The organism is Rhodococcus sp. UFZ-B548 (genome assembly GCF_903819475.1).
Taxonomy (GTDB): Bacteria; Actinomycetota; Actinomycetes; order Mycobacteriales; family Mycobacteriaceae; genus Rhodococcus_F; species Rhodococcus_F erythropolis.
Window position 1 is genome coordinate 1 of sequence record NZ_CAIJDS010000047.1, and the last position, 57671, is coordinate 57671.

The window sequence follows — 57671 nt, forward strand, 5'->3', positions numbered from 1 at the left end:
ACACGCCCACAGTTTCAGGACGAGTGGTCGTACACCACTCTGCTGGACTCAACCCTCTTCGATGGCGGAATTAGCCAATTCGGAGTGGAACTGGCGCTAATCCAGGTCACGAACATCGGCCGCGTTGCGGTCTCAGTAGAGGACGTTTCGCTTGACCTCGGACGAATGACCTGGTGGAAACTTTGGAGACGAAGCATTGCTGGAATACCCGTTCAAGCACACGAGGGGCACGACAAGAATTCGGCACGACTGGAGCCGGGAGCCAGTGTCACCGTGATATATCCCCTTTGGGCATTGGTGAAGGGGACCAAGCACGCAGCTGACCGTAGGTCCTTGACCGTTCGCGGGACCGCAACCCCAACAGGTCGCCGCGCGCGTCTATCCCCTCGCCGACATTCATGGCGAATCCCGCGCAATATGAATTCGCTCTTCCCAGACTTTCAGCTCACACCCGACGTTCGCGCCTACCGAATGCTCTGGCACATGACGTCCGAGAAAGACGGCAGGACGCCTTTCGCGAGACACTGGCACAAAATTCGAAAATCGCTGTCAGAAGGTGCCAACGAACTAGAGCTCGACAAATTACTTGAGGACCTGGCTCCTGACTCCAACGCATTCATGACCGCAGCGAATGTCAAAGCCGCCTACGACGGCGAAGATTTAGCCGAGTGGGGAATTGCACAGGTGTACTGAACAATCGGGGGCGCTATGTGGACACGGTTTGGACACATTCCGCCCTCAGTGAGCATCAAGTCGTGTCACTAGATAATTGGTAAATTTGCAGGTGGCGGCCGGTACGGCTCCATCGCCGCTGGACCCTCGGTGGTCGATTTTTATTTCGAGTCTCACCGAGGGCACCACCTGCCGCAGTTGGCCGTACCGCAAGGTTTCGGCATTCGGCTGTACCCCAGATCGACCGCAGTTAGATTCGATCCATGAACGGTCGTCGCCTGATTGCTCTGCTCGGAGCCATATCTGTTTTCGCGCTGCTCCCCGGGTGTCAGACTGACGACCAATCCGACACTGCCGGCGAATCCAACACTGCCGGCGAATCTTCCACCCAGACCGTCCTCGATGCTGCAACACAGGCAGGCACCCTTCAGGTCGGCACTCCCCCGATCGATGCCCCACCAACCGAGATCTCCACGCTTGCTCCGTTCCCGAACGACACGGAGATCCCTTCACCGAATCCGCGCGTCGACGTGACCGAGATCGACGTGACCGATCACGATGGTTTCACCCGAATCACCTACCGATTCGACGGAAATGGATCAGTGTTCTGGAAAACCGAATATGTCAGCGAAGCAATCCGAGCGGGTGACAGCACAGTCGTGGACGTCGGAAGTCGATCGATACTTCAAGTCGACCTGATGGGAGTCCAATCGGATTCGTCGCTCAACTCCGTATCTCACGAGGGCGAAAACATCACGCGCATAGACAGTGCGGCCAGGAACAGTGCGATCCTGCAGTCGTTTGTCGGCACGGTCGACATCCGTCCGGCATACACCGTATCGACATCCGATTCACCGTCCCAGTTGATGATCGACATCCCCACGGCAGACAGCTGACTGTCGAATACCCAATTGCGCGCTCAGCTCAGCCATTCCAGCGCAGCGGTGCTCGACGCGGTAATTCGGTTATCGAGGGGCGGATGAATACTCCGTCTCGAAACCGAGGTCTCACAATCGATCCGAGGCGATTGCTGGGTCCGGTCCAACACGACTGTCATGATTCTCACTCCATGCCCGAACTTCCGCTGCTCGAACTGCTGCTGCCAGTGTTTGTTCCAGCAGGACGGCAACCGTCATGGGGCCGACGCCACCCGGCACTGGTGTGATCGCACCGGCATGTGGGAGCGCAGCGGCGTACTCCACGTCTCCGACGTTGCCCTCGTTGTACCCCGCATCGATCACCACTGCCCCAGGCTTGATCCACGCCCCTTTGATCAGTTCCGGAACACCGACGGCCGCGATGACGACGTCTGCCGAGGCGACGTGGGCGGCCAGGTCGACGGTTCGCGAATGGCAGTACGTCACCGTTGCGCCTCGACGCAGGAGGAGCATTCCCATCGGCAATCCGAGTATCGGGCTTCGGCCGACCACGACAGCATGCTTCCCGGAGAGTTCGACGCCTGTGGCGTCGAGCAGGCGCAGGATGCCACTCGGTGTACATGATTCGAATCCCCCACCGGTCAACGCCATTGCCGCGAACGCTGCCGAGGTAACGCCGTCAACGTCCTTGTCGGCCGAGATGGCATCGAACGCAGCCCGTTCGTCGATGTGGCCTGGCACCGGGTGCTGCAGCAGTATGCCGTCGATCGAAGGGTCCGCCGACAGCGCTCTCAGCACGTCGACTAGTTCTTCGGTGGTTGTACTCACCGGGAGTTCGACCGTCCGCGACGTCATTCCGACGGCGACAGATCGTTTGGCCTTCATCTGTACATACGCCTTCGAGGCCGGGTCCGCTCCCACGATGACGGCGGCCAGGCAAGGAACGTGCCCCGTCTCATCACGAAACTGCCTGGTGCGCACTGACAGGTCGGCGAGCGCAGCATCGGCAATTGCGCGTCCGTTGATTATTCGAGCGGCCACGTTCTGGCTGGGCAGATTTTCGGTAGGCAGATTTTCGGTAGACATGAATCCCCCTTCACACAAGATGTGTGAAGCACCCAGGCGGTCGATGCCTCGCGATGTGCACTCCCCGGTGGTAATTCCCACCCGCGCCAGTCGTGCGTGGTCAGCGTACCGCGCGTTTGTCTCACTGCCACGAAACGCATCCGGAACGCCGCTCTCAAAACGAGACAAATCGACATAACCTATCAATAGGTAACGATCTGACCTGCAGTTATTCCATCCTAAGCAATTAGATGGCACGATGGGGGCAACCGCACGGGCACCAAGCATTGGAGGCACCGATGGACAACGGCAAGATAAACCTTACCTATGACGGTCGGGTGTCACTGAGCTTCCAACTGGCAATTCCGCACGCACCGGACAAGGTCTGGAAAGTGATAACGGAACGCGAGTACCTCGACGCCTGGTTCCCGGCGGACGTCGATTTCAATCTCACTCCAGGCGCGGATCTGCTGTTCAAGGTGACCCCGGAACAAGTCGAGCGATTCGGACTGCCCGCAGATCACGTGACGCGCGGGACGGTCATCAGCGTCCACCCGCACCGAATTCTCGAATTCCTCTGGGACGCAGATACTCTGCATTGGGAACTGGCACCGGACGGCACCGGCGGCTGCTGGCTGACCCTCACCCACACGATGGAAGACGAAGAGTCCGCGTACGCCCACGCTGCCGGCTGGCACGCGGGCTTGGAAGTTGTTGCGGCCCAACTCGATGGACGCGAAGTCGACTGGTCTCCGTGGGACCGCGCCGACGAACTCTCACCGCAATATCGCAAGTCTGCTTGATTCTGGGCCCGAGTTCAGTCTCGGGCCCGCATCTCATTCCCCTTTACGCGGGAAATGCCTGATCATTCCTTCTTGGACCACCGTCGCCAACAGCAGTCCTTCCACCGAGAAGTACCGTCCGGTTGCCAGACCGCGCGAACCTGCGGCGACCGGCGATTCGGTGGCGTACAGAACCCAGTCGGTGAACCGGAACGGGCGATGGAACCAGATCGAATGATTGACCGTCGCCGCGACGATACGATCATGACCCCAGGACAAACCATGAGTGGTCAGAATCGAATCGAGCACGGTGGTGTCGGACGAATATGCCAGCGTCGCAGCGTGAATGAGCGAATCGTCCGGCAGATCACCGTCGGGGCGCATCCACACCCGATTGTGGTTGAGTTTCTCGCCGGTGCCCTTGAGGATCCACGCCGGATCGTTGGCGTACCGCATGTCGATCGGCTTGAGCGCCGCACTGAAATGCGGCAGTTTTTCCTCGTACCCCAACAGATGATCGCCGATGGGAGGCAACGACTCCGGAAGTGGAACATCCGGGATCTCGACAGCATGGTCGAGCCCCTTGCCGGAGTCCTGGAACGCCGCGAGCATCACGAACAATTCGTTCTCACCCTGATAGGCAGTCACCTGACGGTTGGCGAATGCCCTCCCGTCACGATGACGCTCCACCCGGTACTCGATAGGCGCCTTCACATCTCCGCCCCGAATGAAATGGGCGTTCACGGCATGGATGGGGCGATCACCATCGACAGTCCGTCCGGCGGCCATCAGTGCCTGAGACACCAATTGGCCGCCGAACGTCCGCGAACCTACCTGTTTCGGGTGGTATCCACGGAACGCGTCGTCACCGATCTGCTCCAGATCCAACAGACCGAGAAGAGTACCGAGGTCGGTGGACGCGTTCGCGTGGGTCACTCAGTGGTCCTCTTCGCCGATACGGTGGACGTGAATGAGGTTGGTGGAACCGACAGTTCCCGGAGGGGATCCGGCAACGATGACCACGAGGTCGCCCTTGACGTACCGCCCGAGGGAGAGCAACGCACTGTCCACCTGACGCACCATCTCGTCGGTGGTGGCCACCGCATCGACCAGGAACGTCTCGGTTCCCCACGTCAGCGTCAGCTGACTGCGCACCGCGGGCAGCGGTGTGAAGGCGAGCAACGGCAGCGGCGTGTGCAGACGAGCCAGTCGACGCACCGTGTCACCGGACTGAGTGAACGCAACCAAGGCCTTGGCGTCGAGACGTTCGCCGATGTCGCGTGCTGCGTACGAGATGACTCCGCGCTTGGTGCGCGGGACATGGGTCAACGGTGGGACACGGGTTGATTCGTTCTCGACGGCCTCGACGATGCGGGCCATGGTGCGAACGGTTTCCATGACGTACTTGCCCACCGAAGTCTCGCCCGAGAGCATGACTGCGTCGGCGCCGTCGAGAACGGCGTTGGCGACATCGGATGCCTCTGCGCGAGTGGGACGTGAGTTCTCGATCATCGACTCGAGCATCTGCGTCGCGACGATGACCGGCTTCGCGTTCTCACGAGCAATCTGGATTGCGCGCTTCTGAACGAGCGGGACCTGCTCGAGCGGCAACTCGACACCGAGGTCACCGCGGGCGACCATGACGGCGTCGAACGCGAGCACGATGGCTTCGAGATTGTCGATGGCCTCGGGCTTCTCGAGCTTCGCGATGACGGGAACGCGGCGCCCGACTCGATCCATGATGGCGTGAACCAATTCGACGTCCGCCGGTGAGCGAACGAAGGAGAGTGCAATGAAGTCGACACCCAGCTTGAGAGCGAACTCGAGGTCGGCGATGTCCTTGCCCGACAGGGCTGGAACGGAGACGTTCATACCGGGCAGTGAGAGGCCCTTGTTGTTGCTGACCGGACCGCCTTCGGTGACCCGACAGACGACGTCGTTGCCGTCGATGGACGTGACGACCAGGCCGACCTTTCCGTCGTCGACCAGCAGTCGATCGCCGGCCTTGGCGTCGCGCGCCAATTCCTTGTACGTGGTCCCGACGCGATCGTGCGTTCCCTCGACGTCGTCGACGGTGATACGAACCTCTTCACCGTTGGCCCAGGTGGTCCGCTCGTCCTTGAATCGGCCGAGGCGAATCTTGGGCCCCTGAAGGTCGGCGAGAACACCGACGGCCTTTCCGGTGGCGTCCGACGCGGCGCGGACGCGAATGTAGTTTTCTTCGTGATCGGCATGCTCGCCGTGGCTGAAGTTGAGGCGCGCCACGTCCATGCCGCTCTCCACGAGCTCACGGATGCGGTCGCCAGAAGCTGTCGCAGGTCCAAGTGTGCATACAATTTTTGTCCGTCGGTTCACGGCTCGAGCCTAGTCGCTACCCCACCGCACTTCTATCCGGCATTTGCGACCTGCACTTTCTGTACTTACTCGATTCAGTTGGTCAGCTCACGAACAGCGGAAATGCCTTTGGATGAACCGGAGCCGGAAGCGCCGACTCGCCTGTGAGAAACACGTCGACGGCACGTGCGGCCGACCGTCCCTCGGCAATCGCCCACACGACCAGCGACGCGCCGCGATGCGCGTCGCCGCAGACGAATACGCCGGGTGTCCGGGTCTGCCACCCGACATCACACTCGATTCTGCCGAGTGGATCGGTGCCGACATCAAGGTCGGTGAGCAGTGGGGCGGTTTCGACGCCGTCGAAACCCAGAGCGAGCAGGACCATCTCGCACACCAGATCCGTCGCGTCGCCGGTCTCCACCAGGGTCCGTTGTCCGTCCTTCGCTCGTGACACGGCTACCGGAACCATCCGGATTGCGCGGACCGCACCCCCACCGTCGTCGAGAAATTCCTGCGCCGCCCATCGGAATCGTTTGTCACTGCCCTCCTCGTCTGCCGGCGAGCTGCGTAGGACCCGCGGCCACAACGGCCATGGGTCGCGATCTCGATCGCGGCGTGCCGGAGGTGGGACGTGGTAATCCAATTCCGTCACCGAGAGGGCGCCTTGGCGATGCACCGTGCCGAGGCAGTCGGCGGCCGTGTCGCCGCCACCGATGATCACGACGTTCTTACCTCGCGCCGAGATGCTCGAGGCTCCGTCACCCTCGCATTCGTGGTTGGCCGCACGCAGGTACGTCATCGCACGATGGATTCCGCGAAGACTACGACCCGGTACGTCTGTGTCTCTGGCACGGTCAGCCCCGACCGCCAGGACTACCGCCTCGAATTCCGTCGAGAGGTCGTGCGCGCTCACGTTCACTCCGACGGCGCAGTCGGTGACGAATCTGGTCCCCTCGGCGGTCAGTTGTTCCAGCCGCCGGTTGATGAGGGCCTTGGGCAACTTGAATTCCGGAATTCCGTAGCGAAGCAGTCCCCCGATCCGATCGCTCCGCTCGAACACCGTGACACTGTGTCCGGCTCGTGTCAGTTGTTGAGCCGCGGCCAGTCCCGCCGGTCCCGAACCGACAACCGCAACACGGTTTCCGCTGTGAACTACCGGTGCCTGCGGCCCCAACCAACCCGACTCCCAGGCGTTGTCGACGATTGCCTGTTCGATGCGCTTGATGGTGACACCCCCCGACGTGTGCTCGCCGTCGAGTGCGAGAACGCACGCCGTTTCGCACGGTGCGGGGCACAGATGTCCGGTGAACTCGGGGAAATTGTTGGTGGAATGCAGATTCTCCGAGGCTTCGGACCACCGTCCACGCCGAACCAGGTCGTTCCATTCCGGAATGAGATTGCCGAGCGGACACCCCACGTCGGCCGAATGGCAGTACGGCACAGCGCAGTCCATGCAACGCGAGGCCTGTGCAGATACGTCTCGATTTCGCACGACGGGATCCAGCGACTCGTATACCGACGCCCAGTCCCCGACACGCACATCGGGCGATCTGGTCGGTGAGCCGGATCGTTTCACGTTGAGGAACCCGCGTGCGTCAGGCATGAGCCGGCACCACCAGTTCGTTCTCTTCCACGACCTTCCGGTAGTCGACAGGCAAAACTTTGGTGAATCTCGGACTCTGGCCAACCCAGTCGTCGAGAAGTTTTGCCGCCACCGGCGAGCCGGTCGCAGCCAAATGCTCGCCGAGAAGTTCGACCAGCTGACTGCAGTCTTCCGCCGAAGGTCGTTCCAGAACGACCATGTCGCCGTTGACCTTCTCTGCCTTCACGTCGAGTACGAAGGCAATTCCGCCGGACATTCCCGCAGCAAGGTTCCTACCAGTTGGACCGATGATGACGACGCGACCCCCGGTCATGTACTCACACGCATGGTCTCCGACGCCTTCCACCACAGCGACCGCGCCCGAGTTGCGCACCGCGAATCGTTCCCCGACACGCCCCCTGGCATAGAGCGCACCGCTCGTAGCGCCGTACAGCAACGTATTGCCGGCAATCACCTGATCCTCCGCCACGAAGGGCGCGTCCTCACTCGGCCGAAGCGCGATTCGTCCACCGGAGAGCCCCTTCCCCACGTAATCGTTTGCATCGCCGACGACGACCAGCGAGATGCCGGGCGGCAGGAACGCACCGAGTGACTGGCCTGCCGTTCCACTGAGCACGACGTCGATGGTGCCTTCAGGTAGCCCGACGGCGCCGTAGCGTCTGGTCACCTCTGCGCCCAGCCTCGTTCCCACCGCCCGATCCGTATTGTGTACTGGCAGTTCGATATGCACGGGTCGAGCGTCCTCGAGTGAGTTCGCGGCGCACTCGATCAGGGTGCGTTCGAGTTCGCTCGAAACAGGTACACACGGCGGGTAGGCCGCGCCGGTCGGCGCGGCCGGAACGTCGAAGAGTGGTGAGAGGTCCAACGTGCGACTCTTCCAATGCGCCACCGCCGGAGACATTTCCAATACGTCTGCGTGGCCCAGAGCGTCGTCGATACTTCGAAACCCCAGTTCTGCCAACAAACGTCGTACGTCGTCGGCGATGAAGCGGAAGAAGTTCTCGACGTACTCCGGCCGGCCGGTGAATCGCTCGCGCAGTTCGGGATTCTGCGTTGCTACTCCGACGGGGCAGGTGTCGAGGTGACATACCCGCATCATGACGCAGCCGGCCGCGATGAGTGGCGCCGTGGAAAACCCGTACTCCTGCGCCCCCAGCAACGCGGCGACGACGACGTCCCGCGCCGTGCGCAGACCCCCGTCACACTGGACGACGATCCGATCGCGTAACCCGTTGAGCACCAAGGTCTGCTGAGTTTCGGCCAGCCCGATCTCCCAGGGCGTACCAGCGTGGTGGATGGACGAGAGTGCCGCCGCGCCCGTCCCGCCGTCGTGACCGGAGATCAGCACCACGTCGGCGTGCGCTTTGGCCACACCTGCCGCAACTGTCCCGACTCCGACTGCGCTGACCAACTTCACGTGTATCCGCGCACGATCGTTTGCGCATGTGAGGTCGTAGATCAATTGGGCGAGATCCTCGATCGAATAGATGTCGTGGTGCGGGGGCGGAGAGATGAGGCCGACTCCAGGTGTCGAGTACCGGGTTTCCGCGATCCACGGGTACACCTTGGACCCCGGAAGCTGCCCTCCTTCACCGGGCTTGGCGCCCTGGGCCATCTTGATCTGAATGTCAGTGGCATTGACCAGGTAATCGCTGGTCACCCCGAAGCGACCACTCGCGACCTGCTTGACTGCGCTTCGACGCTTGTTGTCACGCAACCGCTCCGGTGACTCTCCGCCCTCACCGGTGTTCGAACGTCCGCCGAGAGCATTCATCGCAACCGCCATCGTCTCGTGCGCCTCGGCAGAGAGGGAACCGTAGCTCATCGCACCGGTGTTGAATCGAGCGAGAATCATCTCGACGGGTTCGACCTGATCGAGGGGAATCAGCTGACGAATCTCACGCCGAAATCGAAACAATCCCCGAAGTGTTCCGCCCTGCGCGCTCAGTCGATCGACTTCATCGCTGTAGCGACGAAACATCTCACTTCGCCCCGTCCGGGTCGCATGCTGAAGGAAGAACACGGACTCGGGTGTGAACACATGCAATTCACCACCGCGGCGATACCGGAACTCTCCACTGCTGCTCAACTGACGATGCTGCACCGTACGATACGTGGCCGCGTGACGCATCAGAACTTCTCGCGCGACTTCGGTGATACCGATCCCGCCGATCCGACTCCGTGTGTTGCAGAAGTATTCGTCGACCAATTCTCGGCCCAAGCCCACTGCCTCGAATACCTGTGCGCCCGTGTAGGAGTGAACCGTAGCGATTCCCATCTTCGACATCACTTTGAGCACGCCGGAATTTGCCGCTCTCAGATAGTTGTCCGATGCCATTTTCGAATCTATCCCGGGAAGTTCGTCTTGCTCGCTGAGTGCTTCTACCGATTCGAGAGCAAGATAGGGGTGGACAGCCGCCGCACCGTAGCCGATCAGCAGCGCGATGTGATGAACTTCGCGCGCGTCACCCGACTCGACGACGAGGGAAACCTTGGTTCGCAGGCCATGACGAACCAGATCGTGGTGCACGGCAGATACTGCGAGCAATGACGGAATGGGAGCCTGCTCAGGGCCCGATCCACGGTCGGAGATCACCAGAATCTCGATTCCGGCTGCGGCGGCCGTTCGGGCGGACTCACGAAGCCTCTCGACGCCTTCGCCGAGACTGCCTCTCGGATCGAAACCTCCCCGTAGGACAGCGCTTCTCGGAGATCTTGCGCCGCATAGTTCGGCGACCTTCGCCATCTTCCCCGGTCCGATCACCGGTTTATCGAGAACAATCCTTCGGCACGACAGCGCCGACGCTTCGAACAAGTTCTGCTCAGCGCCGAGGGTGACACCAAGCGTCGTGACGACTTTCTCGCGAATCGCGTCCAAAGGCGGGTTCGTCACCTGAGCAAAGAGCTGGACGAAGTAGTCGTACAACAGCTTCGGCCGATCCGAGAGAACGGCGAGAGGTGTGTCGACTCCCATCGATCCCAACGGCTCCGATCCTGTGCGAGCCATTGGAAGGAGAACTTCCTGCAAGTCCTCTGCCTGGTATCCGAAGAGCAGCTGCCTGTGCAACAGCGGAGCCGGATCGCCTCGGGCAGGTGCCGACTCGGGGATTTCCTCGAGATCGACCAATCCCCCGTCGACCCATTCCCTGTAGGGGGCTGTGCTCGCGAGTTCGGATTTGATCTCCGCATCGGAAACGATGCCACGGCGAGCGGTGTCGACGAGGAACATTCGACCCGGTTCGAGGCGCCCCTTCTCCAACACCTCGGACGTCGGAGCGTCGAACACACCGCTCTCACTCGCCAACACGATACGGCCGTTCCTCATCCGCCACCATCGCCCTGGGCGAAGACCGTTGCGATCCAACACCGCCCCGACAACAGTGCCGTCGCTGAACGTCACGGACGCCGGACCGTCCCATGGTTCCATCAGGCAAGCGTGAAATTGGTAGAAGGCCCTCATCTCGTCTGGCATCGAAGAATCGTTCTCCCAGGCACCGGGAATCATCATCGCGATGGCGTGCTGCACACTGCGGCCCCCGAGCGTCAGAAACTCGTTCACTTCGTCGAACGACGAAGAGTCGGATCCACCCGGGGTACAGATCGGAAACATGCGATCGATGTCCCCACCCAAAAGTGCGCTCCGCAACATCGGCTCGCGAGCGCGCATCCAATTCCTGTTTCCCACAATCGTATTGATCTCGCCGTTGTGAGCGATGCAGCGATACGGCTGAGCAAGTGACCACGACGGAAAAGTGTTCGTGGAGTACCGACTGTGCACGACCGCCAAGGCAGTTCGCATTCGGGCGTCGCATAGGTCGGTGAAGTAACCGGGTAACTGCGTCGGCGTGAGCATGCCCTTGTACACGATGGTTCGGGCGGACAACGAGGGGAAATACACCGCATCATCGGCCGAATGAATCCGCTCGACTTGTCTCCTGAGCGCGAACACTCGTCGGTCCAAGGCAATTCCGCCCACACTGCGATCTCTTGGCTCGGCGCACGTCACAAAACATTGACTGATGTACGGAGCGCACTGCGCGGCAACGGTTCCGACGCAGTCACGGTCGACTGGGACCTCCCGCCACCCGATAATCCGCAGTCCTTCTGCCGCTGCGTACCGGTGTATCCGAACTACCGCCCGCCGACGTGCTTCCTGATCCACCGGGAGAAAGCAGTTTCCGGCTGCGTAGGTGTTCTCACCCATCGCGTTGGGTGGTGGAAGCTCGAACGCGGTCACCGCGTCGAAGAATTCCGTCGGCAGCTGAAGAAGGATGCCCGCACCGTCACCACTGTTGCACTCGCGCCCGACTGCGCCACGATGGGTGAGATTGGCCAGGACCGCGAGCGCCTCGTCGACAATGGAATGCAGGTGACGTCCAGAGGTGTCTGCTACCACGGCTACACCACATGAATCGGTTTCCTGATCGGGGTCGTACAGGCCTCGAGGATCAGGTATTCGAGAAAACGGCACTCGGCGACCTCCACACGGTCATGCAGCCGACGTTCGCTAGTTTATCAGCACATAACCGCAGGTCGCGAGAGTAAAACTGTGGCCCCCTGACGACGAGCGTCAGGGGGCCACAGTTCCGAACATCGTTTTCGATCAGCTACGCAAAGGTCGGTTGTACTGATCGCGCACACTGCCGGTCAACATCATGATGCCGTCGATGAGCGGCCAGATGCCACCGATTCCACACGTCAACCAAGTGACCGCGATCTGTGCGACAGCCATGCCGGGCTGGTTGAGGTAAAAACGTCCTGCTCCGAAACCGCCGAGCAGAATGCCCAGCAATCCGGCGGTCGTCTTCGACTTGTCCGAATACGGTTCGCCGGTCATCGGGTCACGTCCGTACGGTGCGGACGGGTCGACAAGGCCGAAGCCAGGCTGAGGATAACCCTGACCTTGCGGGTATCCCTGCGCCTGACCGTAACCGGGCTGCGAATATCCAGGCTGGGGGTAGCCCTGCTGCTGACCGTAATTCTGGCTTCCCTGCGGCGGAGCGGCGGGGTAGCCCTGCGGCGGAGCCGCGTAGGGATTCGGAGTCTGATCTGCCGGCGCACCGTAAACGGGACCGTCCGTCGGGGTTTGGGTCGGCCTCGAGTAGTCCGGCGCCGGATAGTCGGTCGCCGGATAGTTCTGGGCGGCGTAGCTTTCCTGCGACGTGTACGGCGCCGTGGGCTGATTCGGGGTGGAATCAGAATCGGCAGTGGGGAACGCTGTAGTCGATTCGGTTCCGGTCGGCGGCGGGTAGATGGGGTGGTTTCCCCAGCCCGGGCCGTTCCCGACTCCCGAATACGTGTCCCAGCCTGGACCGGTGCCGGTGGTCTCCGTCGACGGAGTCTTCTCCGTTGGCGCCGAGGTTTCCGTCAACGACGCATCCGCCGTCGCGTCGTAGTCGAACGGCGACCCGAACTGGGGTGGAACCGGCGGCTGCGATCCTGACGAGTCCCCCGACTCGGACGGTTCCGGATTCTTGTTCAAGTTAGGCAACGTACTTTCCTTCGATTCGACGACGGTACGTAATAGCTTTTGTTATCGGGCCACGAGAAGGGTTCGGCCTTCGCGTGGCCGGTCCCCCACACATCTGTCTTCGCGGTTCATCCTCGCGGTTCATCCTCGCAACGGCCGGCGAACACCGTCCCGCGCATTGCCCGAAAGTATCACGATGCCGTCGACGAACGCCCAGATCCAAATTCCGATGGCAAATGGAATTCCGATGAGGAACGCGGACATGAACAGCGCGAAGAACATGCCGAGCAGTTGGCACAGTCCGATGCCGACGCTCCCGATGTAAAGACGACCGACTCCACAGATTCCGAAGAAGCCCAGCAAGATCTGCAACAGTCCAGCTGTGGCTTTCGACTTGTCGGAATACGGTTCCCCCGTTACCGGGTGCCGACCGTACGGCGCATAGGGATCTCCGAACCCGTACATCGATGGAGCGGGCGGTGGCTGCTGATATCCGTACGGATTGGGCGCGCCGTAGACCGGTCCCTGATCCTCGGGAAATCCCCCTTGCGAATAGGGACCTGTCACGGCTTGTCTTTCTTCGACAGCTTCACCGCGTCCGACGACTCATCCGACGCTGCCGTGGAGGCGCTTGCCTCACTGGAAGCGGATTCAGCAGCATCGGATTCAGAATCTTCAGCGTCGGCGCCTTTCGCGTCGGCCTTCGCCGAATCAGTTTCGGTAACTGGCGCCGCGACTCCTGCTTCGCCGGCAGCTACCGCAGCGACGTAGTCCTTCGACTTCAAATCAGCCGGATCCTCACGACCCTTCTTCGCCAGGAAGAAGTAGGCCAGTGCGGCGAAGAACACGATCCCCGAAGTGAATGTGTTGACTCGAATGCCGGCGATCTCGTATGCGAAATCGTCGCGCATCAGTTCGACGACAAACCGGCCCAGGCAATAACCCGCGACGTACAGAGCAAACAGGCGTCCGTGACCGATCTTGAATCGGCGGTCGACGAGGACCAGCAGGATCACGATCAGGACGTTCCACACAGCTTCGTAGAGGAACGTCGGGTGAACGACCCGAATGACTTCTCCGTTGGAGACACCTGCCAGTTGATCGAGCTGGCCTGAGGAGTTCACACGCTCGAAGATCTCGAGGCCCCATGGGACGGTGGTCTCGCGACCGTACAACTCCTGGTTGAAGTAGTTGCCGATACGACCGATGGCCTGCGCGAGCAGGATTCCGGGCGCAATCGCATCACCGAGCGCGGAAACCGGAATGCCGCGTCGACGGCAGCCGATCCACGCACCGATGCCGCCGAGGAACACAGCTCCCCAGATTCCGAGGCCTCCCTGCCACACCTTGAGTGCATCGAGAGGCTGACCGTTCTCGCCGAAATAGGCGGGCCAGTCGGTCAATACGTGATAGAGCCTGCCACCGATCAGACCGAACGGAACAGCCCAGATCGCGATGTCGAGAACGGTCCCCTTCTCGCCGCCGCGGGCGACCCAACGACGATCTCCCCACACGATCGCGACGATGATGCCGAGGATGATGAAGAGCGCGTAGGCGCGCAGCGCTACCGGTCCGACGTACCAGACGCCTTGGGGCGGGCTGGGGATATAGGCCAGTAGGTCCACAGTTGAGGTCACGACGCCACGGTAGCCGAGCGGACGCCCTCGGCGAGTTCTTCGGTGAGCGAGCGAACCGCTCCCAAGCCGTTCTCGACCGCGGAGACCAGAGCCGAGCCGACGATGACGGCATCGGCGTATGCCGCGATTTCGGCAGCTTGTGCGCCGGACCGAACACCCAATCCGACGCCGACGGGAATGTCGGAATGCGCGCGGATTCGTGCGGTCAGTTCCGGAGCCATCGACGACACGGCGTCGCGAGCGCCGGTGACACCCATTGTCGAGGCCGCGTAGATGAATCCACTACTCGCGTCGAGTGTCATCGCGAGCCGTTCTTCCGTCGAGGACGGGGCGACAAGGAAGATCCGGTCGAGGTGGTGCTCCTCGGATGCTTCCATCCAGGCGCCTGCTTCTTCCGGAATGAGGTTGGGGGTGATGAGTCCGAGCCCGCCGGCGGAAGCGAGGTCTCGTGCGAACTTGTCGACGCCGTACTGCAGTACCGGGTTCCAGTAGGTCATCACGACGGCCTTGCCGCCGACCGAACTGATCTGCTCGATCACGGTGAAGATGTCGCGAAGGCGAACGCCGTTGGTGAGTGCGGTTTCGGCTGCACGCTGGATGGTCGGACCGTCCATGACCGGATCGGAGTACGCGACACCGACTTCGATGATGTCGCAGCCACCGTCGACCATCGCTTTGAACACGTCGATCGATTCGGGAACGGTCGGATAACCGGCAGGCAGGTAACCGACGAGGGCGGCACGCTTGTCAGCCTTGCACGCTGCAAAGGTGGGTGCGAGGCGTGATGGTCGTTCGCTCACTTGTCCGAGCCTTCCGTGTTGTCGTTCTGGTCTGCTGCATCAGCCGGAGCGGTTGCCTGACTCGAGGCGCCGTCGAAGAGACCGAACCAGCTTGCGGCGGTGTCCATGTCCTTGTCACCGCGACCGGAGAGATTGACGACGATGATCGCGCCCTCGCCGAGTTCCTTGCCCAGTCGGAGCGCGCCGGCAACGGCGTGGGCGGATTCGATGGCCGGGATGATGCCTTCGCGGCGCGAGAGCAGCAGTAGAGCATCCATCGCTTCGCTGTCGGTGACGGGTTCGTAGGTGGCACGCCCGATATCGCTCAGGTAAGCGTGCTCGGGTCCGACGCCCGGGTAGTCCAGACCAGCAGAGATCGAGTGCGATTCGATGGTCTGACCGTCTTCGTCCTGGAGCAGGTAGGAGTAGGCACCCTGGAATGCGCCAGGTGTACCGCCGGCGAACGTTGCTGCATGCCTTCCGGTTTCGACACCGTCGCCGGCTGCTTCGTAGCCAACCAGCCGTACCGACAGATCGTCGATGAACGGGTGGAAGATTCCGATTGCGTTGGAGCCGCCTCCGACGCAGGCTGTGACTGCATCGGGCAGGCGGCCGGTCAGTGCCTGAACCTGGACGCGTGTTTCGAGGCCGACCACTCGCTGGAAGTCGCGAACGATGGTGGGGAACGGGTGCGGGCCTGCCGCGGTACCGAAGCAGTAATAGGTGTTGTCCGCGTGGGAAACCCAGTCGCGCAAGGCTTCGTTGATCGCGTCCTTGAGCGTGCGCGAACCGGTCTCGACCGAAACGACCTCCGCGCCGAGCAGGCGCATGCGTGCGACGTTCAGTGCTTGACGTTCGGTGTCGACAGCACCCATGTAGATGACGCACTCGAGACCGAGCAGTGCACAGGCGGTGGCCGATGCCACACCGTGCTGGCCCGCTCCGGTCTCGGCGATGATGCGGGTCTTGCCCATACGCTTCGCCAGCAGAACCTGACCGAGAACGTTGTTGATCTTGTGAGAACCGGTGTGGTTCAGATCTTCACGCTTGAGAATGATGCGCGCACCGCCGGCGAACTCGCTCATTCGCGTTGCCTCGAAAATCGGCGACGGACGCCCGGTGTAATCGCGCTGCAAGCGATCGAGTTCGTTCAAGAACGTGTCGTCCGCGCGAGCCTTTTCGTACTCCGCAGTGACTTCCTCGATAACCGCCATGAGAGCTTCCGGCACATGCCGTCCGCCATAGACGCCGAAATGCCCTCCGGCATCCGGGTCGTGAGAGCGCTCGGTGAGTCCCGCGCTGGCCGGCGGCAGATTGCCGCCCTTGAATACTGCACCGGAGCCTGGTTCCTGAGTACGTGAAGTCACCCCACCAGTCTGCCCCAACGGTGTCGCTGGTCACCGCCCGGGTGCATCAAAGCACGCCGGGCGGGTGAAGCGCTTTATCGAGACGGTTTGGGGCAGGACGGGTGTGCACCGGCATTGACCAGATCTGCGACGGCCTTGCGAGGGTCGCCGCTGGTCACGAGGCCTTCACCGACGAGCACTGCGTCGGCGCCCGCACCGGCGTACGCCAACAGATCGGCAGTTCCGCGAACACCCGATTCGGCGATCTTGATCGTCTCGGTCGGCAGACCGGGAGCAATGCGACCGAAGGTGTTCTTGTCCACCTCGAGGGTTTTGAGATTGCGCGCGTTGACACCGATCACCTTGGCGCCGGCTTCGAGCGCGCGGTTGGCTTCTTCCTCGGTGTGCACCTCGACGAGGGCAGTCATTCCCAGAGATTCGGTGCGATCGATCAGCGAGGCGAGCGCCTGCTGTTCGAGTGCCGCGACGATCAGCAAGATGACGTCGGCGCCGTGAGCGCGAGCTTCGTGAATCTGGTACGGCCCCACGATGAAGTCCTTGCGCAGCACCGGAATGGTGACCGCTTTACGGACTGCGTCGAGGTCGGCCAACGAGCCGTGAAAACGGCGCTCTTCGGTGAGAACACTGATGATGCGTGCGCCACCGGCTTGGTAAGCCGCGGCAAGCTCTGCGGGATCGGCAATGTCGGCCAGCGCACCCTTTGAGGGGCTCGCTCGCTTGACCTCGGCGATGACGCCGATGCTCGATTCCAGAAGTGCTGCTGCAGCATCGAGTGCAGGCGGTGCAGCGGCCGCAGCAGCCTTGACTGCAGCGAAGTCGAGTACGGCTTCGCGGGCGGCGACATCAGCGCGCACCCCGTCGAGAATCGAGTCGAGTACGGTCATCGTGGCCCGAATCCTTTCTGGGCAAGAGCCCGATGTGAGATACGTCATCAGGGTGGTCTCAGCCTAGTGGGACGAAATTTTGCTACTCCGCCGGGGTACCCACGCAGGTGAGGGTTCAGTCTTACTCAGTGCGACGACCCCGGTTTCGCACCGTTGCCTCCCCCAGCTCCGTCGTCCCCGTCAGCCACTGTCGGGTCCTCTCCGGCATCGAGCGCGTCCCACAACATCCGTTGTGTCACAGGCTCGTCCGACGCGGGCGTGTCTCCCTGACCGAGCTTGGCTGCAGCTTCGCGGCGCGCGGCCGGGTTGTCGTACTTCGACGACAACCCGCCTCGCACTGGAGGTTTGCGCATCAGAAGTACTGCTGCGCCGAGCGCCGCCACCGCTCCGAGCAACGCAAGCAAGGCAGGCAGTACCGAAACAGTCGTCGAGAGATCTTCCGGGTGACCGGACAACTCGGCCAACTCCACCGCTCGGTCCGCAGAGGCTCCAGACACCAACAACTGCACCGCCGGAACCGCTACCGCGACGGCGACGAGTGCCACCAACAGTCCGACCACACGAAGCGCCCAACCTCGCACCGCGAACGACGCCGCGATCGCCGCCAGAAGCGCGAGCGCGAGCGGAGTCATCGCCGCCGCCCAGGTGCTGCCGTCGAGGTCCGTCGTCCGCTCCAGCGTCTTGCCGTCGCTCGAGGTCAGATGAACCCACGTCATTCGTGAGCTGCCCCACAGAGCTGCTGCCGACAGTGCAAGCAAAAGCGTCCTCGGCACAGCGGTGCCACGAGAAGCCCTTGTAGGCTGCTCCGCTGCAATCGACTCGTTCTCACTCACTGATCGTCACCTCCGATGGTGCGCAGGGTGTGCGCCGACGCGATGGCGCTCAGCACTGCCATCGCCTTGTTGCGGGCCTCGGTGTCCTCGTAGACCGGATCGGAGTCGGCGACGACGCCGGCGCCCGCCTGGACATATCCGATCCCGTCCTTGATCAATGCCGTTCGGATCGCGATCGCGGTGTCGGCGTCGCCGGCGAAGTCGAGGTAGCCGACGATGCCGCCGTAGATACCCCGCCTGGTGGGCTCGAGTTCTTCGATCAGCTGCATCGCACGCACCTTGGGTGCCCCTGACAGGGTTCCAGCGGGGAAGCATGCGGTGACCGCGTCGAGAGCGTGCTTTCCCTCGGCCAGATGACCGGTGACGGTCGATACGAGATGCATCACGTGGCTGTACCGCTCGATGTGCCGGTAGTCGTGCACCTTCACCGTGCCCGGGCGACAGACACGACCCAGATCGTTTCGCCCCAGATCGACGAGCATGAGGTGCTCGGAGTTTTCCTTCTCGTCGGCGAGGAGGTCCTTCTCGAGCAGGATGTCGTCCTCCTCTGTGGCACCGCGCCATCTGGTTCCAGCGATCGGGTGTGTTGTCGCGACGCCCTCGGCGACGGTGACCAGTGCTTCAGGGCTCGAACCGACGATCGAAAACGCCGTCTCTCCGTCACCGTTCGGCACGTTGAGCAGATACATGTACGGGCTGGGGTTCGACGCGCGCAGCATCCGGTACACGTCGATCGGTGCTGCAGTGCAATCGATCTCGAATCGCTGCGAGAGAACTACCTGGAATGCCTCGCCCGCTTCGATGTCGCCGATCAACTTTTTGACGTCGACACCGAAGCTCTCGGTGGTGCGTTGACGACGGTAGTTCGGAGTCGCTTTCGAGAATGTCGACACCGTCGATTTCGCCGGCGCCGCGAGAGCGCGAGTCATCGCGTCCAACCTGGCGACCGCGTCGTCGTACGCCGTGTCGACACGCTCGTCGGTGCCGTCCCAGTTGACCGCATTGGCGATGAGGGTGATCGCCCCTTCGTGGTGATCGACAGCGGCGATGTCGGCAGCAAGCAGCATGACCATCTCGGGTATCTGCAGGTCGTCGACCGCGGAGTCACCCAATCTCTCGAGGCGCCGCACCGCGTCGTAACCGAGGAACCCGACCATTCCGCCGGTCAGCGGGGGTAGGTCGGGAAGTCGCTCCGAACGAAGTAGTTCGAGGGTGGCACCGAGTGCATCGATCGGGTCACCGCCGGCCGGAGCACCGGCCGGAACATTGCCGTACCAAGCCGCCTCTCCGTCCACGACGGTCAGTGCAGCCGGACTCCCGACGCCGATGAACGACCACCGCGACCACGAACGACCGTTCTCGGCCGACTCGAGCAAGAAGGTGCCTGGACGATTGCCGGCCAACTTCTCGTACGCCGAGAGCGGAGTTTCGGAGTCCGCCAACACTTTCCGAGTGACCGGAACGACCCGGTGCTCAGCTGCGAGGGCACGGAACTGCTCCCGAGTGGTGGTGGAATCGGACGCGTCACCGACGATCGCGGTGTCGGACGACCGTGCGGACATGGAGGTGGGCTCGCCGTGCATGCCTCCATCATCCCAGGCTCCCCCACACGGTCGTCGTGCGCGGGTAACCTCGGCCGAATGAAACCAGGCCAACTCGCCCCCGATTTCTCGCTGCCCGACCAGGACGGAACTCCGCGCTCGCTGACGAGCCTGCTCGCGAACGGCCCCTTGGTCCTCTTCTTCTACCCGGCAGCCTCGACGCCGGTGTGCACCGCCGAGGCGTGCCACTTCCGTGACCTGGGCAGCGAATTCGCCGCGGTGGGCGCTTCGCGGGCAGGTATCAGCACCGATACGGTCGAAGCTCAGTCCACCTTTGCCACCGCACAATCCTTCGACTACCCCCTGCTCGCCGACACCGACGGCAAGGTAGCCGAACAGTTCGGCGTCAAGCGCGGACTCCTGGGCAAGCTGGCTCCGGTCAAACGCTCGACCTTCGTGATCGACACCGACCGCACCGTTCTCAAAGTCATCTCGAGTGAACTTCGCGCCAACACGCACGGCGACCAGGCACTCGAGTTCCTTCGCAATCGAAGCTGACTCACCTGGGCGAAATGATTCTCTGAGCAACCTGATTCTCTAGGCGACCTGAATCGAGCGCTTCGCAAGTCCCATCCAGAATCCGTCGATCACCTGGGTGGGCACCTGCTCCGGATCGGACGACGCACCGAGCGTGACGAACAAAGGGGCGAAGTGCTCGATGGTCGGATGCGCGTACGGCATCCCGGGAGCTTGGGCGCGGAAGTCGATCAACGAATCGACGTCTCCGGCAGCGAACCTCTCCCCTGCCCACGCGTCGAATTCCGCCGACCATCCCGGGGCCTGCGCCTCCGGTGACGGATCGCGCAGGAACGGCAGCCCGTGCGTGGTGAATCCGGATCCCACGATCAGCACACCTTGCTCACGGAGTGGCCGTAGGCGTTCTCCGAGATGGAGCAAACGCTCGGGATCGAGGGTTGGCAGCGAAATTTGCAGTACCGGGATGTCTGCGTCCGGGTACATCACCGTGAGCGGCACGTAGGCACCGTGATCCAGTCCTCGATTCGGCTGCTGAACCACTCGTTCGTTGTCCGGCATCAACGCGGCGACCTGAGCGGCGAGTTCCGGAGCGCCGGGAGAGTTGTACTTCGCGCGGTAGAACCTCTCGGGAAAACCACCGAAGTCGTAGATGAGCGGGGTGCCCGTGGTCGTCGAACCGATCGTCAGCGGTGCTGATTCCCAGTGCGCCGAGACGACGAGGATTGCCGTCGGCCGCGGAAGATCGCCGGCCCACGCCCCCAATTGGTCGACCCACAACGCGCTGTCCACCAGCGGCGGAGCACCGTGGCTGAGATACAGCGCAGGCATGGTTGTGGTGGACATATGGGCTCCTCGGGATAGACATTCGTCGTTAAGTTGAAGGTTCAACTTAATATAGGACTCAACACTTGCGTCCCGCAACTATTCCCCGCAATATTCTTCTGGACATGCGTCTGAGACGCTGTACACCAGCACGCTCCGTGCACGAAGAATGCTCGACCCGAAGGAGAAGTCACCGATGAGTGAACCGACCGCGCAGCCCGACGCGCAGTCTCAGACGAAGTGGCTCACAGCCGAGCAGCAGGAAGCCTGGCTGACACTGATCGCTCTCGTGACACGGTTGCCTGCCGCACTCGACACTCAACTGCAACGCGATTCGGCACTCACCCACTTCGAATATTTCGTGCTCGCCGCACTCTCGGACGCCCCCGACCACAAGCTCCAGTTGTCGGTACTGGCCCAGCGCGCGAACGCTTCCCTGTCCCGCCTCTCGCACGTCGTCACGAAGATGGAGAAAGCCGGCTGGGTGAAACGGGAAGTCATTCGCGGCAGCCGCGGCTCCAACGCAGTACTCACCGACGAAGGAATGACAAAGGTCGTCGCGGCCGCGCCGCCACACGTCGCCTCGGTTCAAGGTCTCCTCTTCGAGGGCCTCGATGATCGCCAGGTCGCCCAGCTTTCGTCCTTGGGGACTGCAATGCTCAGCCAACTGGACAAGGGAATCGCCGCCGGACTCGGCAAGGCCTGACCCCTTTCCCGACACCAGCGGTCTGATCCTTACGACGGCGGCTTCGTGAGGTCGAGTGCAGCCAGGTGACTGAACAGCATGCTCGCTCCGATCGGGTTTCCACCGCCGGGATACGTAGTCCCGCTGGCCGCTGCCATCGTGTTGCCCGCCGCGTACAATCCGGCAATCGCCGTACCGTCGGCTTTGAGCACCCGCCCGGTTGCGTCGGTACGTAGACCACCTTTGGTCCCGAGGTCGGAGATACCGAAAGCGGCAGCGTGAAACGGTCCTTGGTCGATCGGTACGAGCGGTGAAGCCCCCTCCGAAAAGGCACGGTCGTACGCAGTGTCTCCTCGGCCGAAGTCCGTGTCGACGCCGGTCGCCGCAGACTCGTTGAATCGCTTCACGGTCTGCACCAGTTCCGCTGCGGGAACATCGATCTGGGCGGCGAGGTCTTCGAGCGTCTGGGCACTCTTCCACAACCCAGCATCCACATACTGCTGCGTCTGCGCCATGGGCACGTTGGGCGCCTTCACCGGCGGCACTGCACCTTCCCTGTTGTCGTAGATCATCCAATACGGTGTGGTTACTTTTCGTGCCCGCATGTGTTCTATGACGGAGCGACCCAAGCGGTCGTACGGCGCAGACTCGTTGACGAATCGACGACCGTTGTCGTCCACGAAGATTCCGCCGGTGAACCACAGCGCAAACGCGGAGCGGCCATCCGGATGGGTGAGCCCCGGCGACCACCAGGCCTCCCCCATGAGGTCGGTATCGGCGCCCACGGCGATAGCCGCCTGATGCGCCTTGCCGAGATTGCCGGGACAACCCATCGTGTCGAGCGCAGAGCCGGGAACACCGAATTCGGCACGCAGGGTCTCGTTCTGTTCGAATCCGCCCGCGGCCAGAATCACTCCTCTGCGGGCTCGGATGGTTCGACGCCGACCACCTTGTTCGACGACCGCGCCGACGACCGATCCGTCCTCGACGACCAATTCTTCGAGAGTGGTGTTCAGGTGCATGGCGGCGTTGGCGAATGTCGAAAGTGCCAGCAAGAATCGACCGATCAACGACTGCCCGCCGACGAGGTACGCCGGCAACTCTTCTCCCAACCGCTCCGTCGCGAGCGGCGATCGAAGTGAATCACGAAGCACACCAAGCTTCTTAGCGTTCATCGGTTTGGGAACGATGTGTCGACCGCTCGCGCGAGCCTTGGGTTTTTCCCCGAAGTAGTCGGGCCACGGCAGTATCTGGAACTCGAAATTCGAGTCCTCTTCGAGATAGTCGATCAACCCGGCGCCGCCTCGAACGTATGCCTCCTGGACGTTGGCAGGTGTCCGATCACCCACCACCGAACGGTAGTACTCCAGCGCATCTTCGATGGTGTCGTCGTCCCCACCCCGGCGAAGAACGGCGTTGCACGGGAACCACATTCCGCCGCCGCCCGAGTACGCCGTTGTTCCGCCGTACTTGTCGGTCGCTTCGATCACAATGACGTCGAGGCCTTCGCGTGCTGCCGTGTACGCGCCGGCGAGTCCGCCGCCCGATCCCACAGCGAGTACGTCGCATGTCTCGTCCCACTTCGTCATAATCAGCCTCTCCGATCCTGGGCACATTTCCGAACGTGTTCTAGAAATCGTTCTAACACATGGACTTAGCGATCGCGGGGGATCGAAATTCTGTCCCACCGAGCGGGAGCGAGACATGACGCCGAGCGGGAGCGAGACATGACGCCGAGCGGGAGCGAGACATGACACCGAGCGGGAGCGAGACATGACACCGAGCGGGGAGCGAGAATGAGCGGCGATAGCGCACACTTTGCTCGCATGGGTCTGATCCCGTAGTGTCTGGACACATGTCTGGTAAGACCAAGTTCGAGTCCACTCGTCGACGGCTCACACAGCAGCAAGCCGAAACCGTCGATCGATTGACCGCGGCAGCGATCACGGTCCTGCGCGACAAAGGGTTTGCCGATCTGACTGTGCGAATGGTGGCAGCGGAAGCCGGTGTCGCCGCAGCCACGGCGTACACCTATTTTTCGTCCAAGAGTCACCTTGTGGCAGAACTGTTCTGGCGCCGACTCGACGCGGTACCGCACGAGCCCTCCCCCGAGGCGGAACGAGAAGCGCAGGTCTGCTCGGTCCTTCGAAGCGTCGCACTCCTCGTTTCCGACGAACCGGAGCTGGCCGCGGCCGTGACCACGGCGATGATGGGCAATGATCCCGACGTCGAACACCTTCGGGGACGTATCGGCAAGAACATCCGCGAGCGGCTCATCGAGGCGCTGGGGCCGTCATACGATCCCGACGTACTCGAAGCACTCGAAATCTCCTGGTCCGGAGCGCTTGTCCGAGCCGGCATGGGTTACGAGTCCTATTCGCAGATCGCAGACCGGCTCGAAGTCACTGCCAGGCTGATCATGGCGGGCCGCGACAACCTTCACTAGACGGGGGTCATGGCACTCACCAGCCATGTGCCGTCGACTCGATCGAGTGTCACCTCGACTCGGCTCGACGTCGACGCTGGTGCCGGCCGCGCGATACTCGTCGTGATCTGATCGACGAACAGGAGCAATTCTGCTCGGTCTGCAGCAGCGGAGAGCACTCCGACGTCGACTACTCGCGCCTTCGTGCTGATTCCTTGCTCCTTCGACTGGGGTGCAACGGTTTTCGATCCGAATTCGGCGAAGCGGTCCTGAAATGTTCCACTTGCGCCCTCGGCAGCATGTGCAAGATCCTCGTCCACCGTGTCGCTGTTGTAGGTCAAGAGATTCTCGACGAGCATCGGCGCCACACCGATCACCTCGACACGTGCGGTTTCAGCGGCTGCCGAACGGTGGTGACTCCAGAGCAGAGTCCCGCCGGCTCCCACCAAGATCAGCGCTGCAAACGCCAAGACCACGCGCTTCACGGGACGAACTCCACACTCGACATCAGTACCCGACCGTCGACCTCTTCGACACCGACGCGAAGACGGTAGGTTCGCGCCGAAGACTCTCCCGCCGAATTGCCGACCTGAGCCGATGCCGCGATCAGTACCACCCCCGAGGTTCCGGATTCCGATGCCAGGGCGGCGGTGTCGACATGACCGTCGGAATCGACGGCGAAATCACGGATCGATGCGACGAACGCAGATTCACCGGACTTCAGTTCGTCTGCAAAAGTTCCCGTAGTCAGCGACTTCAGCTCCGCGAGATCCTCGTCGAGCGTGGCAGAGTGAACGTCGATCAGAGCAAGGGTTCCTGCGACAGCACCGTCGACGAACCCTTGACGCTGGGACTCTCGCACGCGGTCCGATCGAACTGCCAGACAACCGAAGACGACAACGACGCTCAGAGCCGCGAGTGCAATCCAGACCAGGGCAGTGAGTACACCGCGCTTCCCTCGGACCGGATCCAGCACCTCACCTCTCAGCGATTCGTCGGCGTCAGCAACTGTTGCCACGGCTCCCCCTCCCCCGGACCGGAGTCAGCCGGAGCCAACTCCGTGTGTTGATAGTCGACTCCGTCAGGCCCGGTGTACAACTCGCCGGGCGCATTGGTCCCCGACGGCACGTACGCTTCGGGGCTCCGGCAGATCTCCGGGCTCGGTGCTCGTTTGCCCGGTACCTCCATGCAGGGAATGTTCCGAGATCCACGAACGGCGAAGACCGAGTTCTGTGGCACTTTGCAGTACAGATCAGCCGGGGTGTCCGGCACACTCGTCTGGGTCGGGTCCCGTCGCTGATCGGCAGGAAGGTAACCGGTCGAGCACGCCGCAGGGTCCTGCGCTTGGAGATGGAAGTTGACGTTCGCGGCGCCGTCCACCTGCCCGCGTTGTACGACGGTTTCCTGTGCCGCGACCAGTGGCGGCAAGATGACGAGCACCTGTTCCAACCCGGCGTTGTACGTCAAAGCCACCTGAGCGGTGCTGGTGAAATTGGCAAGCAGCACAGGCAAAGTGGGTTTGAGGCCTTGAAACAGCAGGTCGGCTTCAGTCGCGAAGCCCGGTCCGGTCTCGAGGATATTGCGCACGGAGCCGTCGGCGACCTCCAACTGTCCACTGAGCTGAGCGACACTGGACGCCCACTGGCGAATCTGATCGCCCGTCACCACCTGTGTCTGCAGGAGCGGATCCAACTGCTGTACGAGCGTCGTAGCCGGCGTTGTGGCAGCGGACATCTGATCGACGAACGAAGTGGTCGAATCCAGCAGACGAGCCAGATCCTCTCCCCTGCCTCCGAAAGCTGCCGCGGACTCGTCGATCACCGATCGCAACTTGTCCTGCGGTACGGATGCGAGCATCGCCTGCGCCTGATCGAGGACCGGTCCGATCTCGGTCGGGATCGTGACAGCGTCGGGGCCGATCACGTCTCCGTCGGCCAGAAAGGGTCCGTCCGCGGTGCTCGGCTGCATGTCGACGTATTGCTCACCGATTGCCGACACGCTTCGCACCGCTACTGTGAGTCCGCTGGAGGGAACGGGAACCGCACTCTCCAAAGATAATTCGGCGCGTACCACTCCCGGAGAGAGACGCACCGACCTGACCTGACCGACGGTGTCGCCGCGATAGGTCACGTTCGCGTTCCGATACAGGCCGCCGGCGTCGGGCAGTTCGACTGTCACCGAATAGCGCCCGATGCCGAGCATGGTCGGAACTCTCAGGTACGAGATAGCCGCTGCGCTCATGCCTATCACCGCCAGGATCGCGAAGATCGTCAATTGCCTTCGCACCAACTTCGTGAGAATCATCGTCCACCGTCCTGGGCGGTCCGCCCTGTGCTACTTGGGTCGGTCCGCCCTGTACCACTTGGGGCGGCCCGCCCGGTGTCACTTGGGGCGGCCCGCCCGGTACCCAGAGGCGCGGTCAAAGGATCGACCAGTATTCCGTTCTCCACCGGAGTTTGCGGCGCCCCGAACGGAGTACCGAAGCCGAGGCCCGACTGGAGGCGATTACTCGTGAGGTCGATCAGCGCCCACAAATTGGTGTAATCGCCGCGCATTCCGTCGTCGATGGTCGTCTGAGGGAAGGGGAAGGTACTCAGATTGCCCAAATTGTTGATCAGGTCCGGTCCTGTTTCGACCACCTTCTGCAGCGTCGATTCCAAGGCGCTCAAATTGGCTTTCAAATCGTCGCGGGTCCGGTCGACCAGATCGGTCCCGACGTCCCCGAACCTGCCGACCGCATCGAGGGCGGTGGTCAGGTCGACGCGTTGGGCGCTCAGTTCCGCCAAGGCCGGATCAAGGGTCTCCAACGCCTCACCGAGAACGTCTCGCTGAGCCGTGATCTCGCCGGCGAACACGTCGAGATTCTCCATGGTCGTGACTATCGCCTCGCGTTGACGGTCGAGTGTCTCGGTCACGCTGTCCATCTGGCTCAGCAGGTCGCGCGCCGCATCGGTCCGCCCGCCGAGAGCGGTGTTCAGTTCCGTGGTGATGCTGTGAATCTGGGCCAGCCCACCGCCGTTGAGCACCAAGGACAGTGCCGTCAACGCTTCCTCGGTGGTGGGATAGACACTGGCCGATGCAAGGGGAATCACGGATCCCTCCGACAACCGCCCTTCCGGCGCCACCTCGGTGGGCGGCGCGAGCGCGACGTGTTTGGATCCGAGCAGACTGGTTTGGCCGATCTTGGCAGTCGCGTTGGCGGGCAGCGACACCGAACCGTCGAGCGCAACCGTCACCCGGGCGTGCCAGTTGTCGGTCTCGATCGCACTGATACTTCCGACTGTCACGTCGTTGACCATGACCGGAGAGTTGGGACTGATCGACGTGACGTCCGGCATCTCGATCACGACCGAGAAACTTCCCTCACCGCGGCCGGCCGCGCCCGGCAGCGACACCGAATTCAGCCCGCTCCATTGACAACCCGTCAGAACGAGCACGGCGCTCGCCGCCACACACACTGTTCCCCACCGGCGGCCAGTCATCGTGATCCTGTCGACGGCATGAGCAAGCCGGTCAGATCAGACGCCACCGGTACCGTCGGAAAACTCAAGGCGCCAGTCGGTTCCAGATCAGGCTCGCTGTACACCAGTTGGTCCGGAAGAGCGCCGAGCGCCCGGGTCGGGTTGATGCTCAGGTCCGGGTAGTTCGCCTTGATCGTGTTGAGCAACGGGCCGAGGTATTCGATGCACAAATCCGCGCCCTTCTTCGAGGTGTCGTTGGCCAGGCCGGCGATTCCGCCGCAGATCAAGTCGATCGGGTTGCCGACGTTCTGGAATGCGGGCACACCCACCATCGCTCCTTGGGCCGGCCGGTAGACGTTGTAGTAGTTCGACAACGCTGTCGGAGCCAGATGCAGTACCTTCTCGAGACCTGCGCGCTTGTCGACCAATACCTGGGACACGTCGGCCAACTTCGCGATCTGCTCCGTCAAGCCGGTTCGGTTCTGTTCGACAAACCGCTGTACGTCGACGACGGCGGCGTCCAGATCGGCGAGAGCCGGAGCCAATTGCGTCCGGCTCTCGGCGAGCACACTCGAGACATTTGCCAGTCGTCCTTGGAACTGAACGATCTGTTCGTCGCTTGCGGCGAGTGCGGTCGTGAAGGTCTGCAGGCCGCGGATGGTGCCGAACAGATCGACTCCGCCTTCGTCGAGTGTGCTCATAGCCTCCGAGAGTTCGGTCACCGAGCGCCCCAGCGCTTCCCCGTTGCCGGCCAGTGCGGATCCGGCACCGTCGAGGAAGTTGGCGGCGGGACCGCGATCGTCCCCGTCGGGACCCAAAGCATCGGCAGCCCGGCCCAGCTGTTCCTTGATCTGGTCCCACTCGACCGGGACGGCTGTTCGGTCGAGCCCGATCTCCGCACCGTCATTCAGTGCGTCGGCGCCGTCCGTCACCGCCGGCGTCAACTGCACGAAGCGGGCCGAGACCAGCGACTGGGCAACGATCACCGCTTTCGCGTCCTCGGCGACGGGAACCTCGCGCGCCAATTTCAGTTCGACGCGCATTCGATCTCCCTGTGGGGCGATCTCGGTGACGCGGCCGACGTCGACTCCCACGACACGAACGTCGTCACCGACATACAGGCCGGTCGTCGAGGTGAAGTAGGCGGTCACGTTGTAGTAGCGCAGATGTTGCACCACAAGGTATCCCGACAAGACGACGATCGCCGCGCCGACGACGCTTCCACCGACGACGGCGATTCGACGCCAGTTCACCGGTTTGCGAACTCGTAAGGCACCCATCATCGAACCTCCGGAATCGGTAGCGGCGCAGGGGGTAGCCCGAACATCGCGTTGATCAACGGTTGGGTGTATTGCGCCGGTACCAGGTTCTGGACGTAGGCGTAATAGAAGGGACCGCTGGCCACGGTGTCGCCGAGCGTGCCCACGTACGTACCGAGACCGTCGATTCCCTGAGAAAGGTTGTCCTTGTTGTTCTGCAGAATGCCGACAACCGTGTCGAGTTTGCCGAGGACCGGTTGCAATTGCGCCTCGTTGTCGTGGACGAGTCCGCTCAGCTGGGTCGACAACGCCGAGATGTTCGTGATCACTTCCCCCAGCGCCGCCTGTCGCCGATCCAGTTCTCCCAACAAGGCGTTGCCGTCGACGAGTAGCGCGTTGACCTGTGGTCCACGCTCGGCCAGCGTCCCGGCGACGTCGTTTGCATCGGACAGCAAGGTGCGCAACATGTCGTCGCGTCTATTGACGCTGTCGGAGATCCGTGCGACACCGTCCAGCGCCGGCCTCAGGTTCGGCGCACTGTCGGACATCACCTGCCCCACTGCGTCGAGCGATTCGGAGAGCTGGTCGAGATCGATGTCCTCGACCGTCGTGGTGAGGTCACCGAGCACGTCGGGCAGCGAGTACGCCGATCTTGTTCGCTCGACCGGGATCTCGCCGCCGACCGCGATCCTTCCCGGACCGTCCAGATCGAGCGATACCGCTCGCTTGCCGAGCAACGACATCGTGGTGACGGCTGCCGACGTGCTCTCTCCCAAACCGATCGAGCCTTCCAGTGTGAAATCCACGCGGGCGAGTCCGTGCTCGACCTCGATCCGGTCCACCGTTCCGATCTTCACTCCGGCGGCGTTGACTTCGTCTCCCGGCGCGAGACCGCTGGCGTCGGCGAACACCGCGCTGTACCCGACACCCGATTTCAGGAACTGCAGATTCTGATACTGGAGCGATGCCAATACGACGGCGGCCGTGACGACCAATCCCACGACCCCCACGCGTACGGCCTGGCTCTGTGCCATCTCTCTCATCGTGGTGCGCACCTTCCGGTCGTCTGATCCACCAGGTCGACAGTGAGCGGCGTACCGTCGGCACCGTCGACCTTCAGTGCGATTCCGCACAGATAGAAGTTGAAGAACGACCCGTACGAGCCGACTCGGATCAGCTGCTTGTAGTTCGAGGGCATGGACGCGAGAATCCGATCGAGCTCACTCTGTTGCTCGATCAGCGGATTCAGGCTTGCGTCCAGCTTCGACAGGTTTCCCGCGATGTCCGGGCGAACTCCGGCGAGGAGATCGGCGAAGGTGCCTGATGCGGTGTTCACACTCTCGACGGCAGTCCCGATCATCTCCCTGTCCGCTGCGAGCCCGCTGACCAGCTGTTGTAGGTGATCGAGAGTGTCACTGAACTGACCACCGCGGCTGCGCAATTCACTGAGCACACCGTCGAGGTTGCCGATCACTCGACCGATCAGTTGGTCGCGGTCTGCGAGAGTGTTCGTGATCGATCCGGTGTGCGCCAGCACCGATGCCACAGTTCCGGACTGGCCTTGAAACACCTCGAGCAAGGACATCGACAACGCGTTGACCTGCTCCGGGTCCAGGGCTTGAAACAGCGGCTTGAAACCACCGAGTAGCGCATCGAGGTCGAGTGCCGGTGCGGTGCGATCGACGGGAATGCTCTCGCCCTGTGGCTGCGGTTCCGCGATCCCCGGATCGTCGAGCAGTTCGAGGTATCGATTACCCACCAGATCCTGATATCGAACAGCGGCTCTGGTCGATACAGTCACGGTGTCACCCGTATCCACACTGAAACTCACGTGGGCACGGTGATTCCCACCGAATTCGACGGAGCCGACAGAACCGACCGGCACACCCGCAATGCGCACCTTGTCGCCGGCTCTGAGCCCGGAGGCGTTGACGAACTCCGCCGAGTACGACCTCGCGTCGCCACCTCGCATCTGGCCGAACACGAGGATCAGCCCGGCGTTGACGAGGATCATCACCAGAACAAAAATTCCGAACTTGACGGTGTACCCACGAACTTTCATCGGATCTCCGTCCCGAACAGGTAGCTCATCAGATCCGGGACCGTGTTCATCGGTTGCCCACCATTCGGCTGACGCTCGGGCGCAAACGGATTCACCCCGGTATCGGTCACCAGGTACGGAGCATTGACGTTCGGGTCGCGCAGTGGAAGACCCATACACTGCGGGCCACCTGTTGCCGCGACCTTCGGAAGGTCGTCGGGATATCGGTACGGTTCGGTTCCGGCGATCAGACCGATCGACATCTTGATTCCTGGTTGTCCGTTGTAGGCGCCGTCGCCGATCTTCTTGCTCTCCTGCAGTCCGTGGAACATGCAGGGAATCACCGGGGAGTATTCCTCGAGCAGTGCGGTGGTCGGCCGCAGTAACGACAGAACGGTGTCGATACCGTCGGCGTTGGCTCCCAGTACATCTTCTCCGGTGCGGGCGACCCCGATCACGTTGAGCAAGAGGAGATCAAGATTCTGCTGCTCGTCGAGAACAGTGGTTCCCGTCGTCGTGAGCGAGTCGAGGGTGTCCATCAAGTCGAGAACAGCGTCGCGGTAGGTCTGTGTGACGGCTGGTAAATCCGTCAACACATGATCGAGAGCCTCACGTGCAGTGTTGAATTCGAGCAAGGAGGAATCTGCTTGTTCGAGTGCGACCCCGAGCCGTTCGCCGCGTCCTTGCAGAGCAGTCGAGAGGGCACCCAATGTCGAATCGAGTTTGCCCGGGTCCACCGTCCGGAGCACGGTGGTGAGTTTCTCGAACACCGTGTTCAGCTCGACGGTCACCCGGGATGCGTCGATCGTCGCTCCGGCGGCAAGTCGCGCACTACTCGGCTGCTCCGGCGAGGACAGGCTGACGAACTTCGCGCCGAAGGCCGTGTTCGACGTGATCGCCACATCCACGTTTGACGGAATAGATTCGAGCGCTTCGGGATCGATCGACAACGACAGTTGTGCGGTGGCGTCGTCAGTCGGCGTGATGGACTCCACCGAGCCCACGGTCACCCCGGCCATCTTCACCCGTGCGCCCGGATCCATCACGAGCCCCGCGCGCTCCGCGATCACCGTGATCGGGACGCGAGCGACAAACACCTGGTTGAAAGACGCGACCGACAAAGCGATGACCCCGACGATCGCCGCAGCCAAGCCCAGAGCAGCCAACTTGTAGCCGTATCTGTGCACGCAGTCCCCCTAACCGGACAGATTGAAGTTGCCGGAACCGCCGTAGAGCGCGAGTGAGACGAGCAGGGTCACCGCCACGACGCAGATCAGCGAGAGCCGAACCCCGCGGCCCACTGCAGTTCCCACGCCCGACGGTCCCCCGGACGCGTTGTATCCGTAGTACGTGTGGATCAGCATCACCAGTAGTGCCATCACGAGCACTTGAACGAAGGACCATGCGACGTCGACCGGATCGAGGAACGTCGTGAAATAGTGGTCGTAAAGACCGGAGGACTGACCGAACAGCACGACCGTGGTGAATCGTCCGGCCAGAAATGATCCTACGAGCGCCAGTGAGTACAGCGGCAAGATCGCGATCATCCCTGCGGTGACGCGGGTGCTGACGACGTACGGGACCGAACTGATCGCCATCGATTCGAGGGCGTCGATTTCCTCACTGATGCGCATGGCACCGATCTGCGCGGTCGAACCTGCTCCGATCGTGGCCGACAGGCCGATTCCCGCGATGACCGGCGCAGCGATACGAACGTTGATGAAGGCGGAGAAGAATCCGGTGAGCGCTTCGACTCCGATATTTCCCAGTGAGCTGAAGCCTTGGATCGCAATGGTGCCGCCCGAGGCTAGAGTCAGAAATCCTACGACCGCAACCGTGCCGCCGATCACTGCCAAAGCTCCGGTGCCCATGCTGATCTCGGCTACCAGCCTCAACACTTCTTTCGGGTGTTTGCGAATTGCCCACGGGATGTGAGCGATGGCGCGCGCGAAGAAGACAGCTTGTCGCCCGACGTCGTCGATCGAGCGTGACGTTCGAGCCACCCGCGCCCGCGTGCGTCCGAACTTGCCGATTTGTGCCAGCGAATCCGACAGCGTCACCTCGATCACCCCGCCGTCAATCGGATGCCGACCGCGGTGACGATGGTGTTGACGACGAACAACGCCATGAACGCGTACACCACCGTTTCGTTGACGGCCTCCCCCACGCCTTTCGGCCCACCCCGTACCGACAGTCCGCGATAGCAGGCCACCAATCCCGCCAGCATCCCGAACAGTGCAGCTTTGACCATCGACAACGCCACCTCGGGCAGGCCGGTCAGCAACGTGATTCCCTCGACGAAGGCGCCAGGGTTCACGCCCTGGAGAAACACCGAGAAGGCGTAACCGCCGGCGATGCCGATGACGCAGACGAGTCCGTTGAGCAGCAAAGCCACCACGGTCGACGCGACCACCCGCGGAATCACCAACCGATTGATCGGATCGATCCCGAGCACCTCCATGGCGTCGATCTCTTCACGAATCGTTCTCGATCCCAGATCGGCGGCGATGGCTGTCGCGCCCGCACCTGCCACGATCAGCACCGTCACCACCGGACCGACCTGAGTCACGGCACCGAGCGCGGCCCCGGCGCCGCTGAGGTCGGCGGCACCGATCTCGCGGAGAAGGATGTTGAGGGTGAAACTCACCAGGACCGTGAACGGCACGGCTACCAACACTGTCGGCACGATCGACACCCGGGCGATCATCCAACTCTGCTCGAGAAACTCCTGCACCTGAAAGCGGGTGCGGAACAAGCCCACTGCGACATCGGCGCCCATCCGGTAGAACTGGCCGAGTTCGCGCATCGGGCCCGCAAGTGCAACTCTTCCGCTGTACACGTCAATGCCCCGAAGGACATGACGTGGAGTTGCCGTAGTCGACCTTGAATTCCTTGATCCCGTTGAGCCAACCGGACGAGAGCCTGCTCGGATCGCCGAGCTTGCTGATGTCGGGCATGTGATCGGCGATCTTGCCGAAGATCAGATCGACCTCCATTCTGGCCAGGTTGGCGCCGACGCAGTAGTGCGGTCCGGTTCCTCCGAACGCGAGGTGCGGGTTCGGGTCTCGGGTGATGTCGAAGACGTCGGGGTTCTCGAAGACGGTTTCGTCGAAGTTCGCCGAGCCGTAGAGCAGTACGACACGCTGCCCCTTCGCAATCGCCGTGCCGGCAATCTGTGTGTCCACCACTGCTGTTCGTTGCATCGACGTCAGTGGCGAAGCCCAGCGGATGATCTCGTCCGCGGCGGTGCGCGGACGCTCACGCTTGTACAGTTCCCACTGATCCGGATGCTCGAGAAATGCCATCATGCCGAGTGTCGTTGCGTTGCGCGTCGTTTCGTTGCCTGCGACAGCCAACATGATGACGAAGAAACCGAACTGTTCCGGGGTGAGTTTCTGTCCGTCGATGTCGGCATGCACCAAGCGCGAGATGATGTCGTCGAGCGGTTCCTCCCGTCTCGCCTCGGCCAGTTGATAGGCGTAGCCCAGGATCTGCGCCGACGCCATCCGAGACTCGCCGGCGAGCGACTCGTCGTCGTATCCCGTCATCTGATTCGACCATTCGTACAGCTGACGGCGCCCGTCCTGCGGTACACCGATCAGATCCGAGATCGCCTGCATCGGTAACTCGCTGGCGACCTGGCTGACAAAATCACCGCTACCTTCCGCCACGGCAGCCGACGCTATGTCTTCTGCCCGCGCTTCCAGCCCGGCCCGCATCGCTTCCACCGACCGCGGAGTGAACAAGCGCGCCACCAACTTGCGCAGCTGTGTGTGCTCAGGGGCGTCCTTGTTGATGAGGACGTGTTTTGTCGCCTCCAACTCCTCCGCCGAGATGTTGTCTTCATGCCGCGGAATGCAGCCGTTGACGTTGCTCGAGAACTCCTCGCTGCGCAACGAGACGTCGCGGACGTCTGCGTGGCGGGAGACAACCCAACAACCACCGTCGTGAAATCCGCCGGTACCCGGTTCCTGGGCGTTCCACCAGACCGGAGCGCATCGTCGTAGTTCGGCGAACTCGGCAAGCGGGACGCGCTCGCCGTACAGATGCGGGTCGGTCACGTCGAACCCGTCGGGAAGGTCGATCTCAGGCATTGCAGATGCTCCTTTACGGATGGGTGCCGGGTGCCGGGTGTTGCGTGTGAGCGCTATTCGATCCGGTGGACCGGGTCGCTGTTCTGTGAGAACTCCTTGGCCCAGCGGTAGTCCGGCTTGCCGCTCGGCGCTCGAACGACCTCGTCGGCGATCCAGAAGGAACGCGGAATCTTGTAGCCGGCAAGCTGAGTGCGGGTGTGTTTTTCGATGGAATCGAAATCCGGTTCCACACCATCGCGGACGCGGAGCACCGCCGCCACCCGATTGCCCCACCGCTCGTCGGCAATGCCGATCACTGTTGCGTCGTAGATGTCGGGATGGGCCTTCACCACGGCTTCGACCTCTTCCACGAAGACTTTCTCACCGCCGGTGTTGACCACCATGTTTCCCCGGCCGAGGAGAGTGACCGAGCCGTCGTCCTCGATCCGCGCTCGGTCTCCGGTCACCACTGCCCGCGCGCCGTTCACCTCTCGGAATATCTCCGCCGACTTCACCGGATCGTTGTAGTAGCCCAGTGGGACGTTGCCGAGTTTCGCCAACCATCCTTCGGCCCCCGAACCCGGCTCCAACACACGGTTGTCGTCGTCGACGACGACCGTGAATCTGTTGGCGCCCACTTTGGGTCCGCCACGCTGCTCGAGCCCTTTGGTTGCGAATCCGATTCCGCCGAAGCCTGTTTCGGACGATCCAACCGAATCGGAGATCATCAGATTCGGAAAGACGTCGAAGAACGCGTCTTTGACCGATCCGGAGAAGAGCGCAGCGCCGGAGGCGAGCACGGCCAGGCTCGACGCATCCGGTTGCAATTCGTGATGGGCTTCGACCAGTGGACGGCCCATGGCGTCGCCGGTGATGACCATGACCTGCGGGCGATATTCGGCGACGACTTTCCAGACCTGTGCCGCATCGAACTTCGGTTCGAAGATGACAGTGTTTCCGGAGAACAGAGCGTTGAACGTCGGCATCAGTGCCGAGGTGTGGATCAGCGGTGGAAGCATGCACCACCGCATCGGTTCGGCTGCCGCGGCGCCACCGCGCGACTGCTGGTACTCGTCGGCGATCGGCTCACCCGAATAGAAGTCGTAACCGCCGGCCAACACGCGCCAGATGTCTTCCTGCCGCCAGACGACGCCTTTCGGTCGTCCGGTTGTTCCGCCGGTGTAGAGAACGTAGACGTCATCGCCGGAACGCTCGGGAAAAGCATGTTCACCTACGCGCAGCGGGGATTGGTTGCCGAGCGCATCCTCGTACGCCACTGCCCCCGGAATCGACGGTTCGTTCCCGAGAGCGAGTTCGTCCGCCGCCTCGATCACGTACTTGACCCGCGGCGCGGACACCAACGCCTCGGCGACCCGCTCAGCGAAACCACGATGGAAAACCAACGCCGTGAGATCCGCATTCTCGTACAGGTAAACCAATTCGTCGCTCGTGTAGCGGTAGTTCACCGTGACGGGAACGCCGCGGATCTTGAAGGCCGCGAGGACAGCAACCATCGCCTCGATCGAGTTGTGCAGTTGAATACCGATGTGCGAACCGACACCCAACCCGACGGACTGGAAGTAATGCGCCAATCGGTTGGCCCGCTCGTCGAGCTCACGGTATGTCACCTCCTCGCCGGAAACGATCAGCGAGAGGCGATCGGGCATCACATCGACGGAATGCTCGAACAGGTCTGCAAACGTGTACGCCATAGGTTGAGTCCTTCGGGTTCGGCCGGTCAGACGACGAAGAGAGGCAAAGGGATTCCGCGATCTTCGAATACGAATGCCGCGCCGGTACTGACCTTCGTAATGGCGACTTCGACGCATTCCGGAGCGGGAGCTTCGGTGATGTCGACGGCCAGAAGGAGCCCCGCGGCATCTTCGGCCACCACTCTCACGGTGAAGTGCGGATTCACGCCGCGGACCAAAGCCTGGAGGGGATCGAGGTGCTCGCTGCCGAGCAAGGTCGGCCAACCGCCGTCGCGGTCGACAAGAGCGTCTCGCGAGATCCACAGCTCCAGAGCACCGCCGTCCGGTCGGATCTCACTCTCCACATACTGCTTCGGATTCAGCAAGGGATGCACGGACAGGACCAATGCCAACGATTCCAGAGTCGAAGGAAGCCCGAGCGCATCTCGAATACGCTGTGCCGCAACTCCCGCGATTCCGGTCAATTGCTTTCGCGTGATCTCGCGCGCCTTGTCTTCGTCGGCACGGCGGCGAACCGCTGCCAGAAAGCCCAACGCCAACAGATGATGCTGCACGCAGATCTCCTCTGCGATACGAACCAAGGCCGATCGCGAGAAGTCGGAAAATCTCAGGTCGGACAACAACGGACCCGAGTAGTCCGCCCTACCGTCCCCACCGTGATCGATCGGGCTCAGCTCGACCGTCACCGCGGCGGTGCGTCCGATCTGCTCGGTGTGCGCGGTCATCACGGGAGGCGTGTGCGACGGGTCGATGGAAACGGTCCAGGCGCAGTGCGGATGTCGGTCCGCGGGCCTGCGCGGTGGTCGGTGAATCGGCCGGATCTGGGCGTGCGGGTTGGTCGCGATGGCCGTCGCATCGAAAGTCGGATCCTCGATGTCGTGACACATCGAGGTCACGAACTCATCGCCCAACGGCTCGACGTCCATGAGTGCTCCGCAATGATCGAGCCAGAATTCACCGTGCAGCGGATCGTCGACCCGGTATCGAAAGTCCATGAACTGTGGCGGAGCGCCGATGTCGAGTTGTAACCCTTTGAAGATCGTCACGACGTCGTCGCCCTCGTATCCGAGAGCCTTCTGCATGCGGCGGGTGTACCAGGGGCTGGCCGATTCCCACTCCTCGACGGCCACCTGCGCCATACCCTCGCGTCCGAATTCGACGATCAGATGCGCCATGCCCGAGCGATCGATCAGCTGCCCGCACAGGAGCAACTCGGGCACCAACACGGCAAGGTCGCGCTGCGAGAGTGTCTCGAAGGAATCGCGCACCGTCATCGGACTCACCACAGCGGGACCGGCGCGGTGCCCACCGGATACCAGCCCGGTAGCGGGTCGCCCGAGATCGATCGCTGGATCCGGCCCTGCATCCCCTTCGAGAGAGCGTTGTTGCCGATCATCTCCATGAACAGTGCCGACACGTTCCCGAAGTCGAAGAAGTCACGCTGCCAGGACCATTGGAAGTCCCCGCCGTAGCGGAACCAACTACCGCCGATACCGTAGACGGAGTAGTTGCTCCCGTCCTCACGCTTGGCATCGGAAATCTGCTTCCACAAGCCGATCACGTTTCCGCTACGTTCGTCGATCACAAAGTCTTGATACGGGTACTCCCAGCCTTCGAGGCCCTTCATCTCGAGGCCGAGTGCGACTTCGCGAATCTCCTCGCGCCCCACCGCCATGAAATCCTGCTTGGGACCGTAGTTCCACCCGTACGTGGCGTCCTCGGTGTACATGTCCGCCAACGGTTTCCAATCACCGGCGGCTTCGGCCTTCTTGTTCGCCTCGATCCAGCGTTGGACCATCTCGTCGAGCTCTGCGCGGTCGAAACCGGTCATCTGAACTTCCTCCCTCGAGTACTTGAATTCGCTGCAATCAATCGACAATCCGCTGTAATCAGTCGACAATTCTCAGGGCGCCGGTCGGGCAGTACCTGACCGCCATCTCAGCTTCACCGCGGAGCGACTCGGGCGGGTCCGAGTCCAGAAGACTGACCTTCCCCCGCTTCGGGACGACAAAGATCTCCGGTGCCTCGAGCTCACACGCCGCATGGCCTTGGCACAGGTCGAGGTCGACTTCGACGTGCATGATCACCCCTCACGCCCGGGACGTGTTCTGCGCCGGTACCTCACCGCGCACGGCTGCTGCAACTGCACGACCATCTTGCTGTGGTCGTTTCGGTAGGACTCCGACGGCTGCGCCATCTCGAACTCGAAGTCCCGCAGCAGGATCGAGAAGATCGCTTTGAGCTGCATCTGGGCGAATGCAGCACCGACGCAGCGATGCCGGCCGGCTCCGAACGGAATCCACGTCCAGCGGTTGACGATGTCCTCTTGATTCGGGTCGATGTACCTCCCGGGATCGAAGGTGTCCGGTCGGGGGAAGTCCTCGGCGATTCGATTGGAGATCGCGGGCGTCGCAGCGACAAGATGGCCCTCTCGGATCTCGAAGCCGCCCACTTCGAAATCTCCACGTGCCACCCGCAACAGGATGATCAACGGCGGATGCAGTCGAAGGGTTTCCTTGACCACAGCCTCGAGAACCGGAATCTGGCGCAGGGCATGAAAACTGATGTCGGCGCCGTCGGAGTACAGATTGTCGAGTTCGTCGACGACGTCCGTCATTGTGTCGGGATGCCGCAGCATCTCGATCAGCGACCACGCTGCCGTGCCGGAAGTCGTGTGGTGGCCGGCGAACATCATCGAGATGAAGATGCCGGTGATCTCGTCGGCACTGAACCGGAGGTCGCCGTTCTCGTCCTTGACCGAGACCAACACGTCCAACATGTCGCGGTCCTCCTTGCCCTGCGGAGGATTCGCGATGCGCCCGTTCATGATGTCCTGTACCAGTGCGACCAACGCCAACCGGGCCTCGTCGCGGCGGCGGAAACTCTCGATCGGCGCGTACGGATCCACGAAAGCCAATGCATCCGTTCCCTGTTCGAGCTCGTGATACAGCTTGGCGAAACTATCGTCCAGTTCGTCGCGGAACTTCTTGCCGATCAGGCACGCCGACGAGGTGTAGATGGTCAGCTCGGCGAAGAAGTCGAGCAGATCGATCTCGCCTTCGTCTCCCCACTGCGCGACCATCGCCTCGACCTCGCGGCCGATCGTGGCGGCGTGCCCGCGCATCTGTTCGCCGCGCAGAGCCGAGTTGTGCAGCATCTCCTTACGCCGCTCCGGGCTGGCATCGAAGACGACGCCTTCACCGAATATCGGCTTCATGAAGGGGTACGCAGCTTGTTGGTCGAGATCCTCGTCGGTGGAGCGGAAGAAGAACTCGTTTGCCTCGGCTCCGGACAGCAAGATCACTGTGCGGTCGGCAAGTTGAAAGGCGCCGACGTCACCACATTCCTCACGCACCCGGCGCATGAGCGCTATCGGGTCGGTTCGCAGTTCCTCGAGGTGCCCGTGCGGGAGATCCCCGCCGGACACCCGCGGCGGCTCGGGCAGTGTTCGCGACGTCTCCTGCACTCCGTGCGTCATGTCGTCTCCTGTGAGTTCGCAGTGGGAAGTTTGTCCAGTGGTGCCTCGGGCTGAACTTCGACGAGCACGATGTGTGCTCCTCGCGGCGCCGACACAACGGCGACGATGGCATTGGCGATGTCCGAGGCGCGCAGAAAGTAACCATGGCGGGCGAACCCCCACTTACTCCACGATTCCCCGACCGGTCCGATGATCTCCGGCGTCGTGTCCATCCCCATGCCGGTCAGTGTCGGCCCGGGTCGCACGATCGACGCGCGAATGCCTGTTCCTTCGAGCTCCATTCGCATCTGGCGCCCCATTGCTTCGAGCCCGGCCTTGGCCGCGTCGTAAGCACCCATGAGTGGACGCTGGCGCTCGGCACAATCCGAGCCGATCAGTACGAAGTCACCGCGCTGTCGTTGCCTCATGCCGGGGAGTACGCGATGCGCCAATCGCTGCGCACCAACGAGGTGGACTTGGATCTGCCGTGAAAACGCCTCTGGATCCATCTCGTCCGCAGCCCCGAATTCGAGGTCACCGGCACCGGAGACGACCATTTCGGTGGGACCGTGGACTGCCTCTGCGGCCGAGACGAATCCGTTGACCGAATCACCGTCCGTGACGTCGAGGAAGTGGGCGAACGCTTCACCACCATTGCTGCGGATCTTCTCGGCGATGGCTTCGCATTCGGTGACTCGACGCGCACCGAGCGCAACCGGATGGCCGAGTTCGGCCAGGGCATACGCAGTAGCGGTGCCGATTCCCGACGATGCACCACTGATCAGTGCCGGCCGGCGAACTGGATTGGGTTCGAAACGAGGCATCAGCGCACCTGCACTTTCACCGGCAGGGCCGCAAAGCCCCGGACGTTTGTCGAATGAACACGCTCGATTCCGGACTCGTCGACTTCGTAGTCGCTGACCCGACGCCCGAACTCTGCGAGGGCGATCTTGGCTTCGAGCTTGGCAAGGTGGGCACCGAGACAGAAGTGCACGCCACCACCGAAACTCGCGAGTTTTCCCGACGAACTCCGGCCGATCTGGAAGCTGTCGGCATCCTCGAAGACGTCGGCGTCTCGGTTGGCCGATCCGATCAGGAGCAGGACCTTCTCCCCCGCCGGAATGGTGCGTCCGTGATATTCGAGGTCGACAACCGAAGTCCGAGCCACGATCTGGCTCGACGTGTCGTAGCGAAGAGTCTCTTCCACCCATTCCGAGGCTCGTTCGGGATCGTCGAGAACCGGTGTGATCTGCTCCCTGTGGTGCGAACCCCAGTACAGAGCGTTTCCGAGAAGCTTGGTCGTGGTCTCGTTTCCGGCCACGACCATCAGAAACATGAATCCGAGGATCTCCTGGTCCGAGAGTTTGTCTCCGTCGATCTCGGCATCGAGCAAGGCCGAGGTCAGATCGTCCGTCCGCGATCGGCGACGCTGCGCGATCATCTCCTTGTAGTAGCCCATCAAACTGATCGAAGCCTCCACCGCAGGTTGCGGCACGTCGAGAACACCCGCCTCTCGATGCACCACCAGATCCGCCTTGCGCCGCAGTTCGGCCCTGTCGGGTTCGGGAACCCCCATGAGTTCGGAGATGACGTCCATCGGCAGCTTTCCCGCCACCTCCGTAATCCAGTCGAACTCCCCCGCGCCCAACGCAGGTGCCAGATGTTGCTTCGTGAGTTCGAGGATCCGGCCGTCGAGCTCCGCAACCCGTCGCGGCGTGAATCCGCGAGAAACCAACTGGCGCAACCGCATATGGCGGGGATCGTCCATCGCGAGAAACGACATCACATAATGCGCGTGTGGACCGTAGGCTGCTGGGTCGAGCGATACCCCGTTGGCGCTCGAGAGACGCTTGTTGTCCTTGAATCCGTCGACCACGTCCGCATATCGCGACAACGCCCAAAAGCCAACGTCCGGATTGTGATACAACGGTGATTCTTCGCGCAGACGCTTGTACGTCGGATACGGATCGTCGTGAAAGTGGTAGTCGTACGGATTGAAGACCACCGGATCGATCAAAGCTTCTGTCATGATTTCTCCAGGATCAGTAGAGCTGAGGCCTCGAGGCGTCCAGCGATTTGCGCGTAGGTTCCGTAGCCGATCCCTGCTCGCAGAAGCGCCCCGGCATAAAGCATTTCGAGCGCTTCCAACACTTCGGGTTCGCCATTCGGATCCAACGCCGAAGCGAGTCGTTGATGGATCTCGAGTCCGATCCGCCCGCGAAGATGTTCCACTTCAGGATCGGATCCGAGCAGTGCATTGGTCACGGCGGCCGATACCTCCGGTTCGTCCGCGAGAAGCAGCGCGATGTTTCGAAGTACAGACAGCACGTGCGCGGTGCGATCCAACCCTGAGCCATCAGGCGCCGACGAGTTCTGAAGTCTTCGCCAGAAAACCTCTGCGACCAGATGCTCCTTGGACGCGAAATACGTGTAGGCGGTCGCAGTTCCGACACCCGCTTCGGCCGCAACCGAACGGACAGTCAGTCCGGAAAACTCTTGTTTGCGTAGAACTTTCACTGTTGCTTCGGCAAGCCTGGCCACAGTTTCCGCCTGTTTGCCCGTGAGGCGCCTGCGAGTGGATTCATAGACAATCGATCCCCCGCCACTTGAATCGCCCCGTTTGCTGGACACGTGTCTGGACGTTACTACAGCGCCCTGTCCAGGGCAACGAAATGGGGAAACTTCGAAAATTCACCACTCACAGGCAGCCACGAAGCGAAAAGTTCTACTACAGACCGATCTTCATCCCGGCACCAGCGTCCACGCGCAGTTGCTGGCCGGTGACGAATCGCGACTCGTCCGAGGACAGGTACACGACCGCATGCGAGATGTCCGCGGGCTCGACCCACGGGGTCGGCATCGCCTGCATGAACGGGAACGTCACTGCCGCATCCTCGGCGGTCGGATTCTCGAGGTCGGGACGGAACGTCCGGTACATCGGCATGCTCTGCAACATGTCGGTGTTCACGTTGGTCGGATGAATCGCGTTGACGCGAATGGAACTCGGCCCGAGAGTCAGTGCCAACGAACTGGTATATGCCTGAATCAGCTTCTTGGCCAGTCCGTATCCGTCGCCACCCGGACCCTGGAGCGCCTGCTGCCCGTTGAATCCGGTCTGTGGCACCAGGCCGGCAACAGAGCCGATCGCGATGATCGAACCCCCTTCGCCGAGGTATTCCATCGACGCGTGCACTGTATTGACGACACCGAGAAAGTTCACATCGAACGCGTCGACGAAACCGGCAGTCGACACGTGCTTGCCGAGCGGACAGATACCGGCGTTCGCCACGACGACATGCAATCCGCCCAACTGACCTACCGCCTCGGCAAGTGCCGTTTCGAGTCCGGCGCGATCGCGGACGTCGACACGGGCCGTCACCACCTGCTGTCCGGTCTCTTTCACCAGTCGAGCCGTTTCCTCGAGATCGGCAGGACTGGCGAGCGGGTATTCGTTGCTGGCGATGTCTGCGCACAGATCGAAGGCGATGATGTGCGCGCCCTCCCGTGCGAGATGAACGGCATGACTGCGCCCCTGACCTCGAGCAGCACCGGTCACCAGCACCACTTTTCCGTCAACTCTGTTCATTTCGACCTCTCTCCCGTGAATGTGAAGGCGTGTACGTGAAGGCATGCATGTGAAAGCGTGGATGTGAAGGCGTGGTTGTGAATGTGCGGTGAACCGTAGCCGCGCCGCCCCGGACACGAGGCGCTTTTCACCGAAGCAGATCCCGAGACGCTCTCGAAATCTCTTATGCCCCAGAAACCATTGCCTCAACCACGAGTGTGAACTAGAGTCCAGACACATGTCCAGAAAGAGAGGGTTCGCGTTATGACGCTTCGACCCGCAGACAGTTCTGCACTTCTCGTCGACGGAAAGCTGGTTCCCGGATCGGGTGGAACCTTCGAAGTTTTCAACCCGGCCACCGAGGAACTGATCGGCCGTGCGGCCGAAGGCACCACCGCGGACATGGATGCGGCCATTGCCGCTGCGCGCCGTGCGTTCGACGAGACCGAATGGGCACGCGACCACGGGTTTCGCGCTCGCTGCCTGCGCCAACTGTGCGACGCACTCCAGTCCCACATCGAGGAGTTGCGTGAGATCACCGTCGCCGAGGTGGGCGCACCCGTCATGCTGACGAGCGGTCCGCAACTCGAAGGCCCGATCGAAGATCTTCGCTACTGGGCTGACCTGATCGAAACCTATTCGTGGGAACAAGATCTCGGGCACGCGTCACCCATGGGGATTCCGACCCATCGCCGCCTGCTCAAGGAAGCGGTCGGCGTCGTCGGCGCAATCACACCGTGGAACTTCCCGCACCAGATCAATTTCGCCAAACTCGGCCCCGCCCTCGCGGCCGGCAACACCATCGTTCTGAAACCCGCGCCGGACACGCCCTGGTGCGCCGCGCTGGTCGCCAAGGTGATTGCAGAAGAAACCGAGATCCCGGCGGGCGTCGTCAACGTGGTGACGTCGACAGATCACTCTCTCGGCGCGCAGCTGTGCAGCGATCCGCGCGTCGATCTCGTGTCCTTCACCGGTTCCACCGCCACCGGACGCACGGTGATGGCCACGGCCGCGCAAACCCTCAAGAAGGTCTTCCTCGAACTCGGGGGCAAGTCCGCATTCATCGTCCTCGACGACGCGGACATCAAGGGTGCATGCTCGGTTGCCGCGTTCTCCGTGTGCGTTCATGCCGGTCAGGGATGCGCACTCAGTACCAGACTTCTCGTGCCGCGCGCTCGGTACGAAGATGCTCTGGCCGCGGCCTCCGCCGCGATGGCGGGTATCCGAGCCGGTGACCCCAGCGCGCGCGGAACGGTGTGTGGTCCGGTCATCTCCGCGCGCCAGCGCGCCAGGGTGGAGAGTTACCTCGCCCTCGCGGTCGAAGAGGGCGGCACGATCGTGACGGGTGGAGGCCGACCCGACGATCACCAGAGCGGCTTCTTCGTCGAACCCACTCTCATTGCCGGGCTGGACAACTCGTCTCGCGTAGCGCAGGAGGAGATTTTCGGGCCCGTTCTCGTGATCATTCCGTACGACAACGACGACGACGCTATCCGAATTGCCAACGATTCCCCCTACGGCCTGTCCGGGTCGGTGTGGGGCACCGATCCCGATCGCGTCGCGCACGTCGTTGCCGGTGTCAGAACCGGAACGCTGAGCGTCAACGGCGGCGTCTGGTATTCGGCCGACGCACCGTTCGGCGGCTACAAACAATCCGGGATCGGCCGCGAAATGGGCCTCGCCGGTTTCGAGGAATACCTCGAAACCAAGCTCGTCGCTTCACCTTCCTGACATTCCACACCCTCACCCCACACCCTCACCACAGAATCATCACCACGAAAGTAGGTCGACATGGGACGTTTCGACGGTCGCACCGCGATAGTCACCGGAGCAGCGCAGGGTATCGGAGAGGCGTATGCCCGCGCTCTGGCCGCGGAGGGGGCCAACGTGGTCGTGGCGGACCTCAATCGCGAACTCGGTGAAGCTGTCGCCAAGCAGATCACGGCGGACGGTGGAAGTGCCGTGTTCAAGGACGTCGACGTCGCCGACGGGGAGTCGACTGCGGCACTTGCCGACTTCACGATCGAGCAGTTCGGTAGCATCGAGCATCTGGTGAACAACGCTGCCATCTACGGCGGAATGAAGATCGATTCCCTGTTGACGGTGGACTGGGACTACTACCGAAAGTTCATGAGCGTCAACATGGACGGCGCATTGCACGTGTGCCGGGCGGTCGTACCTCATATGCGCGCGAAGGGCGGTTCGATCGTCAACCAGTCCTCCACAGCAGCCTGGCTGTACTCGAATTACTACGGACTCGCGAAAGCCGGCGTCAACAGCCTGACACAACAACTCGCGACCGAACTCGGCTGGTCGAACATCCGGATCAACGCCATCGCTCCCGGTCCCATCGATACGGAGGCGACTCGAACCGTCACCCCCGGCAACATCGTCAAGGACATGGTAAAGCGAATCCCGTTGCAGCGCATGGGAACGCCGGAGGATCTCGTCGGCATGTGCCTGTTCCTTCTCTCCGACGACGCAGGCTGGGTGACCGGGCAGATCTTCAACGTCGACGGAGGCCAGGTGTACCGGTCATGACGGAATCGGCGCCGAAAGCCAGCGCTTCGAAAACCAGACTGGGATACATCGGCCTAGGCAACATGGGCGCGCCGATGGCGCAGCGCCTCCTGGACTGGCCGGGCGGACTGGTGGTGTGTGATGCCCGCGCAAATGCGCTCGAACCGTTCACCACTGCGGGCGCGAGCGCAGCATCGACGCCCGCCGACGTTGCAGCGCAGGCGAGCATCATCTCCGTCACGGTGCTCGACGACGCGCAGGTACGCGAGGTTGTGTGCGGGCCGCACGGGATCCTGTCGACCGCACAGCCAGGCACTGTCGTCGCGATTCACTCCACTATCTCGGACACCACGGCGGTGGAACTCGCTGACATCTGTCAACAGCGTGGTGTTCTGCTGGTCGACGCCCCGATCAGTGGCGGTGCCGGCGGCGCAGCGCAGGGCAGGCTGGCAGTGATGATCGGCGGCTCCGACGAGGCGTTCCAAGCCGTACGCGAGCCCTTCGGATCCTGGGCCGAGCTGGTGGTTCACGCCGGTGACGTCGGCGCGGGAACGCGAATGAAGCTCGCACGCAACCTTCTTCACTTCGTCTCGTTCACCGCCACGACCGAGGCCGCGCGACTCGCCGAAGCAGCAGGACTCGATCTCCGCACGCTCGGAAAGGTCGTCAGGCACACCGATGCGATCACTGGTGGCGCGGGCGCGATCATGCTGCGCGACACCACCGCACCGGTCTCGGAGGACGACCCGTGGTTCTCGATACTGCGGCATGTTCGCAATCTCGGGGAGAAGGACTTGGCCTTGGCCATCAACCTCGGCGATCGGCTGAATCTCGACCTGCCGCTCGCGCACCTTGCGCTCGCCGGACTTGGTGCCGGTCTGGGCGTCGGGAATGACAGCGAAGACAGGCCGGCCGAACCTTCAACGGCGTCTTCGGCATCTACTACTCGGGAGCACGCATGACCGACACCACTCACATGACCGATGCCGGTGGAACCGACGAAAGCCGCATCTCCGAGGCCCGCACTCGTGGCGTCGCGAAGATGAACGAGGTGTACGGCTGGGAGCTTCCCGCCGACGTTCCCGGCGACTTCTTCGCGGTCACCGCCGACCACCTCTTTGCCGACATCTGGACGCGACCGGGACTGTCGGTGCGTGACCGACGACTACTACTGATCGGTGCCATCACCGCCCAGGGGCAGAACGATGTGGCAAAGATCCAGATCAACGCTGCTCTCCACAACGAGGAGTTGACCGAGCAGCAGTTCGAAGAGGCCGCGATCTTCCTGTGCCACTACGTCGGCTGGCCGCTGGCCACGGGACTCAACAATGCGCTGATCGCCGTGAAGGCCGACAGACGTAAAGCCGCGCGCGCCAGGGAGAAGGCCGCAGCCGATTCCGCGAAAACGGACACCGACTGACTTTCGATCGAGATACTGCCATCAGGGCATCAATCACACCCACCGATTCCCCACCAACCAACCAGAAGAACGAAGGATCCGAATCCATGGCCGAGGCCAGCTCAATCCGTCCGCAGTCCGCCGCAAGCATCGAGCAGTGGGACTTCGAGGCTGACGTCGTCGTCGCCGGCTACGGCATTGCCGGAGTGAGTGCTTCGATCGAGGCCGCGCGAGCGGGCGCCGACGTATTGGTGCTCGAGCGCACGAGCGGCTGGGGCGGCGCTGCGGCGCTGGCAGGTGGTTTCATCTATCTGGGCGGCGGGACCCCGTTGCAGCAGGCACTCGGGTTCGAGGACTCCCCCGCCAACATGAAATCGTTCATGATGGCCGCACTCGGGCCCGGCGCCGACGAGGAGAAGATCACCGACTACTGCGAAGGCAGTGTCGAGCACTACAACTGGCTCGTCGACAACGGTGTGCCGTTCAAGGAGAGTTTCTACGGCCAACCCGGCTGGGAAACACCCTTCGACGACGGACTCATGTATTCCGGCGGCGAGAACTCGGCACCGTTCAACACGATCGCGACACCGGCCCCTCGCGGGCACGTGCCGCAGATGAGCGGCAAGCGCACCGGGGAGAAGGGCGGTGGTTTCATGTTGATGAAGCCACTGATCGAGACGGCCGAAAGCCTCGGTGTACGAGCCGAATACGACATGCGAGTCCAGCGCCTGGTCGTCGACGGCGATCGAGTAGTCGGCATCATCGCCAAGCAGTACGGCAAGGAAGTGGCAGTTCGAGCACGCACGGGTGTCGTACTGGCGACGGGCAGCTTCGCCTACAACGAAGCGATGATCCAGTCGTACGCCCCACGGCTGATCGGGCGCCCCGGTGCGGCTATCGAAGAGCACGACGGCAAGGCCATCCAGATGGCGCAGGCACTCGGGGCCGACCTCGCACACATGGATGCAACCGAGGTCGCATTCTTCGGCGACCCCCAGTTGATGATCCGCGGCATCCTGGTCAACGGACGCGGCCAGCGCTACGTCAACGAAGACACGTACCCGGGAAGAATCGGCCAGGAGACGCTGCTGCGCAACGAGAATCAGGCCTACCTGATCATCGACGAAGCTTCCTACGAAGAGGGCTGCGCCGCCGACAGTTCCACACCGTTCTTCAGATTCCAGCCCAAGTGGGTGGCCGAGACCGTCGAGGAACTCGAATCCGACATGGGCCTGCCGGAAGGCACCCTTCAGTCGACCGTCGAGGTCTACAACCGGCACGCCGCCCGTGGTGAAGACCCGGTACTCGGTAAGAAGAAGGAGTGGGTCAAGCCGATCGGCTCACCCGTCGCTGCGCTCGACCTTCGCAATTTCACCGCCGGATTCACGCTCGGCGGTCTGCGCACGTCGATCAACTCGGAGGTCATCCACGTCTCCGGCGAACCGATCCCGGGTTTGTTTGCCGCTGGACGCTGCACCGCCGGCGTCTGCGCCGGTGGATACGCCTCCGGAACGTCCCTCGGTGACGGCAGCTTCTACGGGCGACGCGCGGGAATCAGCGCTGCCAAGGGCTGAGCGCCTCTTCTCAAATGTCAGCGTCCTCAATGTCAGCGTCCTCGCTGCGACGTTCGAGGAACAACGTGTCACGCCACCTGCCACCGAGTTGAGCGATACGCGAGCGAGTGCCGACGATTCGGAATCCGACGGCCTGATGCAAGGCGACACTCGCCCGGTTCTCCGGGAAGATCGACGACTGCACCGTCCAGATCTCACTGGCGTCGGCGGCTTGCACCTGTCGGCGAAGCAGCAGCTTGCCTACGCCGCGCCCGCGAGCGCCGCTACCGATGTAGATGGAGTTCTCGGCGACCCCGCGGTAGCAATCACGCGAGGACACCGGGCTCAGGCTCGCCCAGCCTTCGACTCGGCCGTCGATCTCGGCGACCCATCGATGATCGGGCAACCATTGCGCGTCGAGCTTCTCGGCTGACGGCACCGACGTGGTGAACGTCGCGGTTCCGGTGTCGATTCCTTCGCGGTAGATCGAGCGCACGGCATCCCAGTCGCCGGATTCCATGCGGCGCAGCACCACATCGTCGGGAAGAACTCCCAGTGTGTCTTCGACCGGGCCACGCGCAGCCACGACGGCGGCCGCTGCCATCAGATCGGAGTATGCCGTTCCGGCAACACTGACAACCGAAGTGCCTTCACGCACCGAAGCCTCGACAAAACCGACCTCGATCAAGGCCTCGAGGTGAGCACTCAGCGCCGACGGCTCGAGTGATGCGGCGTGTGCAATCGTGTCGACGTCGATCGGACCGCCGGCAGCGAGTCGGAGCACTCGCAGCCGCGTCGGATCACCCAGGCACGCAAACCTGCGCGCAAGTACATCGGTGTCGAGGGGCGCGAGTGTTTCTGAACTCATAGGGCGACTATAACGCCGCTGACCTGCAGTTCGGTCGGCTAGGTGGGGCGAGCGGGCCCCGAAGTGAGAAACAACTCAGCCGCCGATCCTCGGGTTCACCGGCTAACGCGCACCGATCGACTCGGCAATCATCGACCACGAGTTGTGAAGATCGTCCTGCCAATAACCCCAGGAGTGAGTGCCAGTTGCCCGGAAATCATAGGTGGCCGGGATGCCCAGGGAGTCGAGCCGCTCGGCCAAACGCTGGGTGCACTGGTTCGTCCCGGCCTCGATGACTCCACCCACGATCACCTGGTTCGCCAGAACGCCGAGGTCGCCGTTGACCATCGGTCCGCCCAGATTCTCGTGTGGGCCGGGCAGGCCCGATCCATTGCTGATGTAGAGGTCGACCCCCCGCAATCTCTCGGCGTTGACCACAGGATCGTTGGCTACCCAGCCCGGACCGCCGGGAGGACCCCACATGTTGTCCACGTTGCCGCCGCGGAATCCGACGACGAATCTCACGTAGTCCTGACCGGGTTGAGTACTCGTCTCGGCGCACCCGCTGAAGGCGCCGACGGCACGGTAAACGGATGGCGCCGCCTCGGCCAGGCTCAGAACGGAGGTTCCTGCCATCGACAATCCGGCGACGGCATTCACACCCGTCGTCCCGAGCGTGGCATCGACGATCGGTGGCAACTCCTCGGTGAGGAACGTGGTCCACTTGTTCAGCCCGAGAACAGGATCGGGCTTCTCCCAGTCGGTGTAGTAGCTGTAGGCACCGCCGATCGGGTTGACGACGTTGACGTTCTTGTCGCCGAAGAAGTCGACGACGTCTGTGCGTGTCTGCCACGTCGCCGTGTCCTCGCCTCCGCCCGCGCCGTTGAGCAGGTAGAGAGTCGGCCGGGGCGCACTCGTGTCTGCCGGCCGAATCACCTCGAGTGGGATCACCTTGTCCATTGCAGCGGAGTAGACGTACATCGTCAGCTGACGGGCGTTGATTTCCTCGACGTGATCGAGAGCTGAACTGTCTGGAGGGGATGTTCGCGCCTGATCAGCCGAGGCAAGCGCCGCTTCACCGAACAATCCCGTCCATGCGACGAGGGCGACGACCAGTATCGCCCGAGTACGTCCGATCCTTCTCATTGCCGCTCCTCGTGCTCGATTGCGGTGCCCGGCAACAGCTCGGTGGCGCTCGCTTCACGGGCGTGCGGCTCGGTGGCTTCACGTTGTCATGCCCGTTCGGAGTATCCGGAAAACATCGAGAGCACCCGAGCCATCTCCGGTCCGATGACCGCCATGGCCGGTGCCTCGATCATCTCGTTGTGTCCGCATCGCACCGGTACCTCCACGATCCGGCCCGTCACGAGCGGACGCCATTCCTGTGGCGACCTCTCCCGCGGAATCGTGTCGTCTTTTCCGTCAGCCGGGAAGATCAGCAGGTCTCCCTCGTAGATCTGGGGAACGAACTGGTGCGTGATTCTCTGCGAAGTCTCGTACCCTCTGGCAATCCGCTCGAGGTCCCGACCGTCGACTCCCGTCTCGGGCCCGAGCCTCCGGGCCAGCACGGCCGCCGCCTCGTCGAAGGTCAGATCTCGGTCGGTCTCGATCTCGAGGCCGAGTCCTCGCAGTAGGTCTCGGACGTCGAGTGCGGCTGACGCAGAGGCATCGCCGTTGTCGGGGTAGCTGTCCATCATCGTCAGTGTGGCAACTTCGCGGCCGGACGATTGCAGTTCGACGGCCATGGCGTGCGCGATGACTCCGCCGAGGGACCAACCGAGCAAGTCGTACGGCCCGTCCGGCGAAACGGCTTCCATCTCTTCGACGTAGCGATGCGCCAACTGTTCGATCGACTGATAGTCACCGTCGTCGCTGAGTGCGGGTAGCTGAAGTCCGTACACCGGTCGGTCCTCGGGCAGATACCGCACCAAGCCGGCGTACCCCCAGGACAGGCCGATACCAGGGTGCACACAGAACAGCGGTCGCCCACTTCCTTCTGTCCGCAGCGGAACAACCACGGCGAGAAGCTCTTCCATGCCGGCGTCCACTGTCGGCATGTCGAGGCGTCGAGCGATTCCAGCGGGTGTCGGGTCGAGGAACATCCACTGAAGCGGAATTCTGCGTTGGAAACGGGAGTGCAGTGCGCTGACGATTCGGGTGGCTACCAGGGAGGACCCGCCCAGGTCGAAGAAGCTGTCGGTAGTGCTCACCCGGCTGACACCCAGAACCTCGACAAACGAGTCGACCACGGCGCGCTCGGTGTCGGTGACCGGCTCGCGGAACTCGGCTGCAGCCGAACTGAATTCGGGTTCCGGTAGAGCCTTTCGGTCGAGCTTGCCCACCGGTGTCATCGGAATCCGCTCGAGAAGTACCACTGCCGACGGAACCATGTGCGAGGGAAGTCGGTCGGCTGCGTACGCCCGTATCTCGTCGCTGTCGGAGGCGTCGGCAGCTGACGCACGCACGTACGACACGAGGACCGTTTCACCCGACGGTCCCGTGTAGCCGACAGTCGCGGCGAAGTCCACCGACGGATGGCGTGAGAGAACTGCATCGATTTCCCCGAGTTCGATCCGAAAACCACGGACCTTGACCTGGAAGTCGCTGCGCCCGATGTATTCGAGTGTGTGATGCACTCCATCGCCGGACCCAACGATTTTGGCACTGTCACCGCCGGATTCACGCCAACGCACGACATCTCCGGTGCGGTACATCCGGCGCCCCGGCGATCCGTACAAGCAAGCGACAAATCGTTCCGACGTGAGCGACGCCCGATTATGGTACCCACGTGCCATACCTGGGCCGATGATGTACAACTCCCCCGGCACGCCCACCGGTACGGGCTGCAAACGCTCGTCCAGCACCAGGAAGCCGAAGCCCACTGCCGGCGAGCCGATGTTCACTCCCGCACCGGGTTTCATCGAATCGCTGACACTCGCCTGCACGGTGGTTTCAGTCGGGCCGTAGCCGTTGTGCAGCCTCCGACCCGGCGCCCATTGCGCGACGACCTCCGGCGGGCAGGCCTCGCCCACCAGATCGAGAACACGGAGCGCCTCGAAACCGTTGTCCCCCAACGCCGCCAGCGCGGTCGGTGTAATGGTGGCATGAGTGACCTGCTCGCGCCGGAAAACATCGGCCAATTCGGCGCCACCGTACACAGCAGGCGGAACGATCACGACTTGCGCCGAGGCGCTGAATGCCATCGTCAACTCGAAGATGGAAGCGTCGAAACTCGGCGATGCCAACTGTGAGACATGAGAGTCGTGAGTGACCTCGAACCTCTCACGAGTTTCGGCCGTGAAGCTCGCCAAACCTCGATGAGTAATGTTCACTCCCTTGGGTTTCCCGGTAGATCCCGAGGTGTAGATCAGGTAGGCCGGATGATCGAGGTTCAGTTCACCGGTTCGATCGTCATCGGTGATCGGTTCCGGCGACAGCGCGGCTACCCGCCGGGCGAAGTGTGGGTCGTCGAGTTCCAGCCAGGGAACAACGTCGGGTAGCTGAGTTCGGCTGGACTGAACGGTCAAACCGAGCGAGGCTCGGCAATCGGCGAGCATGTATTCGACGCGCTCGCGCGGATAGGCCGGATCGACAGGCACAAAAGCCGCTCCGGCTTTGGTCACCGACCAGATCGCCACCACCGATTCGATCGAGCGAGGCATTCCCAGTGCCACGAAGGTCTCCGGGCCCACACCGCGACCACACAACTCCCGGGCAACACGATTCGACCACTCGTCCAGGTCGCGATAACTGAGCTGCCGGTTCTCGAGCGACAGGGCCACCGAGTCCGGATCGATCGCCACGGCGTCCGCCAACAACTCAGGCCACAATTTCGGAGGTACTTCGGGGAGCCCATGCGCCGGCGTCAACTCGCGACGTTCAAGATCGCCGAGTAGATCGATGTCACCGATCGGTACCTGCGGATTCCGGGTCACGGCCTCGAGTACACGAACGAACATGTCGGCAAACCCGCTGACCGTACCGGGGTCGAAGAGATCGGTGGCAAAGTCGACGGCTCCGCTCATCCCTCCCGGTGCACCGCGATCGTCGTACTCTTCGGCGAGGAGGAATTCCAGGTCTACCTTCACTACCTCGAGTTCTGGGTCGATCCCGCGGACTTCCAGTCCCGCCAGCTTCAGAATCGGCCGATCGTTGTTCTGGAATTCCAGCGACACCGAGGAAATCGGTGCATAGGCGCTCGACCGTTTCGGCCCGACCGCGTCCACTACCCGCTCGAAGGGAACGTCGGAGTGCGCGAACGCGGCGACGTCGACTTCGCGGCAATGCGCAACCAACTCCCGGAACGATTGAGCCGGGTCGACCTGTGTGCGCAGTGCGAGCGTGCCGACGAACATGCCCACCAGATCATCGAGGGCACGATCTCCCCTGCCGGCGATCGGCGTTCCGATCACGATGTCGTCGGTGCTGCCCAAACGTGCCAGCAAGAGCGCGAGCGCTGCATGCACAGTCATGAATGCAGTGGACTCTTGCTGCCTCGACACGCCTCGGATACGGCGGTGAAGATCACTGCTGATCGAGAAGTGAATCCGCGAGCCGTGAAAACTCTGTTGTGTCGGCCGGTCTCGATCGAGGGGAAGTTCCAAGAGGTCGGGAGCGCCTGACAGTGCGCGTCGCCAGTAAGCCAACTGCTCGGTGATCACCGACCCAGGTTCGTCGCCGGAGCCGAGAATCTCCCGTTGCCAGAGCGCAAAGTCGGCGTACTGGACTGGAAGCGGCGTCCACTGGGGTTCCCCGCCGTACGCGTGGGCCTCGTATGCAATCATCACGTCTCGGGTCAGTGGAGACATCGAGAAGCCGTCAGCCGAGATGTGGTGCACCACTACGGCAAGTACGTGTTCGCGCTCATCGATGGTGAACAACGCTGCCCGCAGGGGAATTCGTGCGGCGACGTCGAAACCGGCCGAGACCATTCGGGCAAGCTCGTCACGGAGATGATGTTCGTCGGTCACCGATGTCTCGGCCAGTTGTGGGAGCGCGGCGCTTTCGGTGGGCACGATGTGCTGGACCGGTCCGTCGCCGTGGACCGGGAACATCGTTCGCAGCGATTCGTGGCGGGCGATGACATCGGACATCGCTGATCTCAAGGCCGGTTTGTCGAGTTCACCGCTCAACCGCACCACGAGCGGAATGTTGTAAGCAGGAGAACTGGTGTCGAGTTGATTGACGAACCACATCCGCTGCTGAGCAAACGACAAGGGGATGTTGTCGGGTCGGGGGCGCGGTTCCAGTCGCTCCGACCGTTCGGCGACCGACTGGTCGATCACCGTGGCCAACTCGGCCACCGTCGGCATCTCGAACAGGTCCCGCACGCCGACGGTAGCTCCGAGCACCGCCCGTAGCCTCGCCGCGACCGAAGTGGCGCTCAGAGAATTTCCACCGAGCTCGAAGAAACTGATGTCGGTACCGACTCGTTCGAGGCCGAGCACCTCGGCGAACACGTCCGACACTGCCTGTTCGACCGGGCCGACAGGGGGACGGAAATCCCCTGTGGTCGTCTCGATTTCGGGTCTGGGCAATGCCGAACGGTCAACTTTTCCGACAGCGGTCAATGGTATGTTCTCCAGCACCGTGAGAACGGCAGGCACCATGTGCGAAGGCAAGCGCCGGGCCACGGCGCGAATCAGGAGCCTGGTGTCCAGTCGACCCGCGGTGGGCACGACGTACGACACGAGTCGGGTGTCTCCGGTGGGGGCGGAATCGGCAACCGTAACGGCAAATCCGACGTTGGGCTCCGACATCAGCACACTGTCGATCTCACCGAGTTCGACACGGAAGCCTCGAACCTTGACCTGGAAGTCGCTTCGCCCGACGTACTCGACACACATGTCCGCCGTCCATCGCACGATGTCGCCGGTGCGGTACATCCGCGTTCCTGGGTCGGCCGGATTGGCAACAAAGCGCTCTGCCGTCAACCCCGGCCTTCGGTGATATCCCCGCGCCACGCCTGGTCCGGCCAGATACAGCTCGCCGGGGACCCCGACGGGAACCGCTTGAAGTCGAGCGTCGAGCACCAGTTCACTGACGCCACTGACAGGTCCACCGATCGTGATGCGTTCCCCGGCGGTCATGGGCGGACTGACGTTGGACATGATCGTTGCTTCGGTCGGTCCGTACGCGTTGTACAGGCGGCGGCCAGGTCCCCAGCGAGCGACGAGATCGGGTGGGCACGCCTCGCCCCCGAATACGACTTCCGAAAGTTGTTCCAGCCCAGCCGGGTCCACCGTTGCCAATGCCGCCGTGGTGATGAACGCGTGCGTGACGGAGTGCTCGGCCAGAAGCTGCGCCAGGTCCTCGCCCCCGTAGATCCCGGGTGGAGCGATAACCATCGTCGCCCCGGCGCCGAAAGCCTGCAGATATTCGAAGAGCGACCCGTCGAAACTCGGAGTGGAGAAGTGCAGCGTGCGTGATTGTGGAGTTGCGCCGTAGCGTTCGCGTTGGTCTCGGGCGAAGTTGTCGAGCCCTCGCTGTGTGACCACGACTCCCTTGGGCACGCCGGTCGACCCCGAGGTGTAGACCACGTAAGCAGCTGAATCCAACCCGATCGGACGGAGTCGGTCGTTGTCGGTCAACGGGCTCCCCGAGAATTCCTCGCACTTCTTCGTGAAATGCGGATCGTCGAGAATCAGCCACTCCGCGATATCGGGCAATCGATCTCGGCCCGCGGTGGTGGTCAATCCGAAGCTGACCATCGAATCGATCAGCATGTGATTGATCCGCTCGTCGGGATAGGCGGGATCGATCGGCACGAATGCAGCGCCCGTCTTGGCGACGGCAAGTATCGACACCACGGACGTGAGAGAACGTGGGACACCGACTGCTACGTAGTCCTCGGTTCCCAGTCCTCGCGAGACCAGCACGCGAGCAATGCGATTGGAGAGGATGTCCAGCTCGCCGTAGGTCAGGCTGCCGTCCGCCGATTCCACGGCGAGCGCGTTCGGATCACGCTGGGCTGCCGCATCGAAGATCTCCGGGAAGACGCGCGACGACCCACCAGCCGTGCCACGGGCCGGCACCAATTCGGCACGTTCGGACGGGGCGAGCACCGACACCACAGCCAAGGGGCGATCCGGCTGGGCACACGCTTCGAGTACACGATGCAGTCGTCCGGCGATCTCTTCGATGTCGGCGGCACCGAAAACCTCGGGTAGGTACTCGAATTTCAGGCGGAGTCTGGTGTCGACCGATGCCACCAGGCTGAGCGGGTAGTGGGCAGCGTCCTTGGCTTCGACATCGATGATCCGGATCCCCGCGAGATCGGTATCGGACGAAAGGCCCTGACGGTCAGCGGGATACGATTCGAAGACAGTCAACGTATCGAATCCGGTCTCCGGCCCCGTGGCTACTTGGATCTCGGAAAGCCCGAGATAGTGATGATCCGACAGCTCTGCTTGCTCGGCCTGGATCCGCGCGAGGAGTGTGCCGATACTTTCTCTCGGGCGCAGAGTG

At 62.5% G+C, this 57671-nt stretch carries 49 protein-coding genes (1 of these 49 running past the window's edge); 11 read left to right on the forward strand and 38 right to left on the reverse strand.

From position 1 onward, the window contains the following. Nucleotides 1-483: 483 nt before the first annotated feature. The gene (locus tag H7C86_RS28665; protein ID WP_156511741.1) at nucleotides 484-693 is read left to right on the forward strand and encodes a hypothetical protein; all 210 of its coding nucleotides are present in this window, start codon (nucleotides 484-486) and stop codon (nucleotides 691-693) included. Nucleotides 694-935: 242 nt separating this feature from the next. After that, nucleotides 936-1568: a hypothetical protein gene (locus H7C86_RS28670; RefSeq protein ID WP_070386815.1), complete on the forward strand. Its 633-nt coding sequence runs from the start codon at nucleotides 936-938 to the stop codon at nucleotides 1566-1568. 111 nt (nucleotides 1569-1679) lie between these two features. Here the strand turns inward: H7C86_RS28670 and H7C86_RS28675 are convergent, their stop codons facing one another. Further along, nucleotides 1680-2636: a bifunctional 5,10-methylenetetrahydrofolate dehydrogenase/5,10-methenyltetrahydrofolate cyclohydrolase gene (locus H7C86_RS28675; RefSeq protein ID WP_182262710.1), complete on the reverse strand. Its 957-nt coding sequence runs from the start codon at nucleotides 2634-2636 to the stop codon at nucleotides 1680-1682. Nucleotides 2637-2914: 278 nt separating this feature from the next. On the opposite strand from H7C86_RS28675, the gene H7C86_RS28680 reads away from it, so the two are divergent. Further along, nucleotides 2915-3418 (forward strand): SRPBCC domain-containing protein, encoded by a 504-nt coding sequence (locus H7C86_RS28680; protein ID WP_003944006.1) that lies wholly within the window; start codon nucleotides 2915-2917, stop codon nucleotides 3416-3418. 33 nt (nucleotides 3419-3451) lie between these two features. Here H7C86_RS28680 and H7C86_RS28685 read toward each other — a convergent pair whose 3' ends face one another. From H7C86_RS28685 to H7C86_RS28740, 12 genes are all read right to left on the reverse strand, one after another. Then, nucleotides 3452-4333 (reverse strand): acyl-CoA thioesterase II, encoded by an 882-nt coding sequence (locus H7C86_RS28685; protein ID WP_182262711.1) that lies wholly within the window; start codon nucleotides 4331-4333, stop codon nucleotides 3452-3454. After that, nucleotides 4334-5752: a pyruvate kinase gene (gene pyk, locus H7C86_RS28690; RefSeq protein WP_003944038.1), complete on the reverse strand. Its 1419-nt coding sequence runs from the start codon at nucleotides 5750-5752 to the stop codon at nucleotides 4334-4336. A gap of 82 nt (nucleotides 5753-5834) precedes the next feature. Beyond that, nucleotides 5835-7337: a glutamate synthase subunit beta gene (locus H7C86_RS28695; protein ID WP_153212168.1), complete on the reverse strand. Its 1503-nt coding sequence runs from the start codon at nucleotides 7335-7337 to the stop codon at nucleotides 5835-5837. Then, complete coding sequence (gene gltB / locus H7C86_RS28700; RefSeq protein WP_182262712.1) at nucleotides 7330-11808, reverse strand: glutamate synthase large subunit; 4479 nt, start codon at nucleotides 11806-11808, stop codon at nucleotides 7330-7332. Before gltB ends, H7C86_RS28695 begins: the two co-directional genes overlap by 8 nt. Before the next feature lie 132 nt (nucleotides 11809-11940). Then, nucleotides 11941-12819: a TM2 domain-containing protein gene (locus tag H7C86_RS28705; protein ID WP_030245814.1), complete on the reverse strand. Its 879-nt coding sequence runs from the start codon at nucleotides 12817-12819 to the stop codon at nucleotides 11941-11943. A 129-nt stretch (nucleotides 12820-12948) separates the two neighbouring features. Beyond that, nucleotides 12949-13374 carry a TM2 domain-containing protein gene (locus tag H7C86_RS28710; RefSeq protein WP_021334016.1) on the reverse strand — a complete coding sequence of 142 codons (426 nt, stop codon included), beginning with the start codon at nucleotides 13372-13374 and terminating at the stop codon, nucleotides 12949-12951. Then, complete coding sequence (gene lgt, locus H7C86_RS28715; RefSeq protein ID WP_019748656.1) at nucleotides 13371-14444, reverse strand: prolipoprotein diacylglyceryl transferase; 1074 nt, start codon at nucleotides 14442-14444, stop codon at nucleotides 13371-13373. The genes H7C86_RS28710 and lgt overlap by 4 nt, the downstream gene beginning before the upstream one ends. Then, entirely contained in the window at nucleotides 14441-15244 is an 804-nt protein-coding gene (gene trpA, locus H7C86_RS28720; RefSeq protein ID WP_003944010.1) for a tryptophan synthase subunit alpha, read from the reverse strand. Before trpA ends, lgt begins: the two co-directional genes overlap by 4 nt. Beyond that, entirely contained in the window at nucleotides 15241-16590 is a 1350-nt protein-coding gene (gene trpB / locus H7C86_RS28725; RefSeq protein ID WP_019748657.1) for a tryptophan synthase subunit beta, read from the reverse strand. The genes trpA and trpB overlap by 4 nt, the downstream gene beginning before the upstream one ends. 74 nt (nucleotides 16591-16664) lie before the next feature. Further along, complete coding sequence (gene trpC, locus H7C86_RS28730) at nucleotides 16665-17474, reverse strand: indole-3-glycerol phosphate synthase TrpC (RefSeq protein ID WP_003944016.1); 810 nt, start codon at nucleotides 17472-17474, stop codon at nucleotides 16665-16667. A 125-nt stretch (nucleotides 17475-17599) separates the two neighbouring features. After that, on the reverse strand, nucleotides 17600-18307 hold the full coding sequence (locus H7C86_RS28735; RefSeq protein ID WP_019748659.1) for a TIGR02234 family membrane protein: 708 nt from the start codon (nucleotides 18305-18307) through the stop codon (nucleotides 17600-17602). Then, nucleotides 18304-19890 carry an anthranilate synthase component I gene (locus tag H7C86_RS28740; protein WP_019748660.1) on the reverse strand — a complete coding sequence of 529 codons (1587 nt, stop codon included), beginning with the start codon at nucleotides 19888-19890 and terminating at the stop codon, nucleotides 18304-18306. Before H7C86_RS28740 ends, H7C86_RS28735 begins: the two co-directional genes overlap by 4 nt. A gap of 57 nt (nucleotides 19891-19947) precedes the next feature. Between H7C86_RS28740 and H7C86_RS28745 the strand changes: the two genes are divergently transcribed. Then, complete coding sequence (locus tag H7C86_RS28745) at nucleotides 19948-20406, forward strand: peroxiredoxin (protein ID WP_020907928.1); 459 nt, start codon at nucleotides 19948-19950, stop codon at nucleotides 20404-20406. 39 nt (nucleotides 20407-20445) lie between these two features. Here the strand turns inward: H7C86_RS28745 and H7C86_RS28750 are convergent, their stop codons facing one another. Then, on the reverse strand, nucleotides 20446-21228 hold the full coding sequence (locus tag H7C86_RS28750; RefSeq protein WP_019748662.1) for a dioxygenase: 783 nt from the start codon (nucleotides 21226-21228) through the stop codon (nucleotides 20446-20448). 175 nt (nucleotides 21229-21403) lie between these two features. On the opposite strand from H7C86_RS28750, the gene H7C86_RS28755 reads away from it, so the two are divergent. Continuing rightward, nucleotides 21404-21913, forward strand: a complete 510-nt coding sequence (locus H7C86_RS28755) for a MarR family winged helix-turn-helix transcriptional regulator (protein ID WP_020969752.1) — start codon at nucleotides 21404-21406, stop codon at nucleotides 21911-21913. Nucleotides 21914-21942: 29 nt separating this feature from the next. Here the strand turns inward: H7C86_RS28755 and H7C86_RS28760 are convergent, their stop codons facing one another. After that, nucleotides 21943-23481, reverse strand: a complete 1539-nt coding sequence (locus tag H7C86_RS28760) for an FAD-binding protein (RefSeq protein WP_070386811.1) — start codon at nucleotides 23479-23481, stop codon at nucleotides 21943-21945. A gap of 266 nt (nucleotides 23482-23747) precedes the next feature. On the opposite strand from H7C86_RS28760, the gene H7C86_RS28765 reads away from it, so the two are divergent. After that, nucleotides 23748-24338, forward strand: coding sequence for a TetR/AcrR family transcriptional regulator (locus H7C86_RS28765; protein WP_003943994.1), 591 nt, complete (start codon nucleotides 23748-23750; stop codon nucleotides 24336-24338). Here H7C86_RS28765 and H7C86_RS28770 read toward each other — a convergent pair. From H7C86_RS28770 to H7C86_RS28865, 20 genes are all read right to left on the reverse strand, one after another. Beyond that, entirely contained in the window at nucleotides 24335-24802 is a 468-nt protein-coding gene (locus H7C86_RS28770; protein ID WP_029255477.1) for a hypothetical protein, read from the reverse strand. The two genes, H7C86_RS28765 and H7C86_RS28770, sit on opposite strands and share 4 nt — an antisense overlap. After that, nucleotides 24799-25335 carry a hypothetical protein gene (locus tag H7C86_RS28775; protein ID WP_020907934.1) on the reverse strand — a complete coding sequence of 179 codons (537 nt, stop codon included), beginning with the start codon at nucleotides 25333-25335 and terminating at the stop codon, nucleotides 24799-24801. The genes H7C86_RS28770 and H7C86_RS28775 overlap by 4 nt, the downstream gene beginning before the upstream one ends. After that, the gene (locus H7C86_RS28780) at nucleotides 25302-26621 is read right to left on the reverse strand and encodes an MCE family protein (RefSeq protein WP_182262713.1); all 1320 of its coding nucleotides are present in this window, start codon (nucleotides 26619-26621) and stop codon (nucleotides 25302-25304) included. Before H7C86_RS28780 ends, H7C86_RS28775 begins: the two co-directional genes overlap by 34 nt. Next, on the reverse strand, nucleotides 26618-27799 hold the full coding sequence (locus H7C86_RS28785; RefSeq protein WP_182262714.1) for an MCE family protein: 1182 nt from the start codon (nucleotides 27797-27799) through the stop codon (nucleotides 26618-26620). The genes H7C86_RS28780 and H7C86_RS28785 overlap by 4 nt, the downstream gene beginning before the upstream one ends. Next, complete coding sequence (locus H7C86_RS28790) at nucleotides 27796-29058, reverse strand: MCE family protein (protein ID WP_182262721.1); 1263 nt, start codon at nucleotides 29056-29058, stop codon at nucleotides 27796-27798. The genes H7C86_RS28785 and H7C86_RS28790 overlap by 4 nt, the downstream gene beginning before the upstream one ends. Further along, on the reverse strand, nucleotides 29058-30080 hold the full coding sequence (locus tag H7C86_RS28795; RefSeq protein WP_030536766.1) for an MCE family protein: 1023 nt from the start codon (nucleotides 30078-30080) through the stop codon (nucleotides 29058-29060). Before H7C86_RS28795 ends, H7C86_RS28790 begins: the two co-directional genes overlap by 1 nt. After that, the gene (locus H7C86_RS28800; protein ID WP_020907939.1) at nucleotides 30077-31099 is read right to left on the reverse strand and encodes an MCE family protein; all 1023 of its coding nucleotides are present in this window, start codon (nucleotides 31097-31099) and stop codon (nucleotides 30077-30079) included. Before H7C86_RS28800 ends, H7C86_RS28795 begins: the two co-directional genes overlap by 4 nt. Next, nucleotides 31096-32265, reverse strand: a complete 1170-nt coding sequence (locus tag H7C86_RS28805; protein WP_020907940.1) for an MCE family protein — start codon at nucleotides 32263-32265, stop codon at nucleotides 31096-31098. The genes H7C86_RS28800 and H7C86_RS28805 overlap by 4 nt, the downstream gene beginning before the upstream one ends. Before the next feature lie 9 nt (nucleotides 32266-32274). Then, entirely contained in the window at nucleotides 32275-33147 is an 873-nt protein-coding gene (locus H7C86_RS28810) for an ABC transporter permease (protein WP_003944051.1), read from the reverse strand. Next, nucleotides 33144-33884 carry an ABC transporter permease gene (locus H7C86_RS28815; RefSeq protein ID WP_021344419.1) on the reverse strand — a complete coding sequence of 247 codons (741 nt, stop codon included), beginning with the start codon at nucleotides 33882-33884 and terminating at the stop codon, nucleotides 33144-33146. Before H7C86_RS28815 ends, H7C86_RS28810 begins: the two co-directional genes overlap by 4 nt. A 34-nt stretch (nucleotides 33885-33918) precedes the next feature. Beyond that, entirely contained in the window at nucleotides 33919-35172 is a 1254-nt protein-coding gene (locus tag H7C86_RS28820) for a cytochrome P450 (RefSeq protein WP_047888955.1), read from the reverse strand. A 53-nt stretch (nucleotides 35173-35225) separates the two neighbouring features. Continuing rightward, the gene (locus H7C86_RS28825) at nucleotides 35226-36863 is read right to left on the reverse strand and encodes an acyl-CoA synthetase (RefSeq protein ID WP_182262715.1); all 1638 of its coding nucleotides are present in this window, start codon (nucleotides 36861-36863) and stop codon (nucleotides 35226-35228) included. Between the two features lie 26 nt (nucleotides 36864-36889). Next, on the reverse strand, nucleotides 36890-38137 hold the full coding sequence (locus H7C86_RS28830) for a hypothetical protein (RefSeq protein ID WP_041815997.1): 1248 nt from the start codon (nucleotides 38135-38137) through the stop codon (nucleotides 36890-36892). Between the two features lie 5 nt (nucleotides 38138-38142). Then, entirely contained in the window at nucleotides 38143-38694 is a 552-nt protein-coding gene (locus H7C86_RS28835; RefSeq protein ID WP_020907944.1) for a hypothetical protein, read from the reverse strand. Nucleotides 38695-38752: 58 nt separating this feature from the next. Next, nucleotides 38753-38944 carry a ferredoxin gene (locus H7C86_RS28840; RefSeq protein ID WP_020907945.1) on the reverse strand — a complete coding sequence of 64 codons (192 nt, stop codon included), beginning with the start codon at nucleotides 38942-38944 and terminating at the stop codon, nucleotides 38753-38755. Between the two features lie 2 nt (nucleotides 38945-38946). Further along, on the reverse strand, nucleotides 38947-40341 hold the full coding sequence (locus H7C86_RS28845; protein WP_019748680.1) for a cytochrome P450: 1395 nt from the start codon (nucleotides 40339-40341) through the stop codon (nucleotides 38947-38949). After that, nucleotides 40338-41144, reverse strand: a complete 807-nt coding sequence (locus tag H7C86_RS28850; protein WP_182262716.1) for an SDR family oxidoreductase — start codon at nucleotides 41142-41144, stop codon at nucleotides 40338-40340. Before H7C86_RS28850 ends, H7C86_RS28845 begins: the two co-directional genes overlap by 4 nt. Beyond that, nucleotides 41144-42349 (reverse strand): cytochrome P450, encoded by a 1206-nt coding sequence (locus H7C86_RS28855; RefSeq protein WP_182262717.1) that lies wholly within the window; start codon nucleotides 42347-42349, stop codon nucleotides 41144-41146. Before H7C86_RS28855 ends, H7C86_RS28850 begins: the two co-directional genes overlap by 1 nt. Then, nucleotides 42346-42912, reverse strand: coding sequence for a TetR/AcrR family transcriptional regulator (locus H7C86_RS28860; protein WP_024487471.1), 567 nt, complete (start codon nucleotides 42910-42912; stop codon nucleotides 42346-42348). The genes H7C86_RS28855 and H7C86_RS28860 overlap by 4 nt, the downstream gene beginning before the upstream one ends. Before the next feature lie 136 nt (nucleotides 42913-43048). After that, a complete protein-coding gene (locus H7C86_RS28865) occupies nucleotides 43049-43906 on the reverse strand; it encodes a mycofactocin-coupled SDR family oxidoreductase (protein WP_019748684.1) in 858 nt (285 codons plus the stop codon). 243 nt (nucleotides 43907-44149) lie between these two features. On the opposite strand from H7C86_RS28865, the gene H7C86_RS28870 reads away from it, so the two are divergent. From H7C86_RS28870 to H7C86_RS28890, 5 genes are all read left to right on the forward strand, one after another. Then, complete coding sequence (locus tag H7C86_RS28870; protein ID WP_182262718.1) at nucleotides 44150-45616, forward strand: aldehyde dehydrogenase; 1467 nt, start codon at nucleotides 44150-44152, stop codon at nucleotides 45614-45616. Nucleotides 45617-45676: 60 nt separating this feature from the next. Then, nucleotides 45677-46426, forward strand: coding sequence for an SDR family oxidoreductase (locus H7C86_RS28875; RefSeq protein WP_007728639.1), 750 nt, complete (start codon nucleotides 45677-45679; stop codon nucleotides 46424-46426). Then, complete coding sequence (locus H7C86_RS28880) at nucleotides 46423-47367, forward strand: NAD(P)-dependent oxidoreductase (RefSeq protein WP_182262719.1); 945 nt, start codon at nucleotides 46423-46425, stop codon at nucleotides 47365-47367. Before H7C86_RS28875 ends, H7C86_RS28880 begins: the two co-directional genes overlap by 4 nt. Beyond that, entirely contained in the window at nucleotides 47364-47825 is a 462-nt protein-coding gene (locus tag H7C86_RS28885) for a carboxymuconolactone decarboxylase family protein (RefSeq protein ID WP_019748687.1), read from the forward strand. The genes H7C86_RS28880 and H7C86_RS28885 overlap by 4 nt, the downstream gene beginning before the upstream one ends. A gap of 86 nt (nucleotides 47826-47911) precedes the next feature. Beyond that, complete coding sequence (locus H7C86_RS28890) at nucleotides 47912-49378, forward strand: FAD-dependent oxidoreductase (RefSeq protein ID WP_020907950.1); 1467 nt, start codon at nucleotides 47912-47914, stop codon at nucleotides 49376-49378. A 10-nt stretch (nucleotides 49379-49388) separates the two neighbouring features. On the opposite strand, the gene H7C86_RS28895 is transcribed toward H7C86_RS28890, so the two are convergent. The 3 genes from H7C86_RS28895 to H7C86_RS28905 form a co-directional block, all read right to left on the reverse strand. Continuing rightward, nucleotides 49389-50225 (reverse strand): GNAT family N-acetyltransferase, encoded by an 837-nt coding sequence (locus H7C86_RS28895; RefSeq protein WP_019748689.1) that lies wholly within the window; start codon nucleotides 50223-50225, stop codon nucleotides 49389-49391. 102 nt (nucleotides 50226-50327) lie between these two features. Beyond that, entirely contained in the window at nucleotides 50328-51350 is a 1023-nt protein-coding gene (locus H7C86_RS28900) for an alpha/beta hydrolase family protein (RefSeq protein ID WP_046378652.1), read from the reverse strand. Nucleotides 51351-51436: 86 nt separating this feature from the next. Beyond that, nucleotides 51437-57671: part of an amino acid adenylation domain-containing protein coding region (locus tag H7C86_RS28905; RefSeq protein WP_182262720.1), annotated on the reverse strand (this coding region is incomplete at its 5' end). Its footprint extends 6022 nt past the window's final position; the window shows 6235 of its 12257 annotated nt.

What these genes read in the sequence shown, in the direction of transcription:
- H7C86_RS28665 (WP_156511741.1), top strand. Translation starts at nt 484, where the DNA reads ATGACGTCCGAGAAAGACGGCAGGACGCCTTTCGCGAGACACTGGCAC.
- H7C86_RS28815 (WP_021344419.1), bottom strand. Translation starts at nt 33,884, where the DNA reads ATGCGCGAACTCGGCCAGTTCTACCGGATGGGCGCCGATGTCGCAGTG.
- H7C86_RS28820 (WP_047888955.1), bottom strand. Translation starts at nt 35,172, where the DNA reads ATGCCTGAGATCGACCTTCCCGACGGGTTCGACGTGACCGACCCGCAT.
- H7C86_RS28825 (WP_182262715.1), bottom strand. Translation starts at nt 36,863, where the DNA reads ATGGCGTACACGTTTGCAGACCTGTTCGAGCATTCCGTCGATGTGATG.
- H7C86_RS28765 (WP_003943994.1), top strand. Translation starts at nt 23,748, where the DNA reads ATGTCTGGTAAGACCAAGTTCGAGTCCACTCGTCGACGGCTCACACAG.
- H7C86_RS28850 (WP_182262716.1), bottom strand. Translation starts at nt 41,144, where the DNA reads ATGCCTCGTTTCGAACCCAATCCAGTTCGCCGGCCGGCACTGATCAGT.
- H7C86_RS28740 (WP_019748660.1), bottom strand. Translation starts at nt 19,890, where the DNA reads ATGCACGGCGAGCCCACCTCCATGTCCGCACGGTCGTCCGACACCGCG.
- H7C86_RS28745 (WP_020907928.1), top strand. Translation starts at nt 19,948, where the DNA reads ATGAAACCAGGCCAACTCGCCCCCGATTTCTCGCTGCCCGACCAGGAC.
- H7C86_RS28835 (WP_020907944.1), bottom strand. Translation starts at nt 38,694, where the DNA reads ATGACCGGTTTCGACCGCGCAGAGCTCGACGAGATGGTCCAACGCTGG.
- H7C86_RS28890 (WP_020907950.1), top strand. Translation starts at nt 47,912, where the DNA reads ATGGCCGAGGCCAGCTCAATCCGTCCGCAGTCCGCCGCAAGCATCGAG.
- H7C86_RS28900 (WP_046378652.1), bottom strand. Translation starts at nt 51,350, where the DNA reads ATGAGAAGGATCGGACGTACTCGGGCGATACTGGTCGTCGCCCTCGTC.
- H7C86_RS28780 (WP_182262713.1), bottom strand. Translation starts at nt 26,621, where the DNA reads ATGATTCTCACGAAGTTGGTGCGAAGGCAATTGACGATCTTCGCGATC.
- H7C86_RS28865 (WP_019748684.1), bottom strand. Translation starts at nt 43,906, where the DNA reads ATGAACAGAGTTGACGGAAAAGTGGTGCTGGTGACCGGTGCTGCTCGA.
- H7C86_RS28755 (WP_020969752.1), top strand. Translation starts at nt 21,404, where the DNA reads ATGAGTGAACCGACCGCGCAGCCCGACGCGCAGTCTCAGACGAAGTGG.
- H7C86_RS28760 (WP_070386811.1), bottom strand. Translation starts at nt 23,481, where the DNA reads ATGACGAAGTGGGACGAGACATGCGACGTACTCGCTGTGGGATCGGGC.
- H7C86_RS28875 (WP_007728639.1), top strand. Translation starts at nt 45,677, where the DNA reads ATGGGACGTTTCGACGGTCGCACCGCGATAGTCACCGGAGCAGCGCAG.
- H7C86_RS28695 (WP_153212168.1), bottom strand. Translation starts at nt 7,337, where the DNA reads ATGCCTGACGCACGCGGGTTCCTCAACGTGAAACGATCCGGCTCACCG.
- H7C86_RS28870 (WP_182262718.1), top strand. Translation starts at nt 44,150, where the DNA reads ATGACGCTTCGACCCGCAGACAGTTCTGCACTTCTCGTCGACGGAAAG.
- H7C86_RS28675 (WP_182262710.1), bottom strand. Translation starts at nt 2,636, where the DNA reads ATGTCTACCGAAAATCTGCCTACCGAAAATCTGCCCAGCCAGAACGTG.
- H7C86_RS28895 (WP_019748689.1), bottom strand. Translation starts at nt 50,225, where the DNA reads ATGAGTTCAGAAACACTCGCGCCCCTCGACACCGATGTACTTGCGCGC.
- H7C86_RS28885 (WP_019748687.1), top strand. Translation starts at nt 47,364, where the DNA reads ATGACCGACACCACTCACATGACCGATGCCGGTGGAACCGACGAAAGC.
- H7C86_RS28855 (WP_182262717.1), bottom strand. Translation starts at nt 42,349, where the DNA reads ATGACAGAAGCTTTGATCGATCCGGTGGTCTTCAATCCGTACGACTAC.
- H7C86_RS28785 (WP_182262714.1), bottom strand. Translation starts at nt 27,799, where the DNA reads ATGACTGGCCGCCGGTGGGGAACAGTGTGTGTGGCGGCGAGCGCCGTG.
- H7C86_RS28795 (WP_030536766.1), bottom strand. Translation starts at nt 30,080, where the DNA reads ATGAGAGAGATGGCACAGAGCCAGGCCGTACGCGTGGGGGTCGTGGGA.
- H7C86_RS28750 (WP_019748662.1), bottom strand. Translation starts at nt 21,228, where the DNA reads ATGTCCACCACAACCATGCCTGCGCTGTATCTCAGCCACGGTGCTCCG.
- trpC (WP_003944016.1), bottom strand. Translation starts at nt 17,474, where the DNA reads ATGACCGTACTCGACTCGATTCTCGACGGGGTGCGCGCTGATGTCGCC.
- H7C86_RS28880 (WP_182262719.1), top strand. Translation starts at nt 46,423, where the DNA reads ATGACGGAATCGGCGCCGAAAGCCAGCGCTTCGAAAACCAGACTGGGA.
- H7C86_RS28840 (WP_020907945.1), bottom strand. Translation starts at nt 38,944, where the DNA reads ATGCACGTCGAAGTCGACCTCGACCTGTGCCAAGGCCATGCGGCGTGT.
- H7C86_RS28800 (WP_020907939.1), bottom strand. Translation starts at nt 31,099, where the DNA reads ATGAAAGTTCGTGGGTACACCGTCAAGTTCGGAATTTTTGTTCTGGTG.
- H7C86_RS28790 (WP_182262721.1), bottom strand. Translation starts at nt 29,058, where the DNA reads ATGGGTGCCTTACGAGTTCGCAAACCGGTGAACTGGCGTCGAATCGCC.
- H7C86_RS28845 (WP_019748680.1), bottom strand. Translation starts at nt 40,341, where the DNA reads ATGACGCACGGAGTGCAGGAGACGTCGCGAACACTGCCCGAGCCGCCG.
- H7C86_RS28830 (WP_041815997.1), bottom strand. Translation starts at nt 38,137, where the DNA reads ATGACGGTGCGCGATTCCTTCGAGACACTCTCGCAGCGCGACCTTGCC.
- H7C86_RS28670 (WP_070386815.1), top strand. Translation starts at nt 936, where the DNA reads ATGAACGGTCGTCGCCTGATTGCTCTGCTCGGAGCCATATCTGTTTTC.
- H7C86_RS28680 (WP_003944006.1), top strand. Translation starts at nt 2,915, where the DNA reads ATGGACAACGGCAAGATAAACCTTACCTATGACGGTCGGGTGTCACTG.